Origin of the sequence: Brucella thiophenivorans (assembly GCF_002252445.1) — a bacterium.
Classification (GTDB): Bacteria; Pseudomonadota; Alphaproteobacteria; order Rhizobiales; family Rhizobiaceae; genus Brucella; species Brucella thiophenivorans.
Window position 1 is genome coordinate 630,538 of the sequence record NZ_NNRJ01000015.1, and the last position, 49,080, is coordinate 679,617.

Consider the following 49,080-nt stretch of genomic DNA (forward strand, 5'->3'; position numbering starts at 1 on the left):
GCGAGCGATCAGGACGTGGAAAAGGCAGCCGAAATGGCGCAAATTTCCCAGTTCATCAAACATCTGCCGGAAGGCTATCAGGCGATGGTGGGTGAACGCGGACTGAAGCTTTCGGGTGGCGAAAAGCAGCGCGTTGCGATTGCACGCACGATCCTCAAAGCGCCACCAATCCTCATTCTGGATGAGGCAACTTCGGCGCTCGATACCGCGACGGAGCAGGAAATCCAGTCGGCGCTTGATATTGTCAGCCGTGGCCGCACAACGCTGGTGATCGCACACCGTCTGTCGACCGTGATCAGTGCTGACGAAATCATCGTGCTGAAAGATGGCCTGATTGCCGAGCGTGGCACGCATCGCGATCTGCTCTTGCAGGATGGACTTTACGCGTCGATGTGGAGCCGTCAGCGTGAAGCGGATGAGGCAGAAGAACGCCTGCGTCAGGTTCGTGAAAACGACGATATGGGCGTCGTCAGCCGGGGTGTTCCGGCAGCTGAGTAAGGCTCTTTGCAGAGATCGAGAATTAAGGCATTGTCAGTCTGGGGGCTGACAATGTCACAGATATTTCGGCAAAAAATATTTTGGAAAAAGACACTCTGGTGGACCTGGAAGGTCTATGAGTTTTTATGCGTTACGATTGTAACCCTTTATATTGCATTTGTGTTCGTTGGTCTGGTTGCGCATTTTAACGACAGTTATGTGTTGCCGAATAAAATGGTGGTGAAACGAGTTTTCGATTTCACTCTATATGGCCGACCTGATCTGTTTGCTGCTGATGGCCATACGCTTTTAGCTCGTGATTTGGATATGATGTGTTTTAATGACCGTTACATAGAGGTCTATGCTGCAACAGGTGGTGGCCTCATCGATGGAGAAACAAATTTACGTGTTTCTCCTCAATACGGTAAGGATGTCAGCGGATTGCACCGCGGGCCATTTAGCTGCAACGGATATTACATCGGATGGGTAGGGGCTAGCTTGTTGTTTGAGCGTAACCAAGAGCCATCTGAAGGGCCTTGTGATTGGCTCAATTTCTCCAACCCCAATTTGAAAAATCTTGCATGGTTTGAAAAGCGCCGTTGTCGTTCACGCAGATGAAATTCAACTTTCGAGCCTGATAGAAACAAATTTTTGAATAAGTTATCCCCTTAGGATCTATCGCCGTTACCCTCTCAGAAATTGTAATTTGAGAGGGCTCATGAATACATATTTATCTAAGATCGATAAGAGCAGACAACGGTTGAATGAATTAAGCCGCCGGGAAGCTTTCAGTCACTATATCAAACATGGCAGTGTTCCTCGTGTTTGGAACGAAATTATGGATGCTTCACACACCGAAGAAAAGTTTCTTTGGTATTTGATGCGTTATCATCAAGCATTGTTACACAAAGCGAATGTTGGTGCTGAGGAGCGGAGTACCACACATTATATTTGGCGTACAAAGCTTGATGGTCGCGTGCGAAGCGAACATGCTGCCAATGACGGCAAATTATTTTCATGGAATGAGCGGCCTGTTACTGGTCATCCCGGTGAAGAGTATAATTGCAGATGCATCGCTGAGCCATATGTCGAAGGGGCAACAGAGTATGCAACGCATAATTTTTCATCAAGTCTTGCCGGGCCCTATGGTCGCTGGGGCAATTTGGATTTCGTGAAGCATTATTTTTTTGGGAATGGGCGCCCGGTAACCTTGTTGGAAATAGGCCACTTGCAAGAGATTGCGGAGCGGTATGCTTATCACGATGGAAAAGAAGGTGTATTTCGTCGGTTGTCAGGACAGATTGCAAGTAAGGCCCGTAAAGACGGAAGTGGATCGCTAAGTTACCCTTTTCGGGACTCATATGATTTTGGGTCTGTTCAGTTCTCGCATGGTAGTAGTAAAGTCAGAGGTATATTTAACGGTGATGTTAAAACGCAAGGTGCCATGTTGCTAATCAGTGGCGAAAGTCAATTCTACTTTACAGATACGTTCAAAGATCCTTTGGATACCTTCAACCTATTCGAAGATGATCTGGAGGTCGGTGGGACGCCATACGAAATTACGGGTGAGTGGACAGCAAATTTCGTTGCGCAAGTTTTTACAGACGAGTCGAGAAGTCAGTATTTTCATAAGGGGGGCGAATGATTAGATTTTCGCTGTGGCTCGTGTGGAGCGTCTATAAGATCGCCTGTGTTTTTGTGATCTCGGCGGTGATCCTCTTTGCGCTCTTTATCATTTTCACGCGCTATACGAATTACTGGCCGTAAGGCACGGTAGGATCACGCGCCTTAACAGTCGTGAATAATTTGCGAAATCGATTTGGATTTTGGACAGGATGAGGTAAAAACGGCCAAACCTAAAGGAAAATCGATGAGCCTGTCTGATACAATCCGTAACACTTTCGTGCCGATCCATCGTGAAGGCTATCCGTTTATCGCGGCGTTTTTCGTGGTTTCGCTCATTCTGGGCTGGCTGTGGGAGCCGCTTTTCTGGGTTGGCCTGGTGCTGACCATCTGGTGCATCTATTTCTACCGTGACCCTGAACGCGTGACGCCCATCGCCGATGATCTGGTGATCAGCCCGGCTGATGGCAAAGTATCTTTCGTTGGTCCTGCTGTGCCGCCAGCTGAACTTGATCTTGGCGCAGAGCCACTGATGCGTGTTTCCGTGTTCATGAATGTGTTTTCGGTTCACATCAACCGCGCCCCGGTACGCGGCAAGATCGAAAAGATTTTCCACCGTCCGGGTAAGTTCCTCAATGCAGAGCTTGATAAGGCCAGCACCGATAATGAACGCAATTCCGTTCTTATCGACAGTGCAAACGGTAAAGTCGGCGTTGTGCAGATCGCAGGTCTTGTCGCACGCCGTATCGTCTGCTGGTCGCGTGAAAGCGATAATCTTAGCGTCGGCGAACGTTTCGGCCTGATCCGTTTTGGCTCACGCGTTGATGTCTATCTGCCAGCCGGTGCATCGGTTCGCGTGGCTGTTGGTCAGACAGCCGTTGCCGGTGAGACAGTGCTTGCCGAATTTGGTAGTACCCGTGCTGAGCCAGTGGTTCGGATCGCCTGAGCCGATGGAAACACCATTCCCACCCTTCGAGCCGAATGGCCGCGTGAATTCATCGCGTGGCCCTAGATTGTCGCAGATTCCACTGCGCATCGTTGTCCCGAATGTCATCACGGTTCTCGCAATTTGTGCGGGCCTAACGGGCATTCGTCTGGCTTTTGAGCATCGCTTTGAACTTGCAGTGATGATGGTGCTGGTTGCGGCATTTCTTGACGGTGTGGATGGCCGCGTGGCGCGTATGATGAAAGGCTCGTCTAAGTTTGGCGAGCAGATGGATTCACTCGCTGATATCGTCAATTTTGGCGTTGCACCCGCGCTGGTGCTTTATGTCTATGTGCTTGATCAGGCGCGCTCTTTTGGCTGGATTGCAGCACTTCTCTATGCAATTGCCTGCTGCCTGCGCTTAGCGCGTTTCAATGTGATGCTGGAAGATCCAAACCGTCCGCCTTGGCAGAGCAATTATTTCATCGGCGTTCCAGCACCTGCGGGCGCGATGCTGGTGTTGTTGCCCGTCTATCTCGGTTTTCTGGGGCTTACGCCAACAAAGGGGCTTGCTTTCGCGGTTGCGCTTTTCACCGTAGCAATTGCTTTCCTGCTGGTCAGCCGTCTGCCGGTCTATAATGGCAAATCCGCAGGCGGACTTATTCGCCGCGATTTCGTGATGCCGCTGATTTTGCTGGTGGTGATCTATGTGGCGTTTCTCATGAGCTTCACATGGCACACGCTGACGCTCACAGCCCTTGCTTACTTAGCTTTTCTGCCATTCAGTCTTGTTGCGTGGAACAAGCGTGAAGCCGCCGACCGTAATGCTGCACTCGAAAGTGATCCGTCAGAAGAAGTCTGATGGTAAAGTTTTGCGGATGAAATTCACGCGCTCCTGAACCGTTGATATCGGCAGGAGCGCGATTTCATATCCGAGGTCCCGATATGCCTGCTCCATCGCTCTGAATGTGCGCACGGCTTCATCAAAGTCTTGTTTTCGCTCGCTATCCTGTCCGAAAATCTCTTCCCATGGCGGCGCAAGAAACACCGTTCTGTTATATCGAATCATCAATGCCGCGCGTCTCACATGTTCGCTCACGGGCAGAGCGCAAAGCGTGAGATAACCGATCACATCGGGTATGCCGCGATCAAAAAACACAGGTCCCTTGCTGTGATGTGCGAGCTCGTAAGAACGCATCTCCCATGAAAGCATAAGTTCGGCAAACAGTGCACGATCAACCCATGGCAATGCCTGACCGTCAATCTTTACCTGATGCTGGATGATCGCACGCCCTGCTTCAACTGTCCGAGCAAAGCCCTTGTTTTCAAGTGCATCGATAAGTGTGCTTTTGCCCGAACCGGGGCCGCCACTGATAATGATAAAGCGTTGATGGTCGTGAGACATCGTTCCTCCAAGTGTGTTGGGAAGGTAAGATTCAGAGAAATATGTTTTGGGAAGAGGTCCGCTTTAACACAGGGCCGAATGGTTCGGCAGGAGCGGAAGAATACAAAATGATAATTCCGGCCTTGAGGTTATGCAAGGCCGGAAAAACAGTGATTAGGATGGCATATGATAATCGAGGAAACGATCCTGACGCACATCGTAAAGCTTGCCGGTAACATCAAGGTGTGGATCAGCAAGTTTAACAATCTTCTCCGCAACCGATTGTGCAGTCGGTAGGGTTTCGGGGTCTTCTCCCGGCATGGCTTGCGCGCGCATCGCGGTGCGGGTTGCGCCGGGATTGACCGAATTGACCTTAAGCTTCATCTGCTTGGTTTCTTCAGCCCAGCTCCGTCCCATCACTTCAACTGCTGCCTTGGACGCCGCATATGGCCCCCAGAAAGCACGGCAGGAGTGGGCGACACCGGATGAGAGCAGAATTGCACGGCCGGCATCAGATGCACGCAGCAGCGGATCTGTGGTGCGGATCAATCGCCAAACGCTTGTGACATTGACATTCATCACCTTGTCAAAGGTCTTGGCTTCAATATGGCCGATGGGGGAAATCGTGCCAAGAACGCCAGCATTTGCAACCAGAATGTCGAGTTTGCCCCAACGCTCATGAATAGAGCCGCCAAGCCGGTCAATCGCTTCCATATCCGTAATATCAAGCGGTACAAGCGTGGTACTACTGCCGATCTTGCGAATTTCATCGTCAAGCTCTTCCAGTCCGCCGACTGTACGCGCAACGGCGATCACATGTGCGCCGCGCTTTGCAAGCTCTAGTGACAAAAAATAACCAATACCGCGCGATGCGCCCGTTACCAAGGCCACACGGCCTGTAAGGTCGATACTCATTATACCCCCAGTTTAGAACGCATCCCGAAAAGTGTGAAACGAGTTCCGGGTAAGATGCGTTTCAGAAAAAAACATACAGAGCGACAACCTGATCCAATCAGATCGAAAAGCGCTGTCGTCAGGAACGTGAAACAGGCGGCCTGATAGCCGCCTGTGTGTAGATTTTCAATCAGCCATTGGAGGCGAGCATCGACAAGGTGTGAACGTTGCTTTCGCCTTCCTGATCGAGAAGCCGGGTTGGATATTCACCCGTAAAATAGTGATCGGTGAAGGCGGGTGCCTTCGGATCACGCGGTTCACCGCCAACAGCCTTGTAAAGCCCGTCAATGGTAAGGAATGCCAGCGAATCTGCACCGATATACCGGCACATGGCTTCCAGACTGTCATACTGGTTTGCCAGAAGCTTATCGCCATCCGGTGTGTCGATGCCGTAGAAATCCGGGTGGAAAATCATCGGGCTCGCAACGCGGATATGCACTTCCTTGGCACCTGCCTCGCGGATCATCTGAACGATCTTGACTGAGGTTGTACCGCGTACAATGGAATCATCCACCAGCACAACACGCTTGCCTTCGATCATCGCACGATTGGCAGAATGCTTGAGCTTCACGCCGAGGGCGCGAATCTGCTGTGTTGGTTCGATGAAGGTTCGGCCAACATAGTGATTGCGGATAATGCCATACTCAAACGGAATGCCGCTGGCCTGTGCAAAACCAAGAGCAGCCGGTGTTCCGCCATCTGGGACCGGAACGACGACATCGGCTTCGACTGGCGCTTCTTTGGCCAGATTCATGCCCATGTTCTTGCGCGCAACATAAACACTGCGACCGCCGACAACTGAGTCCGGACGTGCGAAATAGACATATTCAAACAGACAGAGACGCTCTGGCTGCGGATTTTCAGCCTTGATGCAATCAGTGGTGATGGAGCCGTCTTTCTGGATTTCGCAGATGATGACTTCGCCGTTTTCAACGTCTCGAATGTATTTCGCGCCTATGATGTCGAGAGCACAGGTTTCCGAACAGAAGATTGGCTTGCCGTCGAGCTCGCCCATGACGAGGGGACGAATACCAACCGGGTCACGTGCGGCAATCAGCTTGGTGCGGGTCAGCGCCAGCATGGCGTAACCGCCTTCAACCTGACGGATCGCATCGACAAAACGTGCGCTTGAAGAGGTCTGACGCGAACGCGCGATCATATGCAGAACGACTTCGGTGTCTGACGTCGCCTGAAAGATAGCACCCGATGCGATCAACTGCTTGCGTAGCGTAATGCCGTTGGTAAAATTGCCGTTATGTGCAATCGCGATGCCGCCCACTTCCAGCTCTGCGAAGAGTGGTTGCACATTGCGCAGGATTGTCTCGCCAGTCGTGGAATAGCGCACATGGCCAATCGCACGGTCGCCGGGCAGGCGCTTGAGCGTGGAAACATCTGTGAAGTGATCGCCGACCAATCCCATATGACGTTCCGAATGGAAACGACGGTTATGGTAGGAGACAATACCGGCGGCTTCCTGTCCGCGATGCTGCAGAGCATGCAGGCCAAGAGCAGTCAGCGCCGCGGCGTCCTCATGGCCAAGAATGCCAAATACCCCACACTCTTCATGCAACGTATCATCGTCCAGCATAAAGGAGTTTTCGTCATGCGATTGTTGGAACATTGTCCGCAAGGCCTTTCGATTGCGGTTACTAAAAGCAACATTTACAGGAAAGAGCGCTGTTTTAAAAGCCGTCCCTTACATGCTGTGCGTTTCAGCCGCTGATATAGGGGAAGTTTTCAAGCATTTCCAGAGAAATTGAGTGGCAGCTTTGCGATGAACACTGCGTCAATACAGATAGCAAAATGCATGAAACCGGCAGTTTTGGACTGCCGGTTTCAAAAAAGAGTGTCTGGGATCAATTTGCAGCCGGTGTGTCGTCCGGTACGGGCTGCTCGGCTGGAGCACCATTTTCGGTGCCAGCGGGCGCTTGTGTTTCCTGGCCCGGTTTGAACTGCTTGAGCGCCGATTCAGGATCTGCAGGCAGCAAATCAATCAGTTGCTGGCCAAACGAATCGAGCATCGGCTTGGATTTGGCATTATTGACCCATGCTGGCTGGTTTGTCGGAACAAGCCAGTTGAAGAACAGCATCGCAACAACGACGAGCAATACACCACGTGCTGCACCGAACAAAAAGCCGAGCGTGCGGTCGAGTGCACCGATACGGCTGTCGATGATGAAATCAGCGATCTTCATGGTAATCAGCGAAACAATTATCAGTACAACGAGGAAAACGGCACCCGCGGCTGCAATCTTTGCGATGGTTTCGTTGTTGATATAGGGCTGCAGGAAGGGCAGTACCGGCATGTAAAACAGGTATGCTGCTGCGGCTGCCGCAGCCCATGAAACCAACGAAAGCACTTCGCGTGAGAAACCACGGACCATCGCAAGAACGGCCGAAACCAGCGTTATTCCGAGTAGAATTCCATCAAGTAACGTAATCGGCATTCTGGCCTGTCCTTAATTTATACGCAGCGTGGTTTTCACCTGCGGGGCAGTCAAATTTGCATTAGAGCGCGTGCGCCCTGTGAGGCGCACAAAGGACGCTCTAACATATTGAGTAATCTAACAGCGGAAAGTTGACGAAATCTTCCCACGCTAAAATCTTAGTCTTTCTTCTTCGGACCCGATGCGGCGATCCGAACAACCAGATCGGACAAAGCCGTGGTCTCCATAAGGCTGAAACCGCGGTCTTTCCAAAGTTCACTGGTTCCACCGGGCGCAACAGCTTGCTTAAAACCGAGTTTTTCCGCTTCCTTAAGCCTCTGTACCGCATGTGAAACCGCACGAACAGCGCCGGAAAGACTGATTTCACCGAAATGAACACAATCTGCGGGTAGAGCAATACCGGCAATCGATGAAACAAGGGCCGCAGCAACTGCAATATCGGCCGCCGGCTCGCTGATGCGATAGCCGCCCGCCACATTGAGATAAACATCATGCTGACCGAAACGCACGCCGCAATGTGATTCGAGAACAGCCAAAATCATTGCAAGACGACTTCCGTCCCAGCCCACCACCGCACGGCGCGGTGTGCCGAGCGAGGATGGGGAGACAAGTGCCTGTATCTCAACCAGAACTGGGCGTGTGCCTTCCATCCCGGCAAATACGGCAGCGCCCGGTGTCTTGGCGTTGCGTTCACCAAGGAAAAGTTCGGACGGATTGGACACTTCACGCAAGCCGCCGTCCGACATTTCAAACACGCCGATTTCGTCTGTCGGGCCAAAGCGGTTCTTCACAGTGCGAAGGATACGATACTGATGCCCGCCTTCGCCTTCAAAATAGAGAACGCCATCGACCATATGCTCAACAACGCGTGGGCCGGCAATCTGCCCTTCCTTGGTGACATGACCGACGAGAACGACCGCAGCTCCTGTCTGTTTGGCATAACGGATCATGGCCTGTGCGGAGGAGCGAACCTGCGTGACGGTACCTGGCGCTGAATCCGCCATGTCTGTCCACAGCGTCTGGATCGAGTCGATGATTACAAGATCAGGCCGCTTGCCATCGGAAACGGTCGCCAAAATATCTTCGACATTGGTTTCGGCAGCAAGTTCGACAGCGCTTGATGCCACGCCAAGCCGTTGCGCACGCAGGCGTATCTGTGCGACCGCTTCTTCGCCCGAAACATAGACGATGCGATGGCCGCGATTGGCCAGCGCTGCTGCCGCCTGCGTCAGAAGCGTGGATTTGCCAATGCCGGGATCGCCACCGATCAGCACTGCGGAACCGCGTACGAAACCGCCGCCAGTGACGCGATCAAGTTCGCTTATGCCGGAAATGATGCGCGGTGCGTCTTCGATATCGCCTGAAAGCGAGGTGAGGGCGACGGCGCGACCTTTGCGCTTGGAAAGCATGGAGCCGGGGCCGGAACCAATGCCGCTATTGGTGCCTTCCTCGACAAGCGTATTCCACTCGCCGCAGGAGTCGCACTTGCCCGCCCAACGCGTGTGAACCGCGCCGCAATTTTGGCAGATGAACTGAATGCGTGCCTTGGCCATCAGGCACACTCGTTTTTGATAAGGATGCTATTCATATTGCTCCGGGATATAAGACCCCTCGGCCAAATCTGCAAATCGTGTGAATTCTGACTGGAAGGCGAGCTTGACGGTGCCGGTTGGTCCGTGACGCTGCTTGGCAACGATCACATCGGCTGTGCCTTTCACTTTTTCAAAGTGCTGCTTCCACTCTTCATACTTCGGATCGAACTCATCGCGCGGTTCGAGGTTTTTGACATAATATTCCTCACGGAACACGAAGAGCACCACGTCGGCGTCCTGCTCGATCGAACCTGATTCACGCAAGTCCGAAAGCTGCGGACGCTTATCTTCGCGGCTTTCCACCTGACGCGAAAGCTGTGAGAGCGCAATTATCGGAACATTCAGTTCTTTGCCGAGCGCCTTGAGCCCCGTTGTGATTTCAGTAATTTCCTGAACACGGTTTTGCGCGGACGCTTTGGACGATCCGGTCATGAGCTGAATATAGTCGATTACCAGAACATCAAGGCCGCGCTGGCGCTTCAAGCGACGCGCACGTGCAGCCAGCTGTGCAATCGAAATACCACCGGTCTGATCGATATAAAGCGGAATTTTCTGCATATGCTGCGAGCAGGCGACCAACTTTTCGAAATCTGATTCGGTAATATCACCGCGACGGATTTTCGAGGAAGAAACTTCTGTTTGTTCGGAAATAATACGCGTTGCGAGCTGTTCCGCCGACATTTCGAGCGAGAAGAAACCAACAACGCCGCCATTGATTGCCTTCAACGTACCATCGGCCTGCTGTTCGCTTTCATAGGCGTTGGCGATATTGAAAGCTATATTGGTTGCAAGCGAGGTCTTGCCCATACCCGGACGACCTGCAAGCACGATCAAATCGGAAGGCTGCAAGCCACCCATTTTGCCGTCCAGCATGTGGATGCCAGTGGAAACACCCGACAAATGGCCATCACGCATGAAAGCGGCATTGGCCATATCGACTGCGTTGGTGACGGCATCCTTGAACGGCTGAAAACCGCCGTCATAACGGCCAGTTTCGGCAAGCTCGAACAGGCGGCGCTCGGCGTCTTCGATCTGTTCCTGCGGCGCATTATCAACCGGCGCATCATAGGCCACATTGACCATGTCTTCGCCAATGCCGATCAAGGCACGGCGGGTCGCAAGATCATAGATCGCGCGGCCATAATCTTCGGCGTTGATGATGGTGACGGCTTCGGTCGCAAGGCGCGCAACATACTGGAAGACCGTCAGATCACCGATCTTGCCTTCATTAGGCAGAAAGGTTTTCATCGTGACCGGATTGGCCATTTTGCCAACGCGGATCAGATCGGTAGAAATCTCGTAGAGCTTGCGATGCAAAGGCTCGAAGAAATGGGTTGGCTTCAGAAAGTCGGAAACCCGGTAAAACGCATCATTGTTGATCAGAATAGCGCCCAACAGCGCCTGTTCTGCTTCAATATTGTGGGGTGCTTCACGATAAAGCGCATCTTTTTGATCGCGCGCATCGTCAAGTTTGCGTACCGCCGCTTCCGCCATGATTCTTCTATCCTGTCCCTGATATTTCCAGCTAGACCTTAATCGAGGCCAAACACAACGCGGCCTCGGGATGATTCCTGCTGGAAGAAACAAAATATACCATGATTCACAGACATCCACAGTTCACGGTTTAATCTTTTGCCCAAGTCTTGACTAAGTGGCTTGACGGGTGACGTCTGATTTTGATTATGCCTTTGCACTCCTTTTTTGGGTTTGTGCCTCGCTATTCGCGCCTTTGGGTGCACTGTCCAACCGCTTGAGCCGCTTTTCTTCGGCTTCAATGTAATTGCGAGTGAGCGGCACGACGTCCTGTTTGTGCGCAATCTGGATGTGAAACACCATCATGTTTTGCCAGCGGAACGCACTTTCTGATGCTGCCAGATAAAACTCCCACATGCGGCAGAAGCGTTCATCATAAAGCGCCTTGGCTTCATCGCGCCGCGCCATGAAAGCAAGCCGCCATTCTTTAAGCGTTTCAGCATAATGAAGCCGCAAGATTTCAATATCGGTCACGTAAAGCCCGGCTTTTTCAATATGGGGTAATACCTCGGAAAGTGCCGGAATATAGCCGCCAGGGAAGATGTATTTTCGTATAAACGGATTGGTTGCACCGGGACCATCAGCGCGGCCTATCGCGTGAAGCAGAAAAACACCGTCCTTTTTCAACAGTCGCGCGGCATGTTCAAAATATTCCGCAAAATGTCCGACACCGACATGCTCGAACATGCCAACTGACACCAGTCGGTCAAACTCATCATCAATTTTGCGATAGTCTTTCAGCTCAAACTTTGCGCGCTCTTCAAGCCCTTCATCCAATGCGCGCTGATTGGCAATGGCATGCTGTTCTTCCGAAAGCGTTACACCTGTTACATTGGCTTTGAGATATCGGGCGAGATAAAGCCCCATGCCACCCCAGCCGCAGCCGATGTCGAGTATTTTTTGATTTTCCTTGACCAGAAGCTTTGCAGCGATATGCCGTTTTTTGGCAAGCTGTGCTTCTGCAAGTGTTGCATTGGGTGTATCGAAATAGGCGCAGCTATATTGTTTGTCTGGATCAAGAAAAAGATCGTAAAGCGCACCTGAAAGATCATAATGGCTTTTGATGTTGTTGGATGAACGGGTGATATCGTTCATCTGCTGGAAGCGCCGAAACAGCACCCGGACCTTGCCTGCTGCCTTCATCCAAGGCTCGGTAGCGGCTGTCGGGCCCGTGTTCTCGAAAACGGTTTTCAGCAGCGTATAAATATTGCCATCAAGAAAATCGATCTCACCATCCATGAAACATTCTGCAAGCTTCAGTTCGGGATTGAGCGCGACTGCGCGTTCGGCATGGCGCGTATTAAAGCGTATGTGGACCGGTTCGCCGGTCTTGTCCCCGTATTGAAAAATATTGCCGTCTGAATCAGTGACCGATAAATCACCCGCTTTGATCATGTGCGAAAGAACTGTACGTAGCATTCCATGCATAGGCCCCATCCCCTTTTCAGAGATTGAAGCAAGTGCAACATCCATGCAGTTGCATGGCAGGCGGACTGTTCCCTAAGTCGAAGCCGCTCTGTCATCAGATTTCAGGCAATTCCCATTCGGTCAATTGGCCTATGGCTTTCGCCTGAGCAAACACGGACGTTTCCGTCAGCACTCTCTTCAATCCAACACTAATATGAAGAATAGGCAAAATTTTCGATCTGAAAAGAGAAAATGCCCGACGGAAGCCGCCGGGCATGATCATATAAAGTTTACCACCATGGTAATGCCCGCAATATTAAAGGGCTTTCATGGGCTGATAAATGGCAAATTAAGCCTGGTCTTCTTCGCCTTCTTCGTCTTCATCGAAGACTTCGTCAGCAAGTGGAGCTTCTTCGATACCGTAGATGGCTTCGATTGAAGTCAGGTCTTCACCCTTTGCTTGACGTTCAGCTTCTTCGGTCGAGCGAGCAATGTTTACTGAAACAGTAACTTCGACTTCAGGATGCAGCGAAATAACGATTTCGTGCACGCCGATTGCCTTGATTGGCTGCTTCAGTTCAACCTGATTGCGGTGCAGATTGAAGCCGTTTGCAGTGATGATGTCAGCGATGTCACGGGTCGAAACTGAACCGTAAAGCTGACCGGTTTCACCAGCCGAACGAACAACGATGAACGATTCGCCGTTGAGCTTGGTTGCAACTGCTTCAGCTTCGTTCTTGCGCTCAAGGTTTTGAGCTTCGAGCTGCGCGCGCTGGCCTTCAAACTTCTTGCGGTTGGCTTCGTTTGCACGAAGAGCCTTGCCCTGTGGCAGAAGGAAGTTACGAGCAAAGCCGTCCTTGACCTTGACTGTGTCGCCCATCTGACCGAGGCGGCTGATACGTTCCAGAAGAATAACGTCCATTTGAATTTCCTTTCGAGAAGTGGATGCGTTTTATTGGTTATCGGCATTCGGGATTTTCGAAATCGGCGCTCCACGCGACGTATCGAAAAGACCGAAAACCATGAATACGAAAAGTAGAAATGCGAACAGTATGATCGCTACATAGACCAGCCACAGAACCACTGGACGCCATGCTTTGCCGCGTGTGCGGTGATGGAAAGTCGCAAGGCCTGCAATCATGAAGCCGAAGCTCAGTGCGCCAACGACAACCGTTGCAATGAGACCGGCAGCGCCGGGCAGAAAGGCCACGGCAAGGGCGACGGCGAAGACCAGAAGTGCCTGGCGCGGCATGCGCATGGTTGCTGGCCAGTCATCACGCGGGCGGCGCAGACGACCGGAAAGCGCCGTCAGGCGCAGAGCAAGATACAGATTGCCCATCAAAATGGCGAGGCAGGTAGCAGGCTGGATAGCAGGCAACGCCACCATCAAAAGCGAGCTGACACTTTGGCGCATTTCATCGCTTGCAGTGAATTGCGGATCAGCTGCGGCAAGACTGTCGATCAGCGTATTGGCGAGTTCCCGCGCCATATCCGGACCGAAACCAAGAATGAAGCCGATGATAATGAAGCTGGCAGCCACCATCAAAGCGAGGCGGAAAACGATGTCTGATAATGGATACCAGACCATGACGTCTTTGGGGCCGCCGAGTTCAGAAGCAGGGCGTGCAAGGCCTGAAAGGTAGGCGCCGATTGCAGCAGGCGCATAGCTTGTCAGAGCCATAAGAACGGCTGCCATTGGTGCCGCAACAATGCCAACCGCGATGGTGGCGCAAGCAGCAGCGATAAGCCCTGCGCTCGAACCCCAGCCAAGAGCAGCTACAAAAATTGGTAATGGTGTCAGGAAATACAAAACCACCGCCATGCCCGATTGGGCGATGACGCCAGACGACATCAATGCCGAGGCAAGCCCCGCCAATGTGCCGACTCCAATGATGGTTCCGTTGAATTTCATAAATTCGCTGTCCTGCTCCGGCTGTTCCGGTTTTGCAGTTAGAGGCTGCGATCATTCGCTACGCCCCAACTTGGGATTTTAGTACTCCGTTTGCGCCCATCGCATCCGGGAAGAAACGCAAGGCGACATGAATGCCGCCTCGCGAAAAGGTCTTACTTCACAACGTATGGGAGCAGGCCGAGGAAACGTGCGCGCTTGATCGCCTTAGCGAGTTCGCGCTGCTTCTTCTGGCTGACAGCTGTAATACGCGAAGGAACGATTTTACCACGTTCCGAAATGTAACGCTGCAGGAGCTTGATGTCCTTGTAGTCGATCTTCGGTGCATTTGGACCGGAGAACGGGCATGTCTTGCGACGACGATGGAAAGGACGACGGGTTGGGATCTGATTGATATCAACCATGATTATGCTCCTTCGCCAGCTTCGTTGTCACGTGGACGACGTGGGCCACGATCACCGCGGTCGCCGCGATCACCACGGTCGAAACCGCCTTCACGTGGACGACGTGGGCCGCGGTCGTCATCGCGATCACGACGTTCGTCGCGGCGCGAAAGCATGGCCGACTGGCCTTCTTCGTGTTCTTCAACGCGGATGGTCATGAAACGAAGAACGTCTTCGTTGATGCGCATCTGACGTTCCATTTCAGCAACAGCAGCTGCTGGTGCATCAATGTTTACGAGCGTGTAATACGCCTTGCGATTCTTCTTGATACGGTAGGTGAGGGGACGAAGACCCCAGTTTTCTACCTTACCAACCTTGCCGCCATTAGCTTCAAGGACACCCTTGTACTGTTCGACGAGAGCGTCGACCTGCTGCTGGGAAATGTCCTGGCGGGCAAGAAGCACATGTTCATAAAGAGCCATTGGCTTTGCCTTTCTTCTGTTACATCACGCTGGCACTAACGGCTAAGCCTCTGCGACTTCTCTTAGAACCGGAAAACCGGGAAGAAAGGACGCTTGGGTAAAGACAATCGAGAGCGGAGACACGGGAGGCAGAAGCGCTTATCGACTTCCACATGCTTTCTCACTTTTAACGGTGAAGAAGGCATGCTCCTCCGTTCAGCCCCCAGCTAATGCCAGCAACGAACGGGCGGCTAATACGTGTTTTCCCCCCGCTTTGCAAGCGGCAAAGCCAGTAGAAATCCACAAATGGTTGACTTTTCAACCCATATTGGGGCACATCGCGGGAAATTGTTATATAAAAAGAGGCATTCATGGCGGTAGCATTTACATTTCCGGGACAGGGTAGCCAGGCAGTTGGCATGGGTAAAGCCCTTGCAGAACAATTCGCTGAAGCCCGCGCTGTTTTCGAGGAAGTGGACGCAGCGTTGGGCGAAAAGCTCTCCACAACCATGTTTGAAGGTCCGGAAGACGTTTTGACGCTGACGGCCAATGCACAGCCTGCATTGATGGCTGTTTCCATTGCCACGCTGCGCGTCATGGAAGCTCAGGGCTTTTCGTTAAAAGATAAGGTCGCTTATGTTGCCGGTCATTCGCTTGGCGAATATTCGGCACTTTGTGCGGCTGGCACGTTCTCGCTGGCCGATACTGCGCGCCTTTTGCGTATTCGCGGCAATGCGATGCAGAAAGCTGTTCCTGTTGGTGAAGGCGCAATGGCTGCCATCATCGGTCTGGAACACAGCGAAGTACAAGCCATCTGCGCAGAAGCCAAGGCTTCCGGTTCAGTTCAGATCGCCAACGATAATGGCGGCGGCCAGCTTGTGATCTCCGGCTCGAAGGCTGCGGTTGAACTCGCGGCTTCGCTTGCGTCGGAAAGGGGTGCCAAACGCGCAATCATGCTGCCTGTTTCCGCACCGTTCCATTCAACATTGATGGCTCCTGCCGCTGACGCTATGCGTGAAGCGCTTGCTCAAGTTGAAAAGCACAATCCGGTTGTGCCGCTCATTGCCAATGTGCGTGCAGCACCTGTGACCGATGCCAATGAAATCGCTGATTTGCTGGTTGAACAGGTTACGGGTCAGGTGCGCTGGCGCGAAACTGTTGAATGGTTTGCGGCTAATGGCGTCACGACGCTTTATGAAGTAGGTTCAGGCAAAGTTCTGACTGGTCTTGCGCGCCGCATCTCCAAGGATGTGACCGGCGTAACCGTTGGTTCCGCCGAAGAAATTGATGCAGCGCTTGCTGCGCTTGATGCATAAAAGGATCTGAGATGTTTGATCTGACTGGCCGCAAGGCTCTCGTAACCGGCGCAACAGGCGGTTTGGGCGAAGCGATTGCCCGCGCTCTTCATGCACAGGGCGCAATCGTCGGCCTGCATGGCACCCGCGAAGAAAAGCTCAAAGAACTGGCTGCTGAACTCGGCGATCGCACATTTGTTTTCCCGGCCAATCTTTCCGACCGCGAAGCCGTCAAGGCGCTGGGTCAGAAGGCCGAAGAAGAAATGGGCGGCATCGATATTCTCGTCAACAATGCCGGTATCACCCGCGATGGCCTGTTCGTTCGTATGAGCGATGAAGACTGGGATTCGGTTCTCAATGTCAATCTGACGTCTGTGTTCAATTTGACGCGCGAGCTGACCCATCCAATGATGCGCCGCCGCAAGGGCCGTATTATCAACATTACATCAATCGTTGGTGTGACCGGGAATCCGGGGCAGGCCAATTACTGCGCTTCCAAAGCTGGCCTTATTGGCTTCTCGAAGTCGCTTGCACAGGAAATTGCGAGCCGCAATGTTACTGTCAATTGCATTGCTCCGGGCTTCATCGAATCGGCCATGACCGATAAGCTGAACGAGAAGCAGAAAGAAGCTATCATGGGCAGCATCCCGATGAAGCGTATGGGTGTCGGTTCTGAAATTGCTGCTGCCGTGCTTTATCTTGCGAGTGATGAAGCTGCATATGTTACCGGCCAGACGTTGCACATCAATGGCGGTATGGCTATGATTTAAAAACCCTTTATGGGTCTTTAAATCGGTATTTTACGGTATTAAAAGTCTTAAAGTTGGGTGCTCAAAACTAAAATGCGCTTTGCCTTACTCAAGAAGCATGGTAATGCGCCCGACGAGAGTTTCGGCATTTCGATAATCGAAGTGCCGTTTTCGTGTTCCGTAAGGAATATCCACAGGGTGACTGCGAGTTTCATTAAACACAAAACTTGGCAGACATCTTATAACTTGATTACAATCATGCATGCCGCTAACCAAGGCAGAGCAAACTAACAACAGGTCGAGGTTCCGACATGAGCGATACTGCAGAGCGCGTCAAGAAAATCGTTGTTGAGCATCTGGGTGTAGATGCCGACAAGGTCACAGAAGGCGCAAGCTTCATTGATGATCTTGGTGCAGACAGCCTCGACACAGTCGAGCTAGTCATGGCTTTCGAAGAAGAATTCGGCGTTGAAATTCCAGATGACGCTGCAGAAACGATTCTCACAGTCGGCGACGCTGTGAAGTTCATCGACAAGGCTTCTGCCTAATCTGAACTTTCGGGGCTGGGATTGTTTGCAATTCCGGCCCTGTTTGTCTTCTGGTCAGGCTTTTTAAAAGCCTTTCTCGAAAACGCGAACAGCATTGCCGGTGAAGACTAAAGGGTTTTTGCGTGCGCAGTTCGGCGTTAAGCCAGCACTAACATGAGCATCGTCCGTATGAGACACAATTTGTCTGCGGGATGTCTCCAATGAAGTTTATCAAATTTAAGGGGTGGATATGAGGCGTGTCGTCATCACCGGTCTTGGTTTGGTGTCGCCGCTGGCAAGCGGTGTCGAAGAGACCTGGAAACGTCTTTTGGCCGGTGAAAGCGCTGCTCGCCGCGTAACGGAATTTGAAGTTGATGATCTGCCTTGCCAGATCGCCTGCCGCGTCCCGGTTGGCGATGGCACCAACGGTACCTTCAACGCCGACCTCCATATGGAGCCCAAGGAACAGCGCAAGGTTGATCCGTTCATCGTCTATGCTGTCGGCGCTGCCGATCAGGCTCTGGACGATGCCAACTGGCATCCCGAAAGCGATGAAGATCAGGTTCGTACTGGCGTTTTGATCGGTTCCGGCATCGGCGGCATTGAAGGCATTGTTGAAGCAGGTCTTACACTGCGCGACAAAGGTCCACGCCGTATTTCGCCGTTCTTCATTCCCGGCCGTCTGATTAATCTGGCTTCCGGCCATGTTTCGATCAAGCATAAGCTGCGCGGCCCGAACCATTCGGTTGTGACTGCCTGTGCAACTGGTACGCACGCTATTGGCGATGCAGCCCGCCTGATCGCCTTTGGCGACGCAGACGTGATGGTTGCTGGCGGTACGGAATCGCCAGTCAGCCGCATTTCGCTGGCAGGCTTTGCAGCTTGCAAGGCGCTTTCCACCAAGCGAAACGATGATCCGACAGCCGCTTCGCGTCCTTATGACAGTGACCGTGATGGTTTTGTCATGGGTGAGGGGGCTGGCGTTGTGGTTCTTGAAGAGCTGGACCATGCTCTGGCGCGTGGCGCAAAGATTTACGCTGAAGTGATCGGCTATGGCCTGTCGGGCGATGCTTACCACATCACAGCGCCTACCGAGAGCGGCGAAGGCGCAGAGCGCTGTATGGTTGCAGCTATCAAGCGTGCCGAAATTACACCAGACCAGATTGATTACATCAATGCGCATGGTACTTCGACCATGGCTGATACGATTGAACTGGGTGCTGTCGAGCGGGTTGTTGGTGATGCGGCTACGAAGATTTCCATGTCTTCGACCAAGTCGTCCATCGGGCATCTGCTTGGTGCGGCAGGTGCTGCGGAAGCAATCTTCTCGGTGCTGGCGATCCGTGACAATGTCGCGCCTGCGACGCTTAATCTGGACAATCCAGCAGTTCAGACGAAAATCGACCTCGTTCCGCATAAGGTGCGTGAACGTAAGATCGATACTGTTTTGTCGAATTCTTTTGGCTTTGGTGGTACCAACGCCTCGCTAGTGATGCGCCGTTATTCGTAAAATACGACGCTCTGAAAACTAAGCTTATTTAAAAACGCGGGGATTTCTCCGCGTTTTTGTCAAAATATGACCCCATGTCATGTTTAAAACTGCGAATAGTGTTTAGTGTGATCTGATAGAGCTGTTTGATTTTATGCCGTTTAGAGCGGGTTTCAGGACGAGGTGATGGAGTGAGTTCAGAAGAAAAGCCCGGAACCAATCCTGCAGAACTGCAGCCGCAGGCAGCAGTAGGAACCGAGCAAGCAGCGGCAAACAAGCCTTTTGTGCCAAAATCTGCTTCAGAAGCGCTGCGTCCTGAACCGGGCACACCCCCACCGCGTAAACGCTCGCGCCATGCACGCAGCCAGATCGTCGTCTTCATGAATTTCATGCTTTCGCTGATCGTTTTGGTTTTGCTCGGTGCGTCTGCATTGTTTTATTTCGGCAAGGTTCAGTTTGATTCTAAGGGCCCTTTGACAGCAGAAACGACCTTTCTTGTGAAGCGCGGGGCCGGTGTTTCGGAAGTCTCCAACAGTCTCGAAAACCGTGAAATCGTTAGTGACGCCCGTGTTTTCCGTTACGGTATGCGAGCATACGGCCATGAAAATGATTTGAAAGCTGGCGAATATGCCATTCCGGCTGGTTCGACCATGCGCGATGTGATGAATATTCTCATCAGCGGCAAGTCGATCATGTATCCGCTGACAATTCCTGAAGGCCTGACTGTCAAACAGGTGTTCGACCGTATTTCCGCTGATCCAACATTGATCGGCGAGATGCCAAAGGATATGCCTGCGGAAGGTGGTCTGTTTACAGATACGCTCAATTTTACACGTGGTACGTCGCGTGAAGAAATCATCGGTCGCATGGTCGCTTCTCAGCAGAAGCTGATTGACGATACATGGGCAAAGCGCCGTGCTGATCTGCCGGTCAAGGACAAGAATGAGTTCGTGACGCTTGCTTCTATCGTCGAGAAAGAAACAGGCATTGCTTCGGAACGTCCGCATGTGGCTTCGGTTTTCGTGAACCGCCTCAATAAGGGTATGCGCATCCAGTCCGATCCGACCATCATTTATGGTCTGTTCGGTGGTGCAGGTAAACCTTCCGACCGCCCAATCTTCAAGTCGGACATCGAAAAGCCAACGCCATACAACACGTATGTGATCAATGGCTTGCCGCCGACACCAATTGCCAATCCGGGTCGCGCAGCGCTGGAGGCGGTTGCAAATCCGCTGGATACGGAAGACCTTTACTTCGTGGCCGATGGTACGGGTGGTCACGTCTTTGCCAAAACCTTGCAGGAACACAATGCCAATGTGCGCAAATGGCGTGCTATTGAGCAGGAACGAGGCCAGCAACAACAAGAGAATACCGCTCAGTAATAAGCAGTTTCTGAATTCTGCAATGCCGAAAAGGATTGAAACATGGCGCTCCAGAGTATGACAGGGTTTGCGCGCCATGCGATGCAGTATGGTGCGGCTGACAGTGAAGCACGCATTGTCTGGGAAGTCCGCTCAGTCAATGGCAAGGGTCTGGATTTGCGGCTGCGCCTGCCGCAGGGACTGGAGGGTGCTGAACATGCGGTTCGCTCGCTTCTGGCGCGCTATTTTTCACGCGGAAATTTTCAGGCAAGCGTTACGGTTGAGCGCACGGAAGCGCAGGCGGGCTTCACGATCAATCAGGCCATGCTGGATGAAGTGCTCAGACTAGGTGCTGAACTACAGGCAAGGCACGGCCTTGCGCCTGCAAGCGTTGATGGCATTCTCTCGTTGCGTGGAATCATTGATCAAACGCAGGTGAGCGAAGACGACAATGCACGCGCCGGACTTGAGGCCGCGGTCATTGCCGCCTTTGAAGGTGCGTTGAAGGCCATTGCCGAGGCACGCACCCATGAAGGCCAATCACTTTTCACGATCCTTTCCGGCCATGTCGACATGATTGAGCGCCTGACATTGGACGCACGAAACGATACGTCGCGCAGTGTAGAGGCCATTCGCACGAAGCTTGAGCATCAGGTGGCATTGCTAATGGATACAGGGCGCGATCTCGACGAGGTGCGGCTTTATCAGGAAGCAGCATTTCTCGCGACTAAGGCGGACATTCAGGAAGAGGTTGACCGGCTGCAAACCCACGTGGCATCTGCGCGTAAATTGCTTGCCGATGGCGGCCCTATCGGACGCAAGCTTGATTTTCTTTCACAGGAATTTAATCGCGAAGCGAATACGCTTTGTTCAAAATCGAACGCAGCATCGATCACGGCAATCGGCCTTGAGCTGAAAGCAGTCGTCGATCAGTTTCGCGAACAGGTACAGAATCTGGAGTAACGAAAAATGGCCATCTCTTCGGTCGAACATGGCATTGCACGCCGCGGTCTCATGGTGGTGATTTCATCACCATCAGGTGCTGGCAAATCGACAATTGCGCGGCAATTGCTCAGCGATGCGGATATGGACCTTTCACTCTCCGTTTCCGTGACCACGCGTGAACGCCGCCCAAGCGAAATTGAAGGTGTTCATTATCATTTCATCACCAAACGCGAGTTTGAACGTCGTCGCGACAATGACGAGCTGATCGAATGGGCGGAAGTGCACGGCAATTTCTATGGCACGCTGCGCCAGACCGCTGAAGAAGCACTGGCCGACGGCAAGGATATGCTGTTCGACATCGACTGGCAGGGTGCCGAGCAATTGCAGGCCAAAATGCCTGCCGATGTGGTGTCGATCTTTATTTTGCCGCCAACCATGCGTGAGCTGCAGAACCGTCTCAACCGTCGCGCGGAAGATACAGCGGATGTGATCGAAACCCGGTTACAGAATGCGCGTTTTGAAATTCAGAAATGGTCGAAATACGACTATATAGTCATCAATGAAGACCTCCAGCGCTCTTATGCAGGTATTAAAGGTATCATCATCGCCGAGCGTCTGCGCCGTGATCGCCGTCCGGGACTTTTTGAATTTGTTGAAGGGCTTCTCGAGGAGAATCCGGAAATCTGACACGGATCAAAGCGCGGGGAGGGTGTAGCGTGAGACCAGTTGTTATCGTTACTGGCGGCGGCAGAGGCATTGGCGCTGCCACCGCAATTCTGTTTGCCCGCGAAGGTTATAACGTCTGCATCAGCTATGTGAGCGATGCAGACGCAGCGAATGAAACCATCAAAACCTGCGAAAGTTTCGGCGCTAAAGCAATTGCTGTGCGCAGCGATGTAGCCAACCGGTTGGACGTTGTAGGCCTATTTACCACCTGCGACAGAGAGCTTGGCGCGCCGCAATGCCTTATCAACAATGCAGGCGTAATAGGACAAGCCGCGCGCATTGCGGGGCTTTCCGAAGAAGCGCTCGAACAAACATTTAAAACAAATGTTTTTGGCCTGCTCCATTGCACGCAAGAAGCTACCCGTCGCATGTCCACCGCAAATGCTGGTATAGGCGGCACGATCATCAATATCTCATCGGTGGCTGCGGTTCTGGGAAGTCCGGGAGAGTACGTGCACTACGCCGCATCAAAAGCTGCGGTTGAAACCATCTCTATCGGCGCGGGAAAAGAGCTGGCATCCGAAGGCATCCGCGTGAACGCCATTCGTGTCGGCACAACCAATACATCTATTCATTCATCGAGTGGTAATCCGGATCGACCCGCAAAAATCGCCGCTATGACACCAATGGGGCGTATCGCCGAACCGGAAGACATTGCACAAACCGCGCTCTGGCTTGCTTCCGATAAATCAGGATTTGTGACTGGCACGGTGATTACGGTTGCCGGTGGGCTGAGTGCTTGATGGAAATAGCGATCAACGGGTAAATGTAGGAAAAGGATCAGACAAGCCTGATCTTCACCCGATCTGTATCTGCTACCAATTGCCGAAATGCTTTCAGAAATGGCTTGCCCCCGCGCGTTTTCAGGTCGCTCAATGCGTCTGCATTTTTGAATATAAGCTCGCATTCGCCGGGCCATCCGGGGCCGCACCATTGCACGCCATCCCAAAATGAATCGAGCGTATAGCCAAAGGATTCTGGGTCAGATACAGGCACGGTGTCGAGATAGCGTTGCCAGAGTTCGTTGGGGGACTTTATGCCGGCGCAGTCAATTTCATAGATTGGTGGCATCAATCAACCAGAATGAGGATCGCATCCACCACCGCCAGCGTGAAGAGTAGGGCGATCATGGTCGCCGCGGCTATCACCATCAGGCGTTTTTGTCGTGAGCGCTTTTCGGGCTGCTTACCGCTCCAGTCATAAGGTGTTTCCGGCATTAACTGCTCCAGTTTGAGTGTTATAAGCTCTGGATTGTGATACGATTGCCCTCACTATCCATGATTTCAGCGACAAAGCCACCGTCATTGATTGGTGTCTTGGGAAACAGCACTTGGCTTCCAAGTTCGATTGCCGTTTCGACAACATCATCGATATTGGCAACCTGAAAGTAAAGAATAGCCCCGTTGACAGTGGGTATATAGACCTCGCCCTGTACCAGTGCGCCGCTCGCGCCATGTTTTCCTTCTTCAAAAGGAAAATATGCCATAGATTTCGATAATCTCGCCGAAGGTGACGCCAAATATCTTTTCATAGAAAGCGATGGCGAGATGAATATCCGTTACAGGAGTTTCAACATGGACGATGATGTTCATGAGGTTGCGGCATCAGGTTGAATTGGTATTTCACTGGCATTTTTGATTGAGCGGAGAATACGGTTTCGGATTATGCCACTGACTGGGCGGATCAGGTACCAGTATGGCAGGAAACGCAGATGGCTTTTGCGATCCGGGCAGAAAATCCGCGTTTCTGTGATAAGTAGCGTGTTGCAGCTTTGCTCTGTAACTGTGAAGGCGAGCGCCAGCTTCGCAATGCCTGCCGTATTGAAGGCGAGATAGTCTTGCGCGCTTTCCAATTTGTTGATGCCAAAGTCGGCTTTCCAGAATTGCCCTACCAGACCGTAGACCACCCCTTGACCGGGCTTATGTTCCAGTAACGTGAATTCGTGCAGTCCGAACGGTGGCGCAACGCTGGCTTTTCGCCCACGAAACCGTGCGGCGGCGCGCATAGGTATTTCACGCAACGCAATCATGTTGCGAAAGAAGATGTCCGTCTCAGGCCGGTATGCAATTGCTGCCTGTAATGCCGCCTCGGGAGCGGCGGTTACATCGCAGCTATGCTTTTCACTAAAGCCATATTCAGGCAAGTACTTGTCGATTATCTGCACGAGGCACCCTGAATTGGCTTAAATGGCTGTGCCGCCGACAGTCACCTGATCCATGCGCAGGTGGGGCTGGCCGACGCCGACTGGTACCCATTGGCCACCCTTTCCGCAACTGCCACCACCGAGGTTCAGTTGCAAATCGTTGCCGATCATAGAAATGCGCTGCATGGCGTCCGGGCCATTACCGATCAGCATCGCGCCCTTAATCGGCGCGCCGATCTTGCCGTCTTCGATCATATAGGCTTCCGTACAACCGAACACGAACTTGCCGGAAGTGATGTCCACCTGACCGCCACCAAAGGAAACGGCATATATTCCCTTTTTCATGGAGGCGATTATCTCTTCCGGCGTTTTGTCACCAGAAAGCATATAGGTGTTGGTCATGCGTGGCATGGGCGCGTGTGCATAAGATTCGCGGCGACCATTGCCAGTCGCTTCCATACCCATCAGCCGCGCATTCTGCCGGTCCTGCATGTAATTGACGAGCTTGCCATCTTCAATCAGCACTGTGCGATTGGTCGGCGTGCCTTCATCATCGATAGTGAGGGAGCCGCGACGTTCCGCGATCGTGCCGTCATCAACAACGGTGACGCCTTTCGAGGCAACCTGCTGTCCAAGCAAGCCGGAAAAGGCCGAAGTCTTCTTGCGATTGAAATCGCCTTCAAGTCCATGGCCGACAGCTTCATGTAGCATTACACCTGGCCAGCCACAGCCCAGCACTATATCATAGGTTCCAGCCGGAGCAGGAATGGCTTCTAGATTAACCAATGCCTGGCGCAACGCTTCATCGGCCACATTCTGCCAGCTTTCGGTTGTGATGAAATCGCCAAAGCCCTTACGTCCGCCAAGTGTGTAAGCTCCCGATTCTTGTCGGTCGCCACCGCCAGCAACGACGGAAATACTCAGTTCCACCATCGGCCGAATATCGCGCACAAAATGGCCATCAGCACGCAGAATTTCCACCTGCTGCCATGATCCGGCGATTGAAATAGATACCTGCCGCACTTTTGGGTCTTTTGCACGCAAATAAGCGTCTATTTTTTGCAAAAGCTGAACTTTGGCATCAAATGTTGGCGAACCGATTGGGTTCTCATCAGTATAAAGTTGACGGTTGGTGCCAGCGGGTGCCGCCGCATAGCTGCCGCTACTCCCGCTTAGTGTGGCAGAAACGGCGTCGGATGCGCGTTTGAGGGCTGCAACGGACATGTCGCCTGCATGAGCATAGCCGATAGCTTCTCCCGCTACAGCGCGTAGACCAAAGCCCTGATCCTGATTGAATGAGCCGGTCTTGAGGCGTCCATTGTCAAAAAGAAGCGTTTCCGCCTCGCGATACTCCATGAAGAGTTCGCCATCGTCACTGCCTTTCAGGCTTTGCGAAACAAGGCGTTCAATATCGTCGCGGTTGGCATCAAAACTATCAATCAGGCTCTTCATAAAATAAATCCTGCGGCATGTGTCTGCCACAGGATGTAAGCGCTAAATTGGTCGAGAACAACCTAATCAATCAGCGAGGCTTGTGATTCAGGGTATATCGAGCCGAAAATGGTGATTTTCGAGAACCGGAGCGCAGTATAATTAAAGGTACATGAGCGCCGGAATCGCAGAAAAGCGCTATTTGCAGGCCGCTAGAGCGTGAATCAGGGGAGAGCGTCGAAGCCTTCACCGAAGCCCTTCAAATCCACTGGAATGCCAACGCCTTCTTCTGGTGTCTGGAAGACAATGAAGGTTGCAGACTTGCCATTGCGGAATGTGTTGAGCAACTCATCTTCGAGAATGACTTCTGCATAGCAGCCGTCTTCGAAGCAGCGCACGAAATAAGCGCGGCCAATATCCTTGCCATCAACATTCAGGCCGAGACCGTTTGGCAGCAATACGCCGAGCGGTGCCAGAACGCGCAAAATGCGCGCCTTGTTGTCAGCCGTCTTAAGTACAACGACGGAAAGCCCGAGCTCAGGACGCTTGGCGGCAACCACATTTTGAATGAGCGCGCATTGTTCGGTTTTGGCGCCAGCTGGTGTGTCACACAGGATTGCCCATGCGCCATGCTGCGACTTGAGCGTACCGCTTTGCTGCTGTGGGGTGGCAGGCGACTGCGGCTGCGCAGCAGGGGCCTGTGCGGGAGCTTGTGTTGGCGCTGTAAGCTGCGCGGGTGTTTCCTGCGCGCTCAATGGCATTGTTGCGACTGCCAATGTCATCGCCACGCCCGTTGCAAGGGTGGCAAAACGTGCGAAAGTTGAGCAGCGGGCGGATGTGCGGAAAACCATGAAATCTCCAGATCGAATCACCAAAGACGTTACCGTGCGAAACTGGCGGTGAAAAGCTATTGTCGCTTCCGAACCATAATCGCAAAGGTGATGCCGGCTTTGCACCCAGATGCGTCCCAAGATGCGTTGAGGGCAGTTAAATCCATTATCAATCGGCACGTTAACGGAAACCTCTTGCTAAATCATGGCTTCATTATGGGTTTCTGCGGTTTTTCCCAAGGTTTCGTTAGGTTATGAAGTTTTTCTATATCGTCTGGATGCGGGGCTCTGACGCAGGGCTTTGCGCAAAAATGCCGCACAGGAACATATTCGCCTTGCTTGCGGTGTGGGGTAAGGTGTGGTTTGAACGCTGACGGGGGATACGGCCGTCTAAACGTCCGGCGTCCAGCTCGCAAGGGCAAAAAGGGAGAGAGTTCTGGTGGATAAATTTGTTGCCACAACGAGGGGTGCCGTCGTTGGTGCTTCTGCTTTGCTGTGGACAAGCGGTGCCGCTCTGGCAGATCAGCCGCGTCCGTGGGAAATGACATTTCAAGCTGCTGCTACGGGCATTGCCGAGCAGATTCATTGGTTTGAGCGTTATACGCTCTGGTTCATCGTGCCGATTACCTTGCTGGTTCTGGCTCTGTTGTTCTGGTGTGCTTACAAGTTTCGCGCAAGCGCAAATCCTGAGCCGTCCAAGACCAGCCACAATACGGCAATTGAGGTGATCTGGACGGTAGGTCCGGTGATCATATTGCTTTTCCTGGCGGTGCCATCGTTCCAGCTTTTGACGGCGCAATATTCGCCGGAAGACCCGCAACTGACGGTCAAAGCGACTGGTTATCAGTGGTATTGGGGTTATGAGTATCAGACTGAAACGCCGGTGAGTTTTGATTCGCTGATCCTCAAAGAAGGAGAGCGGGCTGCGGCTGGTAAAGAAAATCTCGCAGTCTATCCACGTCTTCTGGCCGTCGACAATGAAGTTGTGGTGCCTGTCGGAACGACCGTGCGCCTTCTGGTGACGGCTGCCGATGTTATCCATTCATGGACGATTCCGGCTTTTGGCGTGAAGATGGATGCCATTCCCGGACGCATCAACGAAGCATGGTTCAAAGCGGACAAGGAAGGCCTTTATTATGGCCAGTGTTCGGAACTGTGTGGCAAGGATCACGCTTACATGCCGATTGCCGTGCGTGTTGTCTCAGATGAGCAATACAGCACATGGCTGAGCGCAGCGGCGTCTGACCTTCAGGGTGCGAATAAGGCGCTTCAGGCTGAGCTTGAAGGCGATGCAAATGATAAAGTAGCTGCGGCGGGTCTATAAGACTTCGATACGCAAGACTGTTGAAAAACGGGAGCGAATTCCATGGCTGGCACAGCAGCTCACGAGCATGGAGCCCATGACGACCATAAGCCGAAAGGCTGGGTACGCTGGGTTTACTCGACAAATCACAAAGACATCGGTACTCTGTACCTGATTTTCGCAATCACGGCAGGCATCATCGGCGGCGCATTGTCTATAGCTATGCGTGCTGAATTGCAGGAACCTGGCATTCAGATTTTCCATGGTCTTGCGGCAATGGTTTATGGCGTTGAGGGCGATGCAGCACTTGATGCCGGCAAGCACATGTTCAATGTGTTTACCTCCATGCATGCGCTGATCATGATCTTCTTCATGGTTATGCCTGCATTGATCGGCGGTTATGCCAACTGGATGATCCCACTCATGATCGGCGCGCCTGATATGGCGTTCCCGCGCATGAACAACATTTCTTTCTGGCTGCTGCCACCTGCGCTGCTGCTGCTGATGATCTCGCTGTTCATGCCTGCTTCGCCCGGGACATGGGGTGTTGGCGGTGGCTGGACGCTTTATCCGCCATTATCTACCAGCGGACAGCCGGGACCTGCCATCGATTTTGCGATTCTCGCACTGCATATCGCAGGTGTGTCGTCGATCCTTGGTGCAATCAACTTCATCACGACGATTCTGAACATGCGTGCTCCGGGCATGACGCTGCACAAGATGCCGCTCTTTGCATGGTCGGTGCTCGTTACGGCATTCCTGCTTTTGTTGTCTCTGCCGGTTCTGGCTGGCGGTATCACAATGCTGCTCACAGACCGCAATTTCGGCACGAGCTTCTTCTCACCTGAAGGTGGCGGCGATCCAATCCTTTACCAGCATCTTTTCTGGTTCTTCGGACACCCGGAAGTCTACATCCTGATATTGCCGGGTTTCGGTATTGTCAGCCACATTATCTCGACCTTCTCGCGCAAGCCAGTTTTCGGCTATCTCGGCATGGCCTATGCGATGGTTGCAATTGGCGTCGTCGGCTTTGTGGTATGGGCCCACCATATGTATACGGTCGGGCTATCACTCGATACGCAGCGCTATTTCATGTTCGCAACCATGGTCATCGCGGTGCCGACCGGCATCAAGATATTCTCATGGATCGCGACGATGTGGGGTGGCTCGATCACCTTCCGCGCTCCGATGCTGTGGGCGGTTGGCTTCATCTTCCTGTTCACCGTTGGCGGTGTGACGGGTGTGCAGCTTGCCAATGCTGGTCTCGACCGCGCACTGCATGACACTTATTATGTGGTAGCGCATTTCCACTACGTGCTGTCGCTGGGTGCCGTGTTCGCAATCTTTGCAGGCTGGTATTACTGGTTCCCGAAGATGAGCGGCTATATGTATGACGAATTCACCGCGAAGCTGCATTTCTGGGTGACATTCGTTGGCGTCAACCTCGTCTTCTTCCCGCAGCACTTCCTTGGTCTTGCTGGCATGCCGCGTCGTTACATCGACTACCCGGATGCCTATGCGGGCTGGAACATGGTGTCGTCATACGGCTCTTACATTTCGGGCTTTGCCGTGCTGATCTTCCTCTACAATGTGTTTGAAGCATTTGCGAAGAAGCGTGAAGCGGGTGCAAACCCATGGGGTCCGGGTGCAACAACGCTCGAATGGCAGCTTTCGTCGCCGCCGCCATACCACCAGTGGGAACAACTGCCGCGTATCAAGTAATTGTGCTGGGCGAGGTCTTTTTGGGGCTTCGCCCAGATGCATAAACTGTGCTATGTGCAGGCGGCATTCAGTTCCGCTTGTCATGGTTTGACGGTTGTGAACAGACATCTCATAGAGATGAATGCATTTCCGGGAGGTAGGGTTTGTTGGAATACTGATGTGCGTTCAGGGCCGAACGCGACATTGGTTCGTTGAATTCGAGGTTGTAAAAGTTAATGTCTCTGGTGGAAAAAAACACGGTTTCCGATGAAGCATTCGCACTCTCCGAGGCGACGGCGCGGGATTACCTTGTCCTGCTAAAACCGCGTGTTATGTCGCTTGTGGTGTTTACCGGACTTGTCGGTCTGGTGCTTGCGCCCGGCCATATGAACCCTGTTCTTGCTGCTATCAGCATTCTTTGCATCGCGGTTGGTGCTGGTGCGTCGGGCGCACTCAATATGTGGTACGATGCCGATATTGATGCCGTGATGAAGCGCACGCGCAACCGTCCAATCCCCGCTGGTGTGATTGCGCCGGGTCAGGTGCTGGCTTTCGGCCTGACGCTTTCGGTTTTCTCAGTCATCACGCTTGGCCTGATGGTCAACTGGCTGTCGGCAGCGCTGCTGGCTTTCACCATTTTCTTCTATGCGGTTGTTTATACAATGTGGCTCAAGCGTTCGACGCCGCAAAACATCGTTATCGGTGGCGCTGCTGGTGCTTTCCCTCCGATGATCGGTTGGGCGGCAGCGACTGGTGAAATCAGCTGGGACAGCACGGTTCTGTTCCTAATTATCTTTTTATGGACGCCGCCGCATTTCTGGGCCTTGTCGCTGTTTTCATCCAATGATTATGAAGCGGCGCGCGTTCCGATGATGCCGAATGTGAAGGGCGAATTATCGACCCGCAGGCAGGCTCTGTTCTATGCTATTCTAATGGCGCCAGTTGGTGTGCTGCCTTGGATCATGGGCTTTGCGGGAACCTTCTATGGGGTTGTATCCATTCTGCTTGGATTGACTTTCGTCTATTATGCATGGCGCATGTGGGCGGCTGAATCCGAAACGCAGATGCTGCTTGCAGCGCGTAAGCTTTTCCGTTTTTCGCTGGTTTATCTGTCGATGATTTTTGCGGTACTACTGTTTGAAGCTTTGGCGTTCAAGCTTCTGGTCGGATTTGGTTTCTTGTGAGGGTAGAGCATGTCCCGGAAAAGTGGGAACCGGTTTTCCGATAACGACATGCGCAAAAACAAAGAAATAGGGCGAGCGCAATGGCTATGATTAAATGCGACGCGCTCTAGGGCGGAATTGGAGAATTTTGTGATTGATAAGCCAGCGCAAAAGCCGGTGAAAGAAGAGCTGGAACTGATTGTTCCGACTGAGCCGCAGAAAAAGGCGCAGCGCAATCGGTCTATCGGGCTTGCAATCGCACTTCTGCTGTTTGTTGTGCTTGTTTATATCGGCACGGTCGCAAAACTCGGTGCAAACATGTTCATGCGACCGATGTGATTAGAGCATTTCCAGCAAAAGTGCGAAGCGGTTTTGCGTAGGATAATGCGTAAAAAATATAGAGAGCGGTTACGACGATTCCACTTTAACAGGAACCGCTCTAAACAGTGTGATGGAAGCACTTGACTGAACCAGACGTTTTCGGGAGGAGAAAATGGCAGATCAGCAGAGCATCGACGAGAAACAGAAAAAGCTGAACCGTTCTAATCGTACGGTTGCGATTGCTTGCGTTTCGTTTTTCGTCAGCATGATCGGCGTGTCATATGCTGCCGTTCCACTTTACACTCTGTTTTGTCAGGTGACAGGCTATGGTGGCACGACGCAACGCGCGGAACAGTACTCCGACACCATACTCGATAAAACCATCAAAGTCCGTTTTGATGCCAATACGTCCAACGGTCTTCCTTGGGATTTCAAGCCTGTTGAACGCGAGGTAAGTTTGCGCATTGGCGAAACCATGATGGTCAAATATGAGGCAAAAAACCTCTTTGACGAGCCGACCTTTGGCCGCGCCAGTTTCAATGTCGCGCCGGGCCGGGCAGGGGCTTATTTCAACAAGGTCGAATGCTTTTGCTTTACCGATACGACATTACAGCCGGGTGAAAGCATGGAAATGCCGGTTGTTTTCTTTGTCGATCCTGAGATCGTCAATGATCCTGATCTGAAAGATGTGAAGACAATCACGCTTTCCTATACGTTTTTCCCGATTGATAAACCTGCGTCCGTTGCAAATGCGAAGGCAGTCATTGGGAAAAGTGACGGAAGCTGATTGTAATGTTGCGGCACAAATGCCGCAAAGACAAACAGGCCGCGCAGCTTTATGTTGTGTCGGGAAGGGAATTGCCTGATGCTGTTTTAGCGACAGGCCGGAATGCATGAGAGAGGACCCTCAAGGGTCGCATGGGGAGAGACATGGCGGACGTTCACGAGAAAAATCACGATTATCACATCATAGCGCCAAGCCCATGGCCATTCCTGAGTTCGGTTGGCGCTTTCGTGCTGGCAATCGGCGGCATTGCCTGGATGCGCTATATTAATGCAGGTGATTTGCCATTCTTTGGCATCAATCTGGCAACGCCGTGGATTTTCTTTATCGGCTTGTCGATTGTTCTTTATTGCATGTACGCATGGTGGGCGGATACGATCCGTGAAGGCCACGAGGGGCATCATACCCGCGTCGTTGCTTTGCATTTGCGTTACGGCATGATCATGTTCATCGCTTCGGAAGTCATGTTCTTTGCGGCATGGTTCTGGGCATTTTTCGATGTAAGCTTGTTTCCAAATGAAGTGCATCAGGTGGCGCGCGCCGAATACACTGGTGGTCAATGGCCTCCGAAGGGGATTGAGGTTTTCGATCCGCTGCACCTCCCACTCTATAACACAGTGATCCTGCTGCTTTCTGGCACGACGCTCACATGGGCGCATCATGCGCTGCTGCATAAGGATCGTTCAGGCATGATTATCGGCCTGACGCTGACCGTCGCGCTCGGCTTCCTGTTTTCTTTTGTGCAGTATTACGAATATGTGCATGCACCTTTCGAGTTTAGGGACTCGATCTTTGGCGCGACCTTCTTCATGGCGACCGGCTTCCACGGTTTCCACGTCATCGTCGGCACGATCTTCCTGCTGGTCATTCTGTTCCGTGCCATGAGCGGTGATTTCACACCGGAGCGTCATTTCGGCTTCGAAGCGGCCGCATGGTATTGGCACTTCGTGGACGTTGTCTGGCTGTTCCTGTTCTTCTCCATCTATGTGTGGGGTGGCTGGGGAGCCCCTATACACGGCGGTTGATCAATCATTTGAAACGAGCGCAGGCGGCCTTGGAAACATGGCCGCCTTTTCCTTTTTTCGACCACTGCGGGGCACTCATGCCGGACAATAATCTTTACCCACCGATTGATCCTATAAAGAGCGGCATTCTCGGCCATTGTCCGCGCTGCGGTGAGGGCAAGTTGTTCAACGGGTTCTTGAGCGTCGCGCCGCGATGCAGTGCATGTGAACTTGATTATTCCTTTGCAGATGCAGGCGATGGTCCGGCGGCTTTTGTGATCCTCATCATTGGCGTTATCGTGGTTGGGCTGGCGCTATGGCTAGACGTCAATTATGCGCCGCCACTCTGGGTGCATTTCATTCTGTGGGTACCTTTGGCGATTATTTTAAGCCTTGTTGCCATGCGCGGCATCAAGGGTATTCTGATCAATATGCAATATCGCAACAAGGCGTCGCAGGGACGTCTGGATGATGGCAAATGAACCAGATACACAAGCCGCGCAGGTTTCCATGGGGCGTGCTGATTGCGTCATTCATCGCATTCGCGGTCTTGATTGCGCTGGGAACATGGCAGATTGAGCGGCTGCAATGGAAGGAAGCCTTGCTTGCTTCCACAGAGCAACGCGTGCACGAAGCACCACTTCCCTTGGCTGATATGGAGAAAATCTATCGCGATGAGGGATCGGTTGAATATCGTCCGGTGACGGTTTCCGGCACCTTTATGCATCAGGGCGAGCGGCATTTTCTTGCCACCTATGACGGGCAGTCTGGTTTTAATGTCTATACGCCCTTGATGCTTGAGGATGGTCGGTTTGTGCTGGTTAATCGCGGCTTTGTTCCTTACGATAAAAAAGATGTTGAAACCCGGCTTGATGGACAATTAGATGGTCCGGTAACGATCACCGGACTTGCCCGGGATCCGCTTGATACCAAGCCTGGTTATTTCGTTCCAGAAAACGACATTGCAAAGAACATTTTCTATTGGAAGGACTGGTCGGCCATGGCCGAAAGCGCGGATATTCCCTCGCTTGATGATGCCGTGCCGTTTTTTATCGATGCGGATAAGACGCCAAATTTCGGTGGTTTGCCGATTGGCGGCGTCACCATTATCGACTTTCCCAACAATCATTTGCAATATGCGCTTACCTGGTATGGGCTTGCATTGGCGCTGCTGGGGGTTGTCGGAACATGGTTCTGGCGGTATCGAAAGACCGATAAGGGTTGACAAAGGCCTCGTTACAGCCCAACTCCGGCCTTATATGATTGCCAAGCCGAACCAAGCGAGCATGCTTCATGACCGATAAACGTCCCCCTCTGGAAATTCGCCTTTGCGGCCCGCGCGGCTTTTGCGCGGGCGTTGACCGGGCAATCCAGATCGTCGTGCTGGCTTTGAAGAAATATGGCGCGCCGGTCTATGTGCGTCACGAGATCGTGCATAACCGCTACGTGGTTGAAGGCCTGCAATCGCGGGGCGCAATTTTTGTCGAAGAACTTGATGAGATTCCGGCTGAACATCGCGATCAGCCGGTGGTTTTCTCGGCCCATGGCGTACCGAAATCGGTGCCTGCGGATGCAGAGGCCAAGAACCTGTTTTATCTTGATGCAACCTGCCCACTGGTTTCAAAGGTTCATAAACAGGCAATGCGCCATCAGCGCCTTGGCCGTCATGTGATCCTGATCGGGCATTCCGGTCATCCTGAAGTCATCGGTACGATGGGGCAATTGCCGGAAGGCACTGTCACGCTCATTGAGACTGTGGAAGATGCACGCAAAATCGAATTTGCCGATCCTGATAATTTGGGTTTTGTGACACAGACCACACTTTCAGTGGACGATACGGCGGGCATCATTGTCGAGTTGCAGCAGCGCTTTCCAAATCTGACAGCGCCAGCAGCGGAATCGATATGTTATGCCACCACCAACCGTCAGGATGCAGTGCGTGCGGCAGCACCCGGCTGCGATCTGTTCCTGATTGTGGGCGCCCCCAACTCATCAAACTCCAAGCGCCTTGTCGAAGTGGCTGAGAAAGCCGGTGCTGGCATGTCGATGCTGGTGCAGCGCGCGTCGGATATTGAGTGGGATCAGATTGGTGATATTTCGGTGGTGGGGCTTTCTGCTGGCGCATCCGCACCGGAAATCATCGTCGATGAAATTATCGATGCCTTCAAGGACCGCTTCACCGTCAAAATTGAACTGGCAGAAACAACGATTGAAACGGAGAATTTTCTCGTCAATCGTGAAATCCGCGACGTCGAACTGACGGTGCAGGACATGGCCTTTGTCAACGGCGAAAACCGGGTCGTCGGAATACCTAAGTTCATGCAGGGGAAATAAGCGGCATGGCCGTCTATACAGACATTAACGAAATAGAGCTTGGCGCTTTTCTCGAACAATATGATATTGGCGCGCTGACATCCTATAAGGGCATCGCGGAAGGGGTGGAGAACACCAACTATCTTCTGCATACGACGACGGGCTCTTTTATTCTTACGCTTTATGAAAAGCGTGTTAATCGCGATGAACTGCCGTTTTTCCTCAACCTGATGGAGCATCTTTCAAGACGCGGCCTCGAATGCCCGCAGCCTGTTGTGCGTCGCGATGGCGTGACGATTGGGGAACTTGCAGGGCGTCCAGCGGCCATCGTCACCTTCCTTGAAGGCATGTGGATGCGTAAGCCGACCGTCACGCATTGCGAAGAGGTCGGTCGCGGACTGGCTGAAATGCATCTGGCAGGGGAAGATTTCAACATGCGCCGCCGCAATGGCCTGACGCTGCCCGATTGGCGCCCTTTGTGGGACCTGTCGAAAGCGCATGCTGACAGCGTTGAAGAGGGGTTGGTTTCCGAGGCAGAAGGTGATCTCGATTATCTTGAAAAGAACTGGCCTGAGCGACTGCCGGAAGGCGTCATTCATGCTGATCTCTTCCCGGATAATGTGTTCTTTCTTGGCGACAAGCTGTCGGGGTTTATTGATTTCTATTTCGCCTGCACGGACATTCTTGCTTATGATGTCGCCGTATGCCTGAACGCCTGGTGTTTCGAGAAGGATTTTTCCTTCAATCTCACCAAGGGTGCGGCGCTGCTGCGTGGCTATAATTCCGTTCGCCCACTTTCTGTTGCTGAAATTGATGCGCTGCCAGTGTTGGCACGCGGTGCTGCGGTTCGCTTCATGCTGACGCGTCTTTATGACTGGCTGACCGTACCTGATGGCAGTTTCGTGATGAAAAAAGACCCGATGGAGTATGTGCGCCGCATGCGCTTTCACCGTCAGATCACGTCTGCGAGCGAATACGGCCTTGAACTGGCAGGAGCCGCCACGTGAAGCATATTGAGGCTTACACCGACGGCGCTTGTTCCGGTAATCCTGGACCCGGTGGCTGGGGCGCAATTATTCGTTGGAACGGACATGTGAAAGAGTTGAAGGGCGGCGAGGCCGACACCACCAACAATCGCATGGAACTGATGGCAGCGATCTCTGTTCTCAATGCCTTGAAGGAGCCCTGCGAAGTCGATCTTTACACGGATAGTGTCTATGTTCGTGATGGTATTTCGGGCTGGATTGAAGGCTGGAAGCGCAATGGCTGGAAAACTGCTGCCAAGAAGCCGGTCAAAAATGCCGAGCTTTGGCAGGCGCTTGATGAGGCACGAAAACCACATAAAGTGACGTGGCACTGGGTTAAGGGCCATGCAGGCCACCCGGAGAACGAACGCGCCGATGAGCTGGCGCGCGCTGGCATGGAGCCATTCAAATATAATGGTTACAAGTCGCTTCAGGTGAAGTAAATCTCTCCAGAATATGGATATGAAAAAGCCGCGCTGTTTCCAGCGCGGCTTTTTTGTTTGTTTTGCAGCTTACTTCTTCAGAACGATTTCCGAAGGATCTTTCAGTCTTCCGGCCAGCGAGAATGCCAGCAGGGATGACACGAGCAATACGCCGCCAACGATGAACATTGGCATTTCATAAAGGCCGGTCGCGTCTTTTACGACACCGGTAATATACGGAGCTGCGAAGCCTGCAATATTGCCGATGGTGTTGATAAGCGCGATACCTGCTGCTGCTGCCGGACCGCTCAGGAAGCGCGATGGAATGGCCCAGAAGTTAGGCAGAGCCGAGAAGATCGCGCAGGCGGTGATCGTGATCATCAGGATCGTGGTTGCAGGCGATGGCATGAACAGAGCCGCTGGAATGGCGAAAGCGCCGACCAGTGCTGGAATGCCGATATGCCATGGACGCACACCGCGCTTTGCTGCATCGCGGCTCCAGAAATAGAGAGCAACGGCTGCTGGCAGATAAGGAATTGCGGTGATAAGACCCTTGTCGAACACGTCAAACTTCGTGTTGAACTCCTGCTCGAAGCCATTGATGATCGATGGCAGGAAGAAAGCCAGCGCATAAAGACCATAGACGAGGCCGAAATAGACAATCGACAGAAGCCATACGCGCTTGTCGAAGAGTGCCAGACCCGTCATGCGGCCATGCGCACTTTCCTTGACCTTTTCTTCCTGAGCCAATGCACCATTGAGCCAGTCGCGTTCTTCTTTGTTAAGCCATTTCGCATCATTTGGTGAATCTGGCAGATAGAAGAAAGTGATGATACCAACGACAATTGCAGGAACAGCAACACCGAAGAACATGATGCGCCAGCCTTCAAGGCCAAATGCGCCGTGCATATCGATCAGTACAGCTGCAATAGGTGCACCAATAACGATTGTCAGTGGCTGTGCAATGTAGAAGAGCGCGAGAATCTTGTTGCGGTGACGCGAAGGCACCCACATCGACAGGAACAGAATTGCGCCCGGGAAGAAGCCGGCTTCTGCAACACCCAGCAGGAAGCGAAGGATGTAAAGTTCAGTCGAGCTTGAAACCCATGTGAAAAGAAGGGCGACAATGCCCCATGTCACCATGATGCGGGCGAGCCACTTGCGAGCACCGAACTTGTGCAGGGCAAGGTTGCTTGGAATTTCAAGAATAATATAACCAACGAAGAAGATACCGGCGGCGAAGCCAAACTGTGCTGCCGTCAGCGCGAGATCATTGGTCATCCCGTTTGGTCCTGCAAAGGAAATTGCAGTACGATCCAGGAAGTTTATGAAGAACATCAGCGCGATGAAAGGAACCAGCCGTATCGATATTTTTGATATGGCCGATTTTTCAACGGCTGTCATTTCGTGAGATTTTTGCTGCATGGCAGATCCTCCCTGCTTGCATATTAACATAAGCGGAAGAAACACTATGAAAGCAAATCAAATGATATTGCCTATTCATGTGGCACTTACGCCTTTAAATAGGCAGATAGCTAATGATTGCGACATGCAGCCGCAATCGATTTATTAGCCTTTACCTGTGATATAATCTCACAGGTATACTCATGAGTAGAGAAGATTTAACCATGCGTCCATTGCCATCTTTGAATGCGCTTAAAGCCTTTGAGGCCGTTGCACGTCATCGCTCGATGACGCGTGCGGCCGACGAGCTTTTTGTCACGCATGGTGCGGTCAGTCGTCAGATCAGGGCGCTTGAAGATACGCTTGGGGTTCTGCTCCTCACACGCAATGCGCGGGTGAGCGATCCAACACCGGAGGGTGCGCGGTTGGCGGAAGGACTTGCCAGTGCATTTTCAATCATTGAAGCAAGCATTGAACGGGTGAAGCCGGGGCCGCTGACGCTGTCCTGTTCGTCGTCCATCATGATGGAATGGATCATTCCGCGTATTGGCCGCTTTCACGAGCGCTATCCGAATATCGAGCTGCAATTCAATATGAATTATGATCGTATTGATTTCATGCGTGACAAGATTGGCATTGCAATCCGCTCAAGCGTGATCGAGCCGCCAGCCGATGCAGTAATTCGCGATATGGGGCGTGAGGAGATTGGCCTCGTTTGTGCGCCGTCCTATCTCAAACATTGTCCGCTGATAGAGCCAAGCGATTTGGCACATGCTTCGGTGCTTGCAACGCAGACACGCCTTGAGGCTTTCAAAGACTGGCAGAAGGAAGCCAATGCCGATTTTCCGGCACCTGAGCCAAAATCGACCTTTCATCATTTTTATCTGCTGATACAGGCTGCATTGTGCGGGCTTGGCGTCGCGGTGGTGCCGCATATGCTGGTGGCCGAACATATCGCATCTGGCCGGCTTGTCGCGCCATTCGGATTTCGTCCGGGGCCGCGCCGGATGCTGCTATGGATTGCGCCACACAGGGCGGGGCAGCCGGATACGCTCGCGCTTGAAAAATGGCTGACACGCGAAATGCGCGCCCTGCCGGAAAAACAGGGCGCATCATAATTGGATTATCTTAGAGCTGTTCGATCAGTGTCGCAGCATTTGAAGTAACGGCCTGACCAGCCTGCTCCTCAATGTTGAGCGTCTTGACGACACCGTCTTCGACGATTGCCGAATAGCGTTTCGAGCGAATGCCGAGACCGCCAGCGGTCGCATCGAGTTCGAGACCGAGAGCTTTTGTAAACAGCGCCGAACCGTCAGCAAGATAAGTGATCTTGCCTTCGCCACCGGTGCTTTGTGCCCATGCGTTCATGACGAATGCGTCGTTGACTGCAACCACTGCAATATCATCCACACCTTTTGACAAAATGGTGTCACGGTTGTCGAGATAGCCGGGCAGGTGGTTGAGGCTGCAAGTGGGCGTGAAAGCGCCGGGAACCGCAAAAAGAACGACCTTTTTGCCTGCAAAGACTTCATCGGTCGTCACTTCCTTGACACCGTCTGCGGTCTTTACCTTGAAGGTAGCTGCGGGCAGCTTGTCACCAACTTTGATCGTCATTGTTTTCTCCTGAAAGTGAGCGTATGCCGTCAATGCCCACCTGTGTGAACGACTGAATTTCGATTTTCCAATGCGAAGCACCGGCGTGTCACTTAAGCCGATTACGGCTCTTTGGACAATTTCAAATTGTTGCTCGGTGAAGTTAATCGAGCCGTACCTGTCCGGAGACAGCTTTGCCGTTCTGCACCAGCGTATAATCAATCATGGCGCCTTGGCTGGCTTTGCCTTGTAGGGTTGCAATGAAACGCTTCTTATCCGGTATAGTCTCAGACAGGTTGAACTGCTCACTTCCCACAAAAAGCGCGGACGGGGCTTGGTTATCCGGCAAGGAAACCTCGAAAATCGCTTTGTTGCCTTCGCGCTTTGCAGCTTTGACGCCAAATTCTAGCGTAGCAGGTGATGGCAGCCGGTCAAAGGCCGTTTCAACAATCGTACTTGCAGCAATGGCTTGCGGTGATTGTTCTGCCATTTTTGTAGAGAGCGGAAAATCAAATTCGGCCTGCACGGGAATGCAGATATTATCGCAAACCCCAAGGAAGGCATTTCCCTTTAGCCGCTCTTGGCCGGGCTTTACGGAAAATGTCAGCGGCAGCGATACCGGATGTTTATAGCCGATGCCGCCCTCATCGCCGGCGCCGAAGCTCACTGGAGCGGGGAAGTCGATGCGCGCGCTGACACCCCCCTCAATATTGAGTTGCGGCGGCACACCAGCATCGCCCGGATTGCGCCAATAAGTTTTCCACCCCGGATTAAGATCGATCTGCAACGCTCCGCGCAACTCGCCGCTGGTGTTGGTTTCATCAAGCACGACACGCACCTTGCCGCCCGGTGTTTGCGTCCATTCGGACGTCGCAGCAAGCACAGGCGTTACAGCCGTCAGGATAAAGGAAATGATCAGAAAATCACGTAATCTCATGCGCTTAAACTGATCGAAAAAAATGTTTGGATCAAGGCTGGAAACGAGCGCGAAGAAATTTGCACGAATTTTATTGTCATTTGGCACAGTCTTGCTACCCTTTACCTATGACCATTCTAAGCAAGTCAAATCAGGAGCAGGGTTTCTTGAACGGGCAATTCCTGCTCGCTATGCCCGGAATGAACGACGAGCGCTTTGCGCGTTCCGTTGTCTATATCTGTGCGCATTCTGAAGAAGGCGCTATGGGTCTGATTATCAATCAGCTGCAGCCTGTGGGCTTTCCCGATCTTCTTCGGCAGATTGGCGTGATTGACGATGACGATCTGATTGTGCTGCCCGAACGCGCGCAGAATATGGTTGTGCGCAATGGTGGCCCCGTGGATCGCACACGCGGCTTCGTGCTGCACAGCGATGATTTCATGGTGGATTCGACATTGCCGGTCGCGGAAGATGTGTGTTTAACCGCAACAATCGACATATTGCGCGCTATTTATGGCGGGCGAGGTCCGGCGCAGGCTCTGATGACGTTGGGATATTCCGGCTGGGCGCCGGGGCAGCTTGATGCGGAATTTGCCGGAAATGGCTGGCTTGCATGTTCGGCGCCCATGGACATGCTTTTTGACAGCGATATTACCGGTAAATACGACCGGCTAATGGCTCATATGGGCATCGACATGACACGGCTCGTTTCCGAAGCCGGTCACGCCTGATCATAATCTTATAACTAAGCAGCAGTCGCTTCCTGCTGATCCTTGATCATGCGGGTTGCATCTTCGCGGCTTGATGGTTCGCCAAACATGAAGCTCTGCACATATTCGCAGCCCATCTGGCGCAGTTGCAGCGCATCACTTTCGCTGTCCACGCCTTCAGTGACGACCGCTAGTCCGAGGTCATGCGCCATGCTGACGATTGAGCGCAGCAGGGTTGTCTTTTGTGGCTGGTCGCCTTTGACGAAAGATCGGTCGATCTTGATAATGTCGAACGGGAAACGCGTCAGATAGGCCAGCGAAGAATAGCCTGTGCCAAAATCGTCAAGCGACAGGCCGACACCCATTGTTTTGAGACGTGCCAGCACATGTGCCGACTGTTCCGGGTTTTCCATCAGCACAGATTCGGTGAGTTCGAGCTTGAGGCTGCCGGGTGTTAAATGAATGCGCGAGAGAACTGAACGCATATCATTGATCAGATCTTGACGGATCAGCTGCGTGCTCGACAAATTGACCGAGACGAACAGGTCCAGCTTTGGAAACTGTTCCTGCCATGCAAACAAATCTTCTGCCGCGCGTTGAATGGCAAACAGACCCAGCTGCACAATCAGCCCAGAGCTTTCTGCAATCGGAATGAACTCCGATGGTGAAATACCGCCGCGACGGGGGTGCTCCCAGCGCATCAGGGCTTCAAAACCTGCAATAGTTCCTTCATCAAGCCGAACGATTGGCTGGTAGACGAGACTGATTTCATCGCGCTCAAGTGCGCGGCGCAAATCAGATTCCAATTGCAGCTTGTCACTGCCAATGGCGCGGAATGCCGGACGGAATGGCTCAATGCGATCACCGCCAAAACGCTTGGCCTGATGCATGGCAAGTTCAGCGTCTTTGACAAAGTCTTCTGCAGAAGCAGCTGTCTTCGTCCATGTAATCAAACCAACGGATGCCGTGAGAACAATCTCACGTTTGGCATAGGCAATGGGCGAACGCACAGCCTGACGCAGTGCTTCCGCGAAGGCTGCAATACGCCCCGGATCGCCTTCAGATGTGAGCAGCAATCCGAACTGGTCGGAAGACAGACGCGAAAGCGTATCCTGTGGTTGCATCAGACGCGACAGGCGTCGCGAAATGGTCAGCAGGATCGTATCTCCAGCAGACATGCCAAGACTGTCATTGACTTGCTTGAAACGGTCAATGTCTATGATGAAAACTGTGGGGTGTAATCTACTTTCACCACGAGCCATGTTCATCACATTGCTGAGGCGATCAAGGAAAAGCTCGCGATTTGGCAGGCCTGTCAAATTGTCATGCACGGCGTCATGCAAGAGGCGCTCTTCTGCCTTTTTCTGCTCTGTCACATTGACCAGCGTGCCGACGCAGCGAACGATTTCACCATCTGAACCAATCACAGGACGGGCGCGCAGCGCGTACCAATGATAATGGCCGTCATTGGCACGAAGTCTGAAAATCTGGCCGATGCGGCCGCGGCGGTTTTCGAGAATAGCGTCAAGCGTCGAACGGAAGCGATCACGATCATCGCCATGCATAACGGGCAGCCAGTTACGCACCGGGCCTTGCAGGGAACTAGCCGTATTGCCGAGATAGTTGGCAATATCAGGCGTGGTGACAACACGATCTCGCGGGACATCCCAATCCCAAACGATGTCGCCAGCACCGATTACCGCCAGTGCCTGACGTTCCATGTCTGAAAGCAGGCCCTGATGAAGAGCGCCACCAGAAAAGGCATGCTGCATGACGGTAAAACCAATGAGCAACACAATCAGCACAAGTCCGCCACCAAGTGCAGGCTGAATAATATCATTGTCGAGTTGGCCGGATACGGTCATCCATGCGCCAAGCAGCCATATAAGCGTCAGTAACCATGCGGGGATGAGCATCACCGCTCGATCATAGCCTTTGACCGCAAGATAACCGATGATGCAGATGCCGGATGCCACAGTGAGCGCCAGCGACATGCGCGCAATGCCGGAAGCAACCGGTGGATCGAACACCGCAACACCCGCCAGCGCGACCAGGCCAAGCACCCAGGTTACAGCGCCATAGCTGAAATGGTCGTGCCATCGGTTGAGATTGAGATAGGTGAAGAGAAAGATCACAAGTGAGGCGGCAAGGGCTACTTCTGTACCCGCTCGCCAGACCTGCTCGTTTCCGGGCGTGATCTCCATCAGCTTGTTCCAAAAGCCGAAATCCACGCAGATATAGGCCAGAACAGCCCATGCAAGTGCTGCTGTTGCAGGAAACAGCGATGTTCCCTTGACCACAAAAAGAATGGTCAGAAACAGTGCCAGAAGACCGGAAATTCCAAGCAGAATGCCGCGATAAAGCGTGTAGGAATTGACTGCATCCTTGTAGGCTTCCGGTTCCCAGAGATAGAGCTGCGGCAGATTATGCGACGATAATTCCGCAACGAAGGTTACAACGGTGCCGGGATTGAGCGTGATGCGAAAAACATCGGCGTCTTCACTGGGTTGACGGTCGAGCGCAAAGCCTTCGCTGGGGGTGATCGACGAAATACGTTGTGAGCCGAGATCGGGCCAGATTACGCCTGAACCAACCAGACGGAAATGCGGCGCAACGATCAGTCGATCAATCTGCTCATCGGTCGGATTGGCAATGGAAAAAGCGGCCCAGTCGCCTGATGCATTGGAATTGGGATCAGCCTGCACCTCAATGCGGCGCACAATGCCATCGGCACCGGGTGCAGTGGAAACCTGCACACTCTCTCCCTGATTTCGCAGCAACTCAACAGCGCGCGAAAGATCAAGAGCTGTGTCTTCCTTGGAGATTTTGATCGGTTCAACTGCAAAGGCATGAACCGCAGAACAGGTCACAATGACGATCAGCGCCACAAAACGTGTAAAAGCCGAAAAAAACCTGTCTGTCACACCATTCACGAGCGTTCAACCTTGCCATTGATCATGCGTAAATCGCTTTCTATCAGAGCAAACAACAGGTGATCCTGCCAGAAGCCGTTTATCTTGAGATAGGAGCGCAACAGTCCTTCTCTCTCAAATCCGGCTTTTTCGAGAAGCCGTATCGAACGAACGTTATGGGGAATACAGGCAGCTTCAATCCGGTGCAACCGTAGTTCCCCGAATGCGAAGGGGATAACCGTAGATAAGGCTTCGGTCATATAGCCATTGCCCGCCGATGAAACACCGCTCCAATAGCCGATCATGCCGTTTTGCCCAACGCCACGACGGATATTTCCGAGCGTTATTCCGCCAAGCAACCGATTGTCTTTGTTGTGAAAAATGAAAAAAGGATAGCCGGTTCCGTCCGACATTTCTTCCTGAACGCGACGCAACCGATAGCGGAATGCGCCTTTGGTCAAATCGTCATCCGCCCAGGTCGGCTCCCATGGTGTAAGAAAGGCACGGCTTTGCTCACGTACATTGGCCCAACTGGCAAAATCGCTCATCAACGGCTCGCGCAGATATATACGCGGCCCACGAAGAATTGTCGGATTGCTGCGCCGGAATGGCAGGCCGATCATGCGGGTTCCTGTGTTGATAAGGCAATAGATGAATGGGGCAACAGGGCAGCATTTCTATCTGCTTGACGAAAACCCCGCTCCATCTTTGCCGCTGCCTTAAACTGCAATCTTCCGCGTATGCGCGCTGGTTGAAAGAGCATCTGTGAGCCCTTCGAAGCTCATCAGACGTCCAACCGGACCCACGCCTGCTATCGTCGGCTTGCTGTCAAGGAACAGGCGTCCGGCAAGATCGCTGAGGCGTTCAGGTGTGATCTGAGACAGTCGATCCATTAGCTCGCTGTTTGGCACCGGACGGCCATAGAGCAGAAACTGACGGGCAATCTGACCGGCGCGGCTGGCGGCACTTTCCTGCGACATAAGCAGGCTCGCGCTATATTGTGCACGCGCACGGTTCACTTCCTCAATGCCGATGGAGTCTGATGCCTTATGCAATTCGTCGATGATAACTGGAAGCAATTCCACCAGTTCATCCTTGCCAGTGGCTGCATGAATGCCGAACAAGCCGGTGTCAGAGAAGCCCCAATGAAAAGCATAGACCGAATAGCAAAGGCCGCGCTTTTCACGCACTTCCTGAAACAGACGTGAGGACATACCACCGCCCAGGATCATCGACAGAAGCTGCGACGCATAGAAATCGCGGACATGATAGGCGCGGCCCTCAAAGCCGATCAGAACCTGCGCATCCAACAATTCGCGATTTTCGCGGAAGTCGCCGCCAACGTAAGTCGCAAGATCGAGTGTCGGGGCTGTGTTATGGGCGCGAAAGCCGCCGAGACGCTTTTCAACTTCTTTCACGAACGCATCGTGATCGACGCCACCTGCAGCCGTCACCACCATGCGGTCGGCGCTATATTGTTCGTCGATATATTGGCGCAAATCGTTGGATGTGAACGACATAACCGTGTCGGGTTCGCCCAGAATTGCGCGTCCGATTGGTTGATGGCGATAGGCAGTTTCGGTGAAGCGATCAAAGACGATGTCATCGGGCGTGTCATGTGCAGCGCCGATTTCCTGCATGATCACCTGCTTCTCGCGCTCAAGCTCTGCTTCATCAAATTTGGAGGCGGTCAGAATGTCCGCAAGAATATCGATGGCCAGAGGCATATCGTTGCGCAGCACACGCGCATAATAAGATGTGGTTTCAACACTTGTGGCAGCGTTAATCTCGCCACCGACATTTTCAATGTCCGACGCTATCTGCCAGGCGGTGCGCTTTTCCGTGCCCTTGAAAGCCATATGCTCAAGCAAATGGGCGATACCATGCCGATCCGCGGCTTCGTTTCTTGCGCCTGCTTTAACCCAGATACCCAGTGCAACACTTTCGATATGCGGCATGTTATCGGTTGCAATGGTCAGACCATTGGAAAGACGCGTTACTTCAACACCCATTATCAAACTGCTCCCTAATTCCCGTTCTTTTCTCTGGCAGAGTCCGCCCAATTTATGCCCGAGAATGACGGCGAACGTATTCTTCCACGATTTTCAGCTCGTTGTGAAGAACTGTGAAACTTTCTTTTCGTTGCATCAAGTCCGAAAGCCAAGCCGGAAGCTCTGGCGTAATGCCGCTAGCAGCCTTTACAGCATCAGGGAATTTGGCCGGATGTGCGGTGGCCAATACTACCATTGGTGTATTGCCGGACACTTTTTCGCGAGCGACCTTAACGGCAATTGCCGAATGCGGATCAAGCAGATAGCCGTCGTCGTTGAGAACGGATTTGATTATTTCCGCCGTTTCCTCAACGGTTGAACGCCCAGCCGAAAACTCGCTGCGAATAGCTGTCAGTGGCTTTTCAGAGATCGTGAAGCCACCTGACTGCTTCAGGCTTTCCATCAAACCGCGAACAGCGGCCGCATCACGGCCATGCGCTTCAAACAGCAAACGCTCGAAATTCGACGAAATCTGGATGTCCATCGAAGGCGAAGTTGTCTGTTCCACACCGCGCATTTCATAGGCACCATTCTCCAATGTGCGCGTAAGAATATCGTTGTCATTGGTGGCGATAATGAGCTGATCAATTGGCAGCCCCATTTTCTTGGCAACATAGCCTGCGAAAATATCGCCGAAATTGCCGGTCGGCACGGTGAAGGAGACTTTACGGTCGGGGGCGCCGAGGCTGAGTGCAGCGGTGAAATAATACACCACCTGCGACATGATACGGCCCCAGTTTATTGAGTTTACGCCGGAAAGCGAAATCGCATCACGGAATTCCAGATCGTTGAACATGGCCTTGACCAGATTTTGGCAGTCATCGAAATTGCCTTCGATGGATAGGGCATGCACATTGGAGAAGCCTGAACTGGTCATCTGTCGCTGCTGCACCGGCGATACACGGCCGTTCGGAAACAGGATGAAAATATCGGTGTTGTCGCGTCCGCCGAAAGCCTCAATCGCAGCCCCCCCGGTATCGCCGGAGGTCGCACCTACGATTGTCGCGCGTTCGCCGCGTTGGGCGAGCACATAGTCCATCATGCGTGCGAGCAACTGCATGGCGACGTCTTTGAAGGCAAGAGTCGGGCCATGAAACAGTTCAAGAATAAATTCGTTTGGACCCGTCTGAACCAGCGGGCAGACCGCGTCATGACGGAAGGAACCATATGCTTCGCGCACCATGCGCTCGAAATCAGCCTGCGGAATCTCGCCATTTATGAAGGGTGTCAGCACGGCCAGTGCGATATCCACATAGGATTTTCCACGCAGATTGCGAATTTGATCAGGCGTGAATTGCGGATATTCCTGCGGAAGATAGAGGCCACCATCACGGGCTAATCCGGCGAGCAAAGCATCGCTGAACCCCAGAACAGGTGCTTCGCCGCGTGTGCTGATATATTTCATTTCAAAGGCCTTCATTTAGGGTCGAGGCATATTTTAGCCGTTGAATGCAATAGAGCGTCCCTAAAAAAGCCGCAAGAATTAAAGTATCCTTTGGGGGTTGGGGTTGCTCTTCGCGCTAAAAAACGGGAAAACACCCTCACACTATGCATTTCATAATGGTATAGAACAGGTCGATCAGTGCAGGGAAGCCCGGTTTATGCAGAAACCAATACAGAATCGTTCATCGTTGTTACCAGTCTTTGCAACGGTTTTGCTCGCAGCGCTCGCAGGCTGCACGACGAGCGGCACGCAGAAATCAGCGGATGGATCGCTCGCGCAAGCCGATCAGCCACGCATTAAGGAATCGGAATTACGCGCTTTTTGCCCGACGGTTTCGCTGCGTGAAGGCACCGCTTATTTCAACACCTATGAAAAAGGTGGCGACAAAGATGCAAGCCGCGTCATTTATCAGGCCGCTTTGACCGATACGACGCGTTCCTGCCAGTATACTGACGGAACAATCAGCCTTGATGTTGCCGCAGCCGGCAAGGTCGTGCCCGGCCCGAAATACAAGAGTGGCAATATCACCATGCCGGTGCGTGTTGCGGTTCTTCAGGGCGATAAGGTGATTTATTCCAAGCTGCATAAGCAGACCGTGAATGTGACCAGCGGTGGCGCGGCACAGTTTGTCTTTAACGACAAAGGAATTTCGATCCCTTCGGAAAGTGCGCGCAGCGTGCAAATTTTTGTAGGCTTCGATGAAGGTCCATATAACACTAAGTAACCTGTTCTGAAGGTACGAATTGTTTGATTTTAAGCGGCTTATGATCCTGTCATGAGCCGCTTCTATTATATAGTATGCGTTCGCAATATTTAATATATGAAGATTTTATCGTTTTTATGGTGAGTTCGATTACATAACGGAATTATTGCTTTTATAAAAATAATATGCTGCGTATGCATTGCTTTTGATGTGAAATAACCTGTTCCAGAAATATAAAAATGCATTATAAAGGCATAGTTGTATTTTTGATTTTGTTCATTTTAATGTTTGGCAGGACGGTTTTTCTATGAGGTTTCAGCGCAGTTCGCTTCTGTCGCCTGTCCCTTTCGTCATCTGCATCATGTTGTTACTTGGTGCTTTCGCAGGAAAATGGGCGGGAGATCGTTTCCGCCTGCTTGATGAAGAAAATGACATGGACACCTATATGACGGTGCTCATGACGCAAGCCAACCGCATTGTGACCTCAGCGCGGGAGACACTAGATAAGGTCAATAGCTCGACCTATCCAATGTGTGGCGCTGAAGACAAGCAGTATATGCGTGAGCTTCTGTTCTCCGGCTATCATATCAAGGACATAGGTCGTCTTAAAAACGAAACATTACAATGTTCGACGCTTTTAAACGAGGTCAATGATTCACGTCCGAGAAGTAAGGAAGACGTCCTTCTAAGAGCCTGTTCCAAAATGTGTTGAGCGATTTC

General features: G+C 52.5%; 54 protein-coding genes (1 of these 54 only partly in view). 29 read left to right on the forward strand and 25 right to left on the reverse strand.

The window, feature by feature from the left end:
- The 6 genes from CEV31_RS07965 to pssA form a co-directional block, all read left to right on the forward strand.
- A protein-coding gene (locus CEV31_RS07965) for an ABCB family ABC transporter ATP-binding protein/permease (RefSeq protein ID WP_094506464.1) crosses the window boundary here: on the forward strand, positions 1 to 498 show its 3' end. It extends 1,389 nt beyond the left edge of the window; 498 of the gene's 1,887 nt are visible here — the last part of the coding sequence; its start codon lies beyond the left edge, outside the window; it ends in the stop codon at positions 496 to 498.
- 51 nt (positions 499 to 549) lie between these two features.
- Positions 550 to 1,095, forward strand: a complete 546-nt coding sequence (locus tag CEV31_RS07970) for a hypothetical protein (RefSeq protein WP_094506465.1) — start codon at positions 550 to 552, stop codon at positions 1,093 to 1,095.
- Positions 1,096 to 1,195: 100 nt separating this feature from the next.
- A complete protein-coding gene (locus CEV31_RS07975) occupies positions 1,196 to 2,122 on the forward strand; it encodes a phage minor head protein (protein ID WP_094506466.1) in 927 nt (308 codons plus the stop codon).
- Entirely contained in the window at positions 2,119 to 2,244 is a 126-nt protein-coding gene (locus CEV31_RS21395; protein ID WP_268876325.1) for a hypothetical protein, read from the forward strand. Before CEV31_RS07975 ends, CEV31_RS21395 begins: the two co-directional genes overlap by 4 nt.
- A gap of 103 nt (positions 2,245 to 2,347) precedes the next feature.
- Positions 2,348 to 3,046: a phosphatidylserine decarboxylase gene (locus tag CEV31_RS07980; protein WP_094506584.1), complete on the forward strand. Its 699-nt coding sequence runs from the start codon at positions 2,348 to 2,350 to the stop codon at positions 3,044 to 3,046.
- A gap of 4 nt (positions 3,047 to 3,050) precedes the next feature.
- Positions 3,051 to 3,887 (forward strand): CDP-diacylglycerol--serine O-phosphatidyltransferase, encoded by an 837-nt coding sequence (pssA, locus tag CEV31_RS07985; protein WP_094506585.1) that lies wholly within the window; start codon positions 3,051 to 3,053, stop codon positions 3,885 to 3,887.
- Here the strand turns inward: pssA and CEV31_RS07990 are convergent.
- The 11 genes from CEV31_RS07990 to rpsF all read right to left on the reverse strand — a co-directional run bounded on the left by CEV31_RS07990 (position 3,873) and on the right by rpsF (position 15,116).
- Entirely contained in the window at positions 3,873 to 4,430 is a 558-nt protein-coding gene (locus CEV31_RS07990) for an AAA family ATPase (RefSeq protein ID WP_094506467.1), read from the reverse strand. The genes pssA and CEV31_RS07990 overlap by 15 nt on opposite strands.
- A gap of 153 nt (positions 4,431 to 4,583) precedes the next feature.
- Entirely contained in the window at positions 4,584 to 5,324 is a 741-nt protein-coding gene (locus CEV31_RS07995; protein WP_094506468.1) for an SDR family NAD(P)-dependent oxidoreductase, read from the reverse strand.
- A gap of 169 nt (positions 5,325 to 5,493) precedes the next feature.
- Positions 5,494 to 6,984, reverse strand: a complete 1,491-nt coding sequence (gene purF, locus CEV31_RS08000; RefSeq protein WP_094506469.1) for an amidophosphoribosyltransferase — start codon at positions 6,982 to 6,984, stop codon at positions 5,494 to 5,496.
- 235 nt (positions 6,985 to 7,219) lie between these two features.
- Positions 7,220 to 7,810, reverse strand: a complete 591-nt coding sequence (locus CEV31_RS08005) for a CvpA family protein (protein ID WP_094506470.1) — start codon at positions 7,808 to 7,810, stop codon at positions 7,220 to 7,222.
- Between the two features lie 158 nt (positions 7,811 to 7,968).
- Positions 7,969 to 9,363, reverse strand: coding sequence for a DNA repair protein RadA (radA, locus tag CEV31_RS08010; RefSeq protein ID WP_094506471.1), 1,395 nt, complete (start codon positions 9,361 to 9,363; stop codon positions 7,969 to 7,971).
- A gap of 27 nt (positions 9,364 to 9,390) precedes the next feature.
- Positions 9,391 to 10,896: a replicative DNA helicase gene (locus CEV31_RS08015; RefSeq protein WP_094506472.1), complete on the reverse strand. Its 1,506-nt coding sequence runs from the start codon at positions 10,894 to 10,896 to the stop codon at positions 9,391 to 9,393.
- Between the two features lie 186 nt (positions 10,897 to 11,082).
- Entirely contained in the window at positions 11,083 to 12,363 is a 1,281-nt protein-coding gene (locus CEV31_RS08020) for an SAM-dependent methyltransferase (RefSeq protein WP_094506586.1), read from the reverse strand.
- 328 nt (positions 12,364 to 12,691) lie between these two features.
- Positions 12,692 to 13,264 (reverse strand): 50S ribosomal protein L9, encoded by a 573-nt coding sequence (rplI, locus tag CEV31_RS08025; RefSeq protein ID WP_094506473.1) that lies wholly within the window; start codon positions 13,262 to 13,264, stop codon positions 12,692 to 12,694.
- A 30-nt stretch (positions 13,265 to 13,294) separates the two neighbouring features.
- The gene (locus tag CEV31_RS08030) at positions 13,295 to 14,254 is read right to left on the reverse strand and encodes a DUF2232 domain-containing protein (protein WP_094506474.1); all 960 of its coding nucleotides are present in this window, start codon (positions 14,252 to 14,254) and stop codon (positions 13,295 to 13,297) included.
- A gap of 152 nt (positions 14,255 to 14,406) precedes the next feature.
- Positions 14,407 to 14,655, reverse strand: coding sequence for a 30S ribosomal protein S18 (gene rpsR / locus CEV31_RS08035; RefSeq protein WP_094506475.1), 249 nt, complete (start codon positions 14,653 to 14,655; stop codon positions 14,407 to 14,409).
- A gap of 2 nt (positions 14,656 to 14,657) precedes the next feature.
- Positions 14,658 to 15,116 (reverse strand): 30S ribosomal protein S6, encoded by a 459-nt coding sequence (rpsF, locus tag CEV31_RS08040; RefSeq protein WP_094506476.1) that lies wholly within the window; start codon positions 15,114 to 15,116, stop codon positions 14,658 to 14,660.
- Positions 15,117 to 15,466: 350 nt separating this feature from the next.
- On the opposite strand from rpsF, the gene fabD reads away from it, so the two are divergent.
- The 8 genes from fabD (at position 15,467) to CEV31_RS08085 (ending at position 22,930) form a co-directional block, all read left to right on the forward strand.
- On the forward strand, positions 15,467 to 16,411 hold the full coding sequence (gene fabD, locus CEV31_RS08045; protein WP_094506477.1) for an ACP S-malonyltransferase: 945 nt from the start codon (positions 15,467 to 15,469) through the stop codon (positions 16,409 to 16,411).
- A gap of 11 nt (positions 16,412 to 16,422) precedes the next feature.
- Positions 16,423 to 17,160, forward strand: coding sequence for a 3-oxoacyl-[acyl-carrier-protein] reductase (gene fabG, locus CEV31_RS08050; protein ID WP_094506478.1), 738 nt, complete (start codon positions 16,423 to 16,425; stop codon positions 17,158 to 17,160).
- A gap of 290 nt (positions 17,161 to 17,450) precedes the next feature.
- Positions 17,451 to 17,687: an acyl carrier protein gene (locus CEV31_RS08060; RefSeq protein WP_002963616.1), complete on the forward strand. Its 237-nt coding sequence runs from the start codon at positions 17,451 to 17,453 to the stop codon at positions 17,685 to 17,687.
- Positions 17,688 to 17,916: 229 nt separating this feature from the next.
- Complete coding sequence (fabF, locus tag CEV31_RS08065; RefSeq protein ID WP_094506479.1) at positions 17,917 to 19,176, forward strand: beta-ketoacyl-ACP synthase II; 1,260 nt, start codon at positions 17,917 to 17,919, stop codon at positions 19,174 to 19,176.
- Positions 19,177 to 19,346: 170 nt separating this feature from the next.
- Positions 19,347 to 20,537, forward strand: coding sequence for an endolytic transglycosylase MltG (mltG, locus tag CEV31_RS08070; protein WP_094506480.1), 1,191 nt, complete (start codon positions 19,347 to 19,349; stop codon positions 20,535 to 20,537).
- Positions 20,538 to 20,579: 42 nt separating this feature from the next.
- Complete coding sequence (locus tag CEV31_RS08075; protein ID WP_094506481.1) at positions 20,580 to 21,479, forward strand: YicC/YloC family endoribonuclease; 900 nt, start codon at positions 20,580 to 20,582, stop codon at positions 21,477 to 21,479.
- Positions 21,480 to 21,485: 6 nt separating this feature from the next.
- Positions 21,486 to 22,148 carry a guanylate kinase gene (gene gmk / locus CEV31_RS08080; protein WP_094506482.1) on the forward strand — a complete coding sequence of 221 codons (663 nt, stop codon included), beginning with the start codon at positions 21,486 to 21,488 and terminating at the stop codon, positions 22,146 to 22,148.
- Positions 22,149 to 22,177: 29 nt separating this feature from the next.
- Positions 22,178 to 22,930, forward strand: coding sequence for an SDR family oxidoreductase (locus CEV31_RS08085; RefSeq protein WP_094506483.1), 753 nt, complete (start codon positions 22,178 to 22,180; stop codon positions 22,928 to 22,930).
- A gap of 37 nt (positions 22,931 to 22,967) precedes the next feature.
- Here CEV31_RS08085 and CEV31_RS08090 read toward each other — a convergent pair whose 3' ends face one another.
- From CEV31_RS08090 to CEV31_RS08110, 7 genes are all read right to left on the reverse strand, one after another.
- Complete coding sequence (locus CEV31_RS08090; protein ID WP_094506484.1) at positions 22,968 to 23,258, reverse strand: hypothetical protein; 291 nt, start codon at positions 23,256 to 23,258, stop codon at positions 22,968 to 22,970.
- Positions 23,258 to 23,404 carry a hypothetical protein gene (locus tag CEV31_RS21065; RefSeq protein ID WP_169717315.1) on the reverse strand — a complete coding sequence of 49 codons (147 nt, stop codon included), beginning with the start codon at positions 23,402 to 23,404 and terminating at the stop codon, positions 23,258 to 23,260. Before CEV31_RS21065 ends, CEV31_RS08090 begins: the two co-directional genes overlap by 1 nt.
- Positions 23,405 to 23,424: 20 nt before the next feature.
- Entirely contained in the window at positions 23,425 to 23,673 is a 249-nt protein-coding gene (locus CEV31_RS08095; RefSeq protein ID WP_235818051.1) for a VOC family protein, read from the reverse strand.
- Positions 23,654 to 23,779 carry a VOC family protein gene (locus CEV31_RS21400; RefSeq protein WP_268876326.1) on the reverse strand — a complete coding sequence of 42 codons (126 nt, stop codon included), beginning with the start codon at positions 23,777 to 23,779 and terminating at the stop codon, positions 23,654 to 23,656. Before CEV31_RS21400 ends, CEV31_RS08095 begins: the two co-directional genes overlap by 20 nt.
- Positions 23,776 to 24,351, reverse strand: coding sequence for a hypothetical protein (locus CEV31_RS08100; protein ID WP_094506485.1), 576 nt, complete (start codon positions 24,349 to 24,351; stop codon positions 23,776 to 23,778). Before CEV31_RS08100 ends, CEV31_RS21400 begins: the two co-directional genes overlap by 4 nt.
- A gap of 18 nt (positions 24,352 to 24,369) precedes the next feature.
- Complete coding sequence (tldD, locus tag CEV31_RS08105) at positions 24,370 to 25,782, reverse strand: metalloprotease TldD (RefSeq protein WP_094506486.1); 1,413 nt, start codon at positions 25,780 to 25,782, stop codon at positions 24,370 to 24,372.
- Positions 25,783 to 25,985: 203 nt separating this feature from the next.
- A complete protein-coding gene (locus CEV31_RS08110; protein ID WP_094506487.1) occupies positions 25,986 to 26,612 on the reverse strand; it encodes an invasion associated locus B family protein in 627 nt (208 codons plus the stop codon).
- Between the two features lie 418 nt (positions 26,613 to 27,030).
- Here CEV31_RS08110 and coxB point away from each other — a divergent pair, with 418 nt between their 5' ends.
- From coxB to rnhA, 11 genes are all read left to right on the forward strand, one after another.
- The gene (gene coxB / locus CEV31_RS08115; RefSeq protein WP_094506488.1) at positions 27,031 to 27,915 is read left to right on the forward strand and encodes a cytochrome c oxidase subunit II; all 885 of its coding nucleotides are present in this window, start codon (positions 27,031 to 27,033) and stop codon (positions 27,913 to 27,915) included.
- Between the two features lie 42 nt (positions 27,916 to 27,957).
- Positions 27,958 to 29,616, forward strand: coding sequence for a cytochrome c oxidase subunit I (gene ctaD, locus CEV31_RS08120; RefSeq protein WP_094506489.1), 1,659 nt, complete (start codon positions 27,958 to 27,960; stop codon positions 29,614 to 29,616).
- A 215-nt stretch (positions 29,617 to 29,831) separates the two neighbouring features.
- Positions 29,832 to 30,779 carry a heme o synthase gene (locus tag CEV31_RS08125; RefSeq protein ID WP_094506490.1) on the forward strand — a complete coding sequence of 316 codons (948 nt, stop codon included), beginning with the start codon at positions 29,832 to 29,834 and terminating at the stop codon, positions 30,777 to 30,779.
- A gap of 132 nt (positions 30,780 to 30,911) precedes the next feature.
- The gene (locus CEV31_RS08130; RefSeq protein WP_094506587.1) at positions 30,912 to 31,097 is read left to right on the forward strand and encodes a hypothetical protein; all 186 of its coding nucleotides are present in this window, start codon (positions 30,912 to 30,914) and stop codon (positions 31,095 to 31,097) included.
- 154 nt (positions 31,098 to 31,251) lie between these two features.
- A complete protein-coding gene (locus tag CEV31_RS08135; protein WP_094506491.1) occupies positions 31,252 to 31,866 on the forward strand; it encodes a cytochrome c oxidase assembly protein in 615 nt (204 codons plus the stop codon).
- A 143-nt stretch (positions 31,867 to 32,009) separates the two neighbouring features.
- Complete coding sequence (locus CEV31_RS08140; protein WP_094506492.1) at positions 32,010 to 32,888, forward strand: cytochrome c oxidase subunit 3; 879 nt, start codon at positions 32,010 to 32,012, stop codon at positions 32,886 to 32,888.
- Positions 32,889 to 32,965: 77 nt separating this feature from the next.
- Entirely contained in the window at positions 32,966 to 33,349 is a 384-nt protein-coding gene (locus CEV31_RS08145; protein WP_094506493.1) for a DUF983 domain-containing protein, read from the forward strand.
- A complete protein-coding gene (locus CEV31_RS08150; protein ID WP_094506494.1) occupies positions 33,346 to 34,092 on the forward strand; it encodes an SURF1 family protein in 747 nt (248 codons plus the stop codon). Before CEV31_RS08145 ends, CEV31_RS08150 begins: the two co-directional genes overlap by 4 nt.
- A gap of 68 nt (positions 34,093 to 34,160) precedes the next feature.
- Positions 34,161 to 35,201 carry a 4-hydroxy-3-methylbut-2-enyl diphosphate reductase gene (gene ispH, locus CEV31_RS08155; protein ID WP_094506495.1) on the forward strand — a complete coding sequence of 347 codons (1,041 nt, stop codon included), beginning with the start codon at positions 34,161 to 34,163 and terminating at the stop codon, positions 35,199 to 35,201.
- Positions 35,202 to 35,206: 5 nt separating this feature from the next.
- Positions 35,207 to 36,187: a homoserine kinase gene (locus CEV31_RS08160; protein WP_094506496.1), complete on the forward strand. Its 981-nt coding sequence runs from the start codon at positions 35,207 to 35,209 to the stop codon at positions 36,185 to 36,187.
- A complete protein-coding gene (rnhA, locus tag CEV31_RS08165; protein WP_094506497.1) occupies positions 36,184 to 36,648 on the forward strand; it encodes a ribonuclease HI in 465 nt (154 codons plus the stop codon). Before CEV31_RS08160 ends, rnhA begins: the two co-directional genes overlap by 4 nt.
- 69 nt (positions 36,649 to 36,717) lie before the next feature.
- On the opposite strand, the gene CEV31_RS08170 is transcribed toward rnhA, so the two are convergent.
- The gene (locus CEV31_RS08170) at positions 36,718 to 38,052 is read right to left on the reverse strand and encodes an MFS transporter (protein WP_094506498.1); all 1,335 of its coding nucleotides are present in this window, start codon (positions 38,050 to 38,052) and stop codon (positions 36,718 to 36,720) included.
- Between the two features lie 182 nt (positions 38,053 to 38,234).
- Between CEV31_RS08170 and CEV31_RS08175 the strand changes: the two genes are divergently transcribed.
- Entirely contained in the window at positions 38,235 to 39,149 is a 915-nt protein-coding gene (locus CEV31_RS08175; protein ID WP_235818052.1) for a LysR substrate-binding domain-containing protein, read from the forward strand.
- Positions 39,150 to 39,159: 10 nt separating this feature from the next.
- On the opposite strand, the gene CEV31_RS08180 is transcribed toward CEV31_RS08175, so the two are convergent.
- Together CEV31_RS08180 and CEV31_RS08185 are read right to left on the reverse strand one after the other, a co-directional pair.
- On the reverse strand, positions 39,160 to 39,645 hold the full coding sequence (locus CEV31_RS08180) for a peroxiredoxin (RefSeq protein ID WP_094506500.1): 486 nt from the start codon (positions 39,643 to 39,645) through the stop codon (positions 39,160 to 39,162).
- A gap of 142 nt (positions 39,646 to 39,787) precedes the next feature.
- Positions 39,788 to 40,561: a protein-disulfide reductase DsbD domain-containing protein gene (locus CEV31_RS08185; RefSeq protein WP_094506588.1), complete on the reverse strand. Its 774-nt coding sequence runs from the start codon at positions 40,559 to 40,561 to the stop codon at positions 39,788 to 39,790.
- Positions 40,562 to 40,668: 107 nt separating this feature from the next.
- Here CEV31_RS08185 and CEV31_RS08190 point away from each other — a divergent pair, with 107 nt between their 5' ends.
- The gene (locus CEV31_RS08190) at positions 40,669 to 41,271 is read left to right on the forward strand and encodes a YqgE/AlgH family protein (protein ID WP_094506501.1); all 603 of its coding nucleotides are present in this window, start codon (positions 40,669 to 40,671) and stop codon (positions 41,269 to 41,271) included.
- Positions 41,272 to 41,285: 14 nt separating this feature from the next.
- Here CEV31_RS08190 and CEV31_RS08195 read toward each other — a convergent pair whose 3' ends face one another.
- The 4 genes from CEV31_RS08195 to thrC all read right to left on the reverse strand — a co-directional run bounded on the left by CEV31_RS08195 (position 41,286) and on the right by thrC (position 47,618).
- The gene (locus CEV31_RS08195; protein ID WP_094506502.1) at positions 41,286 to 44,183 is read right to left on the reverse strand and encodes an EAL domain-containing protein; all 2,898 of its coding nucleotides are present in this window, start codon (positions 44,181 to 44,183) and stop codon (positions 41,286 to 41,288) included.
- Positions 44,180 to 44,785 carry a GNAT family N-acetyltransferase gene (locus tag CEV31_RS08200; protein ID WP_094506503.1) on the reverse strand — a complete coding sequence of 202 codons (606 nt, stop codon included), beginning with the start codon at positions 44,783 to 44,785 and terminating at the stop codon, positions 44,180 to 44,182. Before CEV31_RS08200 ends, CEV31_RS08195 begins: the two co-directional genes overlap by 4 nt.
- A 96-nt stretch (positions 44,786 to 44,881) precedes the next feature.
- Positions 44,882 to 46,174: a M16 family metallopeptidase gene (locus CEV31_RS08205; protein ID WP_094506504.1), complete on the reverse strand. Its 1,293-nt coding sequence runs from the start codon at positions 46,172 to 46,174 to the stop codon at positions 44,882 to 44,884.
- A 52-nt stretch (positions 46,175 to 46,226) separates the two neighbouring features.
- On the reverse strand, positions 46,227 to 47,618 hold the full coding sequence (gene thrC, locus CEV31_RS08210; RefSeq protein ID WP_094506589.1) for a threonine synthase: 1,392 nt from the start codon (positions 47,616 to 47,618) through the stop codon (positions 46,227 to 46,229).
- Positions 47,619 to 47,814: 196 nt separating this feature from the next.
- Between thrC and CEV31_RS08215 the strand changes: the two genes are divergently transcribed.
- Both CEV31_RS08215 and CEV31_RS08220 read left to right on the forward strand, forming a co-directional pair.
- The gene (locus CEV31_RS08215) at positions 47,815 to 48,381 is read left to right on the forward strand and encodes a hypothetical protein (RefSeq protein ID WP_094506505.1); all 567 of its coding nucleotides are present in this window, start codon (positions 47,815 to 47,817) and stop codon (positions 48,379 to 48,381) included.
- A 286-nt stretch (positions 48,382 to 48,667) separates the two neighbouring features.
- Complete coding sequence (locus CEV31_RS08220; RefSeq protein WP_094506506.1) at positions 48,668 to 49,072, forward strand: CSS-motif domain-containing protein; 405 nt, start codon at positions 48,668 to 48,670, stop codon at positions 49,070 to 49,072.
- Positions 49,073 to 49,080 lie beyond the last annotated feature (8 nt).

Coding starts and splice junctions, on each gene's coding strand:
- CEV31_RS07970 (WP_094506465.1), top strand. CDS start 550: ATGTCACAGATATTTCGGCAAAAAATATTTTGGAAAAAGACACTCTGG.
- CEV31_RS07975 (WP_094506466.1), top strand. CDS start 1,196: ATGAATACATATTTATCTAAGATCGATAAGAGCAGACAACGGTTGAAT.
- CEV31_RS21395 (WP_268876325.1), top strand. CDS start 2,119: ATGATTAGATTTTCGCTGTGGCTCGTGTGGAGCGTCTATAAGATCGCC.
- CEV31_RS07980 (WP_094506584.1), top strand. CDS start 2,348: ATGAGCCTGTCTGATACAATCCGTAACACTTTCGTGCCGATCCATCGT.
- pssA (WP_094506585.1), top strand. CDS start 3,051: ATGGAAACACCATTCCCACCCTTCGAGCCGAATGGCCGCGTGAATTCA.
- CEV31_RS07990 (WP_094506467.1), bottom strand. CDS start 4,430: ATGTCTCACGACCATCAACGCTTTATCATTATCAGTGGCGGCCCCGGT.
- CEV31_RS07995 (WP_094506468.1), bottom strand. CDS start 5,324: ATGAGTATCGACCTTACAGGCCGTGTGGCCTTGGTAACGGGCGCATCG.
- purF (WP_094506469.1), bottom strand. CDS start 6,984: ATGTTCCAACAATCGCATGACGAAAACTCCTTTATGCTGGACGATGAT.
- CEV31_RS08005 (WP_094506470.1), bottom strand. CDS start 7,810: ATGCCGATTACGTTACTTGATGGAATTCTACTCGGAATAACGCTGGTT.
- radA (WP_094506471.1), bottom strand. CDS start 9,363: ATGGCCAAGGCACGCATTCAGTTCATCTGCCAAAATTGCGGCGCGGTT.
- CEV31_RS08015 (WP_094506472.1), bottom strand. CDS start 10,896: ATGGCGGAAGCGGCGGTACGCAAACTTGACGATGCGCGCGATCAAAAA.
- CEV31_RS08020 (WP_094506586.1), bottom strand. CDS start 12,363: ATGCATGGAATGCTACGTACAGTTCTTTCGCACATGATCAAAGCGGGT.
- rplI (WP_094506473.1), bottom strand. CDS start 13,264: ATGGACGTTATTCTTCTGGAACGTATCAGCCGCCTCGGTCAGATGGGC.
- CEV31_RS08030 (WP_094506474.1), bottom strand. CDS start 14,254: ATGAAATTCAACGGAACCATCATTGGAGTCGGCACATTGGCGGGGCTT.
- rpsR (WP_094506475.1), bottom strand. CDS start 14,655: ATGGTTGATATCAATCAGATCCCAACCCGTCGTCCTTTCCATCGTCGT.
- rpsF (WP_094506476.1), bottom strand. CDS start 15,116: ATGGCTCTTTATGAACATGTGCTTCTTGCCCGCCAGGACATTTCCCAG.
- fabD (WP_094506477.1), top strand. CDS start 15,467: ATGGCGGTAGCATTTACATTTCCGGGACAGGGTAGCCAGGCAGTTGGC.
- fabG (WP_094506478.1), top strand. CDS start 16,423: ATGTTTGATCTGACTGGCCGCAAGGCTCTCGTAACCGGCGCAACAGGC.
- CEV31_RS08060 (WP_002963616.1), top strand. CDS start 17,451: ATGAGCGATACTGCAGAGCGCGTCAAGAAAATCGTTGTTGAGCATCTG.
- fabF (WP_094506479.1), top strand. CDS start 17,917: ATGAGGCGTGTCGTCATCACCGGTCTTGGTTTGGTGTCGCCGCTGGCA.
- CEV31_RS08075 (WP_094506481.1), top strand. CDS start 20,580: ATGGCGCTCCAGAGTATGACAGGGTTTGCGCGCCATGCGATGCAGTAT.
- gmk (WP_094506482.1), top strand. CDS start 21,486: ATGGCCATCTCTTCGGTCGAACATGGCATTGCACGCCGCGGTCTCATG.
- CEV31_RS08090 (WP_094506484.1), bottom strand. CDS start 23,258: ATGCCACCAATCTATGAAATTGACTGCGCCGGCATAAAGTCCCCCAAC.
- CEV31_RS21065 (WP_169717315.1), bottom strand. CDS start 23,404: ATGCCGGAAACACCTTATGACTGGAGCGGTAAGCAGCCCGAAAAGCGC.
- CEV31_RS08095 (WP_235818051.1), bottom strand. CDS start 23,673: ATGGCATATTTTCCTTTTGAAGAAGGAAAACATGGCGCGAGCGGCGCA.
- CEV31_RS21400 (WP_268876326.1), bottom strand. CDS start 23,779: ATGAACATCATCGTCCATGTTGAAACTCCTGTAACGGATATTCATCTC.
- tldD (WP_094506486.1), bottom strand. CDS start 25,782: ATGAAGAGCCTGATTGATAGTTTTGATGCCAACCGCGACGATATTGAA.
- CEV31_RS08110 (WP_094506487.1), bottom strand. CDS start 26,612: ATGGTTTTCCGCACATCCGCCCGCTGCTCAACTTTCGCACGTTTTGCC.
- ctaD (WP_094506489.1), top strand. CDS start 27,958: ATGGCTGGCACAGCAGCTCACGAGCATGGAGCCCATGACGACCATAAG.
- CEV31_RS08125 (WP_094506490.1), top strand. CDS start 29,832: ATGTCTCTGGTGGAAAAAAACACGGTTTCCGATGAAGCATTCGCACTC.
- CEV31_RS08135 (WP_094506491.1), top strand. CDS start 31,252: ATGGCAGATCAGCAGAGCATCGACGAGAAACAGAAAAAGCTGAACCGT.
- CEV31_RS08140 (WP_094506492.1), top strand. CDS start 32,010: ATGGCGGACGTTCACGAGAAAAATCACGATTATCACATCATAGCGCCA.
- CEV31_RS08145 (WP_094506493.1), top strand. CDS start 32,966: ATGCCGGACAATAATCTTTACCCACCGATTGATCCTATAAAGAGCGGC.
- CEV31_RS08150 (WP_094506494.1), top strand. CDS start 33,346: ATGAACCAGATACACAAGCCGCGCAGGTTTCCATGGGGCGTGCTGATT.
- ispH (WP_094506495.1), top strand. CDS start 34,161: ATGACCGATAAACGTCCCCCTCTGGAAATTCGCCTTTGCGGCCCGCGC.
- CEV31_RS08160 (WP_094506496.1), top strand. CDS start 35,207: ATGGCCGTCTATACAGACATTAACGAAATAGAGCTTGGCGCTTTTCTC.
- CEV31_RS08170 (WP_094506498.1), bottom strand. CDS start 38,052: ATGCAGCAAAAATCTCACGAAATGACAGCCGTTGAAAAATCGGCCATA.
- CEV31_RS08175 (WP_235818052.1), top strand. CDS start 38,235: ATGAGTAGAGAAGATTTAACCATGCGTCCATTGCCATCTTTGAATGCG.
- CEV31_RS08180 (WP_094506500.1), bottom strand. CDS start 39,645: ATGACGATCAAAGTTGGTGACAAGCTGCCCGCAGCTACCTTCAAGGTA.
- CEV31_RS08185 (WP_094506588.1), bottom strand. CDS start 40,561: ATGAGATTACGTGATTTTCTGATCATTTCCTTTATCCTGACGGCTGTA.
- CEV31_RS08190 (WP_094506501.1), top strand. CDS start 40,669: ATGACCATTCTAAGCAAGTCAAATCAGGAGCAGGGTTTCTTGAACGGG.
- CEV31_RS08200 (WP_094506503.1), bottom strand. CDS start 44,785: ATGATCGGCCTGCCATTCCGGCGCAGCAATCCGACAATTCTTCGTGGG.
- CEV31_RS08205 (WP_094506504.1), bottom strand. CDS start 46,174: ATGGGTGTTGAAGTAACGCGTCTTTCCAATGGTCTGACCATTGCAACC.
- thrC (WP_094506589.1), bottom strand. CDS start 47,618: ATGAAATATATCAGCACACGCGGCGAAGCACCTGTTCTGGGGTTCAGC.
- CEV31_RS08215 (WP_094506505.1), top strand. CDS start 47,815: ATGCAGAAACCAATACAGAATCGTTCATCGTTGTTACCAGTCTTTGCA.
- CEV31_RS08220 (WP_094506506.1), top strand. CDS start 48,668: ATGAGGTTTCAGCGCAGTTCGCTTCTGTCGCCTGTCCCTTTCGTCATC.